36 protein-coding genes and 1 pseudogene are annotated in these 40,634 nt (G+C 71.5%); 16 read left to right on the top strand and 21 right to left on the bottom strand.

Going from position 1 to position 40,634, the window contains the following annotated elements:
* Positions 1-423 (top strand): SsgA family sporulation/cell division regulator (locus tag ACIRPK_RS33810; protein WP_403045947.1); only part of this gene is annotated, 423 nt, incomplete at its 5' end.
* A gap of 237 nt (positions 424-660) precedes the next feature.
* On the opposite strand, the gene ACIRPK_RS33805 is transcribed toward ACIRPK_RS33810, so the two are convergent.
* The 3 genes and pseudogenes from ACIRPK_RS33805 to ACIRPK_RS33795 all read right to left on the bottom strand — a co-directional run bounded on the left by ACIRPK_RS33805 (position 661) and on the right by ACIRPK_RS33795 (position 2,211).
* Positions 661-1,557 carry an ISAs1 family transposase gene (locus ACIRPK_RS33805; RefSeq protein WP_403045944.1) on the bottom strand — a complete coding sequence of 299 codons (897 nt, stop codon included), beginning with the start codon at positions 1,555-1,557 and terminating at the stop codon, positions 661-663.
* A 58-nt stretch (positions 1,558-1,615) separates the two neighbouring features.
* Positions 1,616-1,903: pseudogene (locus ACIRPK_RS33800) on the bottom strand (transposase family protein); the annotation flags it as partial.
* 161 nt (positions 1,904-2,064) lie between these two features.
* A complete protein-coding gene (locus ACIRPK_RS33795) occupies positions 2,065-2,211 on the bottom strand; it encodes a hypothetical protein (protein WP_403045942.1) in 147 nt (48 codons plus the stop codon).
* 371 nt (positions 2,212-2,582) lie between these two features.
* On the opposite strand from ACIRPK_RS33795, the gene ACIRPK_RS33790 reads away from it, so the two are divergent.
* Positions 2,583-3,455 (top strand): alpha/beta fold hydrolase, encoded by an 873-nt coding sequence (locus tag ACIRPK_RS33790; RefSeq protein WP_403045939.1) that lies wholly within the window; start codon positions 2,583-2,585, stop codon positions 3,453-3,455.
* Positions 3,456-3,668: 213 nt separating this feature from the next.
* On the opposite strand, the gene ACIRPK_RS33785 is transcribed toward ACIRPK_RS33790, so the two are convergent.
* The 3 genes from ACIRPK_RS33785 to ACIRPK_RS33775 all read right to left on the bottom strand — a co-directional run bounded on the left by ACIRPK_RS33785 (position 3,669) and on the right by ACIRPK_RS33775 (position 5,440).
* The gene (locus tag ACIRPK_RS33785) at positions 3,669-4,238 is read right to left on the bottom strand and encodes a transposase (protein WP_403045953.1); all 570 of its coding nucleotides are present in this window, start codon (positions 4,236-4,238) and stop codon (positions 3,669-3,671) included.
* Entirely contained in the window at positions 4,154-4,750 is a 597-nt protein-coding gene (locus tag ACIRPK_RS33780; RefSeq protein ID WP_403045936.1) for a winged helix-turn-helix domain-containing protein, read from the bottom strand. The genes ACIRPK_RS33785 and ACIRPK_RS33780 overlap by 85 nt, the downstream gene beginning before the upstream one ends.
* Before the next feature lie 384 nt (positions 4,751-5,134).
* Complete coding sequence (locus tag ACIRPK_RS33775; RefSeq protein ID WP_403045951.1) at positions 5,135-5,440, bottom strand: MerR family transcriptional regulator; 306 nt, start codon at positions 5,438-5,440, stop codon at positions 5,135-5,137.
* Positions 5,441-6,446: 1,006 nt separating this feature from the next.
* On the opposite strand from ACIRPK_RS33775, the gene ACIRPK_RS33770 reads away from it, so the two are divergent.
* Positions 6,447-6,689 (top strand): hypothetical protein, encoded by a 243-nt coding sequence (locus ACIRPK_RS33770; RefSeq protein WP_403045933.1) that lies wholly within the window; start codon positions 6,447-6,449, stop codon positions 6,687-6,689.
* Positions 6,690-6,753: 64 nt separating this feature from the next.
* Here ACIRPK_RS33770 and ACIRPK_RS33765 read toward each other — a convergent pair whose 3' ends face one another.
* From ACIRPK_RS33765 to ACIRPK_RS33740, 6 genes are all read right to left on the bottom strand, one after another.
* Positions 6,754-7,617 carry an oxygenase MpaB family protein gene (locus ACIRPK_RS33765; RefSeq protein WP_403045930.1) on the bottom strand — a complete coding sequence of 288 codons (864 nt, stop codon included), beginning with the start codon at positions 7,615-7,617 and terminating at the stop codon, positions 6,754-6,756.
* A gap of 80 nt (positions 7,618-7,697) precedes the next feature.
* A complete protein-coding gene (locus ACIRPK_RS33760; protein ID WP_403045927.1) occupies positions 7,698-7,913 on the bottom strand; it encodes a DUF6480 family protein in 216 nt (71 codons plus the stop codon).
* A gap of 23 nt (positions 7,914-7,936) precedes the next feature.
* On the bottom strand, positions 7,937-8,236 hold the full coding sequence (locus tag ACIRPK_RS33755) for a DUF3040 domain-containing protein (RefSeq protein ID WP_403045949.1): 300 nt from the start codon (positions 8,234-8,236) through the stop codon (positions 7,937-7,939).
* A gap of 184 nt (positions 8,237-8,420) precedes the next feature.
* On the bottom strand, positions 8,421-9,917 hold the full coding sequence (locus ACIRPK_RS33750; protein WP_403045925.1) for an SDR family oxidoreductase: 1,497 nt from the start codon (positions 9,915-9,917) through the stop codon (positions 8,421-8,423).
* Between the two features lie 89 nt (positions 9,918-10,006).
* Positions 10,007-11,101, bottom strand: a complete 1,095-nt coding sequence (locus tag ACIRPK_RS33745; protein ID WP_403045923.1) for a MerR family transcriptional regulator — start codon at positions 11,099-11,101, stop codon at positions 10,007-10,009.
* A gap of 627 nt (positions 11,102-11,728) precedes the next feature.
* Positions 11,729-12,400 (bottom strand): sigma-70 family RNA polymerase sigma factor, encoded by a 672-nt coding sequence (locus ACIRPK_RS33740; RefSeq protein ID WP_403045921.1) that lies wholly within the window; start codon positions 12,398-12,400, stop codon positions 11,729-11,731.
* 296 nt (positions 12,401-12,696) lie between these two features.
* Between ACIRPK_RS33740 and ACIRPK_RS33735 the strand changes: the two genes are divergently transcribed.
* Positions 12,697-13,440: a YqjF family protein gene (locus ACIRPK_RS33735; RefSeq protein ID WP_403045919.1), complete on the top strand. Its 744-nt coding sequence runs from the start codon at positions 12,697-12,699 to the stop codon at positions 13,438-13,440.
* Positions 13,441-13,786: 346 nt separating this feature from the next.
* On the opposite strand, the gene ACIRPK_RS33730 is transcribed toward ACIRPK_RS33735, so the two are convergent.
* A complete protein-coding gene (locus ACIRPK_RS33730; RefSeq protein WP_403045916.1) occupies positions 13,787-15,922 on the bottom strand; it encodes an MMPL family transporter in 2,136 nt (711 codons plus the stop codon).
* 62 nt (positions 15,923-15,984) lie between these two features.
* Here ACIRPK_RS33730 and ACIRPK_RS33725 point away from each other — a divergent pair, with 62 nt between their 5' ends.
* The gene (locus ACIRPK_RS33725; protein ID WP_403045913.1) at positions 15,985-16,527 is read left to right on the top strand and encodes a MarR family winged helix-turn-helix transcriptional regulator; all 543 of its coding nucleotides are present in this window, start codon (positions 15,985-15,987) and stop codon (positions 16,525-16,527) included.
* A 182-nt stretch (positions 16,528-16,709) separates the two neighbouring features.
* Entirely contained in the window at positions 16,710-16,964 is a 255-nt protein-coding gene (locus ACIRPK_RS33720) for a hypothetical protein (RefSeq protein ID WP_403045911.1), read from the top strand.
* A gap of 241 nt (positions 16,965-17,205) precedes the next feature.
* On the opposite strand, the gene ACIRPK_RS33715 is transcribed toward ACIRPK_RS33720, so the two are convergent.
* Entirely contained in the window at positions 17,206-19,290 is a 2,085-nt protein-coding gene (locus ACIRPK_RS33715) for a glycosyltransferase (protein ID WP_403045909.1), read from the bottom strand.
* A 225-nt stretch (positions 19,291-19,515) separates the two neighbouring features.
* Here ACIRPK_RS33715 and ACIRPK_RS33710 point away from each other — a divergent pair, with 225 nt between their 5' ends.
* The 3 genes from ACIRPK_RS33710 to ACIRPK_RS33700 all read left to right on the top strand — a co-directional run bounded on the left by ACIRPK_RS33710 (position 19,516) and on the right by ACIRPK_RS33700 (position 23,443).
* Positions 19,516-20,823 (top strand): nucleotide disphospho-sugar-binding domain-containing protein, encoded by a 1,308-nt coding sequence (locus ACIRPK_RS33710; protein WP_403045906.1) that lies wholly within the window; start codon positions 19,516-19,518, stop codon positions 20,821-20,823.
* Positions 20,824-21,390: 567 nt separating this feature from the next.
* Positions 21,391-21,696, top strand: coding sequence for a hypothetical protein (locus ACIRPK_RS33705; RefSeq protein WP_403045904.1), 306 nt, complete (start codon positions 21,391-21,393; stop codon positions 21,694-21,696).
* A 691-nt stretch (positions 21,697-22,387) separates the two neighbouring features.
* On the top strand, positions 22,388-23,443 hold the full coding sequence (locus tag ACIRPK_RS33700) for an LLM class flavin-dependent oxidoreductase (protein WP_403045901.1): 1,056 nt from the start codon (positions 22,388-22,390) through the stop codon (positions 23,441-23,443).
* A gap of 3 nt (positions 23,444-23,446) precedes the next feature.
* Here ACIRPK_RS33700 and ACIRPK_RS33695 read toward each other — a convergent pair whose 3' ends face one another.
* Both ACIRPK_RS33695 and ACIRPK_RS33690 read right to left on the bottom strand, forming a co-directional pair.
* Positions 23,447-23,902, bottom strand: coding sequence for a MarR family winged helix-turn-helix transcriptional regulator (locus ACIRPK_RS33695; RefSeq protein ID WP_403045899.1), 456 nt, complete (start codon positions 23,900-23,902; stop codon positions 23,447-23,449).
* A 344-nt stretch (positions 23,903-24,246) separates the two neighbouring features.
* Positions 24,247-24,417 carry a hydrophobic protein gene (locus tag ACIRPK_RS33690; protein ID WP_327071377.1) on the bottom strand — a complete coding sequence of 57 codons (171 nt, stop codon included), beginning with the start codon at positions 24,415-24,417 and terminating at the stop codon, positions 24,247-24,249.
* 214 nt (positions 24,418-24,631) lie between these two features.
* On the opposite strand from ACIRPK_RS33690, the gene ACIRPK_RS33685 reads away from it, so the two are divergent.
* Together ACIRPK_RS33685 and ACIRPK_RS33680 are read left to right on the top strand one after the other, a co-directional pair.
* Positions 24,632-26,215 (top strand): FMN-binding glutamate synthase family protein, encoded by a 1,584-nt coding sequence (locus ACIRPK_RS33685; RefSeq protein WP_403045894.1) that lies wholly within the window; start codon positions 24,632-24,634, stop codon positions 26,213-26,215.
* Positions 26,216-26,260: 45 nt separating this feature from the next.
* The gene (locus tag ACIRPK_RS33680) at positions 26,261-27,988 is read left to right on the top strand and encodes a thiamine pyrophosphate-dependent enzyme (protein ID WP_403045892.1); all 1,728 of its coding nucleotides are present in this window, start codon (positions 26,261-26,263) and stop codon (positions 27,986-27,988) included.
* Positions 27,989-28,447: 459 nt separating this feature from the next.
* Here the strand turns inward: ACIRPK_RS33680 and ACIRPK_RS33675 are convergent, their stop codons facing one another.
* Positions 28,448-30,985: a hypothetical protein gene (locus ACIRPK_RS33675; protein WP_403045889.1), complete on the bottom strand. Its 2,538-nt coding sequence runs from the start codon at positions 30,983-30,985 to the stop codon at positions 28,448-28,450.
* A gap of 1,043 nt (positions 30,986-32,028) precedes the next feature.
* Here ACIRPK_RS33675 and ACIRPK_RS33670 point away from each other — a divergent pair.
* Positions 32,029-32,445, top strand: a complete 417-nt coding sequence (locus ACIRPK_RS33670) for a spore-associated protein A (protein ID WP_403045886.1) — start codon at positions 32,029-32,031, stop codon at positions 32,443-32,445.
* A 1,186-nt stretch (positions 32,446-33,631) separates the two neighbouring features.
* On the opposite strand, the gene ACIRPK_RS33665 is transcribed toward ACIRPK_RS33670, so the two are convergent.
* Positions 33,632-34,339: a DUF2993 domain-containing protein gene (locus ACIRPK_RS33665; protein WP_403045884.1), complete on the bottom strand. Its 708-nt coding sequence runs from the start codon at positions 34,337-34,339 to the stop codon at positions 33,632-33,634.
* 357 nt (positions 34,340-34,696) lie between these two features.
* On the opposite strand from ACIRPK_RS33665, the gene ACIRPK_RS33660 reads away from it, so the two are divergent.
* A complete protein-coding gene (locus ACIRPK_RS33660; protein ID WP_403045881.1) occupies positions 34,697-35,191 on the top strand; it encodes a hypothetical protein in 495 nt (164 codons plus the stop codon).
* Between the two features lie 120 nt (positions 35,192-35,311).
* Entirely contained in the window at positions 35,312-35,557 is a 246-nt protein-coding gene (locus ACIRPK_RS33655; protein WP_403045879.1) for a hypothetical protein, read from the top strand.
* A 303-nt stretch (positions 35,558-35,860) separates the two neighbouring features.
* On the opposite strand, the gene ACIRPK_RS33650 is transcribed toward ACIRPK_RS33655, so the two are convergent.
* Positions 35,861-36,577 (bottom strand): transglycosylase family protein, encoded by a 717-nt coding sequence (locus ACIRPK_RS33650; protein ID WP_403045876.1) that lies wholly within the window; start codon positions 36,575-36,577, stop codon positions 35,861-35,863.
* Between the two features lie 764 nt (positions 36,578-37,341).
* Here ACIRPK_RS33650 and ACIRPK_RS33645 point away from each other — a divergent pair.
* Entirely contained in the window at positions 37,342-37,872 is a 531-nt protein-coding gene (locus ACIRPK_RS33645) for a GNAT family N-acetyltransferase (protein WP_403045874.1), read from the top strand.
* A 233-nt stretch (positions 37,873-38,105) separates the two neighbouring features.
* On the opposite strand, the gene ACIRPK_RS33640 is transcribed toward ACIRPK_RS33645, so the two are convergent.
* Entirely contained in the window at positions 38,106-38,972 is an 867-nt protein-coding gene (locus tag ACIRPK_RS33640) for a GNAT family N-acetyltransferase (protein WP_403045871.1), read from the bottom strand.
* Between the two features lie 763 nt (positions 38,973-39,735).
* Between ACIRPK_RS33640 and ACIRPK_RS33635 the strand changes: the two genes are divergently transcribed.
* Positions 39,736-40,083, top strand: a complete 348-nt coding sequence (locus ACIRPK_RS33635) for an antibiotic biosynthesis monooxygenase family protein (protein WP_403045868.1) — start codon at positions 39,736-39,738, stop codon at positions 40,081-40,083.
* 170 nt (positions 40,084-40,253) lie between these two features.
* Here ACIRPK_RS33635 and ACIRPK_RS33630 read toward each other — a convergent pair whose 3' ends face one another.
* Positions 40,254-40,472 carry a hypothetical protein gene (locus ACIRPK_RS33630; protein WP_403045865.1) on the bottom strand — a complete coding sequence of 73 codons (219 nt, stop codon included), beginning with the start codon at positions 40,470-40,472 and terminating at the stop codon, positions 40,254-40,256.
* Positions 40,473-40,634: the final 162 nt, after the last annotated feature.

Genomic DNA, 40,634 nt, shown 5'->3' with positions numbered 1-40,634 from the left:
AGTGTGCCCGTGAACCACCCACCCGTCGTCCAGATGCTGTCCGCCTCGCTCATGGTGCCCGATCCGCCCGAGGTCGAGGCCCACCTGGAGTACCTCACCACCGACCCCTACGCGGTGCGGCTGCTGTTCGGGGCCCGCTGCACGCTCGGCGAGACCCCAATCGCATGGGTGTTCGCCCGCCAACTGCTGGCCGAGGGCTTGGTCGCCGATGCCGGGCAGGGCGACGTACGGGTGCGGCCGCACGGCCCGGGGCAGACGGCGGTGGAGCTGCGCTCACCCACCGGGTGCGCCGTGGTGACCATCGGGACCCGCGGCATCCGCACCTTTCTCACCGCCAGCCACCAAGCCGTCCCGCCGGGAAGCGAAGACCTGCTGATCGACTGGGACCGAGTCCTCACCGAACTGCTCACGCCCCGCCCCTGAGCGGCTCACACCGCCGAACGCCGGCTACCGGACGGAGCCGGGTCCTGGCTGTACGCGCCACCGACTCCCCCCAGGACACCGCCCACCGCTACGCCAGGCTCACCGGGCACGGCCTGCCCGCCCGATTCACCACCACCGCAGGCCACGACGCGCACACATCCACGGCCATACCCGGTGTGAGGTTGCCGGATCGGCCGGACCGGGGCGACTGTCCTCCACCGGCAGGCCAGGGCTTGATCAAGTTCCGTAGAGGTCCAGATTGTTGGTGATGCCCAGGAGTGGGAGTGCTCGTTCGGGGTGGTCGCGGATTGCTCGGGTGGTCTTGGCGATGTTGTCGGCTCCGAGGGTTTTCAGCACGCCGATGGCGAGGTTGCGCAGGGCCGCCATGGCGCGCGGCACGGTCCCGCTGTGGACGGTTGAGGCGTCTTCGGCAAAGGTGACGTCTCTGATGTGGTGCGAGGAGTTCTCCACTCCCCAGTGCCCGCGAATGGCTGTGGCCAGGTCGGCGGGGCTGGTCTGGTGGGCGTCGAGGCTGGTGACGGCGTAGACGCTCTCGCGGGTCTCGCGCTTTCCGGCTTGCTTGCGGCGGCGGTGGACGCGGATGGCCAGGCGGGCGTGGGGGAAGGCGATCCCGCCGAGTTCGTCCGCGATGCCGCAGGTCTTGATCGAGCGGGACTCCCGGCGGCCGTGTGCGGTGCCGGAGGAGGTGTGCTGGACGGGAATGTCGCGCCAGGGCAGGGCGGCGAGCTGGCTGTGTGCGGTGGGCTGGTTGGTCTTGATCACGGCGATGTAGTGCGCGTTCTTCGTCTCGACCAGCCAGGAGATGTTCGCCTTGACCGAGTGCGGGGCGTCGAAGGTGACGACGGCGTCGGCCAGGTCCAGCGGTGCCAGCAGCGGCCGGAAGTGCGTGGTTTCGTTCGTCTTCGCGCCGACCTCGGCCTGGGCGAGGGTCACGACGAGGCCGTGGGTGACGGCGGAGAGCAGGTGCCAGCGCGTTGCGGTGAGCCGGGCTGGGCCTTTGAGCGCCTTGCCGTCGACGGCGATGACACGCCGTCGCCCGGTCGTTGCGGCCCGGGTGGCGGTGCGGTGCTGGTCGGCCAGGTAGGTGCCCACGGCCCGGTCCAGCAACGTCACCGTCGACTGCCCGCAGGACGCGCCCGATCGTGGCCGGTGACGGGGAGCGCCGCCACATGAGCGGATGGTGGCGGATGCCGATGGCCGCCAGCAGTGTGGTCGAGGCGCGCTCGCCCCACTCCGCGAGTTCGTCGATGCTCCTCGCGCCCGACAGGACAGCGAAGGCGCACACCAGCAGGACCGTCGTCAGCGGGTACCACCGGCCGCGCCGCGAGCGCGGGTCGGGCACCGAGTCGAGGTAGGGGCGCAGGTCAGCGACGCGGCCGGCGTCCAGCGGACCCAGCTTCAGCAGCACGGCTGGGATAGGAGAAGATACAGCGGCAGGCACGGGCGACCTCGTGTTCATTGGGCTTCGACACCGCAATGATCATGGAGCCCGTGCCTGCCCTGTTACGTCCCCTCGTCGGTCACCACTCGACCAACCCGCACAACCCCGGAACTTGCAACCGCCCTGCCATCCGCGTCCACTGACACCAAGCCGCACCCTGCTGGCACCGAACCCGAACATCACAGCCACACCTTGGCCTGGGTGTCCATCTCCTCGGCTCCCCCGGTGCGCCGGTGCAGGAAGGTCTCCTCCAGGGCGGTGATCAGGTCGGCGTAGGTGGTGCGCAGCCAGGAGCGGCAGCAGGGCCCGCAGGGTGGCGCCGACATCGCCGACCAGGCCGAGGTCGAGCGGGGTGCGCCGGCCGAGGTGACGCTCTCTCAGGTCGATCTGGATCACCGTGCAGCCGGTGGGGTACCAGTCACGGTAAGGCGACCACTCCGCCGGGCCGCACGTCTGCGCACCTGTGCGGTGAGGTGACGGCCGCCTTTCGTCTCGGCTGGCCGGCTCCGGTGCCGTGCCGAGCGATGACGATGGCGGGGTTCTCCCTGATTCCCGCTGGACGGCTTCGGCGACCAACTCCACGACGCGACGGCGTGGCCACAGTGCGGGTCGCAGGGCAGTTCCCCGGCTGCGATCCAACCGGCAAATGCTGTGCAGCTTCGGATGCTTCAGGCATAGGGTTCCGATGATGTGCTCGATGATCGACGGGAAAGGCGCGGCCGCCGTGGGCTTACCAGGTCAGGAGCGTTGGACCCGTTCGGGGGTTCGGTTGCGTCGTGTCTCGGGCGCGGATGGGCGGTGGAACTGGCTGTTCGTCCCTGGTGGCCCGGGTCTGGGCTCGGAGTCCTTGCTGGGACTGGCCCGTGCGGTCGAGGTGCCGGGCACGGTCTGGTTGGTCGACCTGCCGGGGGACGGTTCCAACCGCAGCGTGCCGCAGATTCCTGAAAGCCCGTACGAGCTCTGGCCTCAGGTGTTGGCCGAGACGGTGGACGAACTGGACGACGTGGTCATGGTCGGCCATTCCACTGGCGGGATGTTCATGCTGGCCACACCGGAGCTGGAAGGCCGACTGGCTGGCCTTGCCCTGGTCAGCAGCGCCCCGCACGCCGGTTGGCGCGAGACCTTCGCGCAGTGGGCTCTAGCCCATCCGCTGCCCGGCCTCGAAGAAGCGGCCGCCGCCTACGGACAGGACCCGAACGACCGGACGTTGCGCGCACTCACCCTGATCGCAGCGGCGTGGAACTTCACTCCGGCAGCTCTGGCCGACGGCCGCGCGGTGCTGGAGGGCCTGCCTTACTGCCAGGACGCGGTGGCATGGGCCGACACCCACTTCGATGACACCTACCAGGCGCGCTGGACACCGGCCGCCAGCAGTGTGCCGACGCTTGTCGTCAGTGGCAGCCAAGACCGTGTGGTCGACCAGAGCCTCTGGTACCAGGACGCCGCGTTCGACCGGCCCCACGTGCTGCGGCGGACGATTGAGAACGCGAGCCACTTTCCGTGGCTGGAAGACCCCCACGCGGTCCGTACGGCTTTCGCCGACCTGACCGCCCTGCTCGAGCGCACGTGAACGCCTGGCGGGCCGGGAGGGCGCCCGGCCCGCCACCCACCACGAAGGGGGAGAGCGAGGGGGCGATCCGGGTCCGGGAACCTGCGGGTGAACAGGCTCACCGCCAGCCCAGGTTGGCGCTGTGGTTCGGAAGTTGGGTCGCTTCAGTCGCTCGATCTCCGGGCTGGCGTGGTCGGCGGTCAGGCCTTGGGAAGCGTTACTGACCTCGGCGCTTCAGGGTGATGGCGGTGGGAGGTCGAGAGAGAGTCCCGTTCCGGTGAAGAAGCCGTCCAGGACGTCGGCGCGGTACTGCAGTCGTTTGAGACGGTTGCGTACGAGGGTTTCGAGTCGGTCGAGGGCGACGCTGGAGAGGTTTGCGAGGCTGCGCTTGATGTGGGCCCACAGGTACTCGGCCGCGTTCAGCTCCGGTGAGTAGGCGGGCAGGATGAACACCGTCAGCCAGTCCCGCGTGCTGGTCAAGTCGCGCATGGCGTGTGAGACATGGGTGTTGAGCCGGTCCCAGACCAGCACGATCGGTGCCCTGACCAGTTGGTGGATTCCGTCGATCAGGCCGATGTAGTCGCGTTCGGACAGGCTGCGGCGTTCGCCCTTGCGCCCGGTGTGGCGCCGCAGCCGGTGGCACATCCGGGTCCGTGAGCCCGGCCGCACGGCGATGAGGCCGGCGACGGAAACCCGCCCGGAGCCCCGGCCACCCACCTTCACGACCGGCGTGATGCCGCGACGTCCCCACGTGCGCCCCTTGGGCGGCCTGCGGGTGAACCCGGCTTCATCCTCGAAGCAGATCCAGCCACCACAGGCCGCCCGGGCGCTTTTACCTCCGCCCAGGTCACCACCTTCCATGCGGCCACCGCGTGTTCGTCACGCTCGGCGGCACGCCGCACGGGGACCTGCGGGCTGAAACCCAGCCGGCGCATCTGCCGGGTGGCACCCCAGACGCTGTAGGTGACGTGGAACTTGCGGCCGATCAGCGTGGCCACCCGCGCACCGGTCCACACCTGGTCCTCGTCCCAGCCGTGGGCGGCCGGCCCCTGGTCGAGGTACGCGGCCAGCTTCTCCTGGCACCGGACGGACAGTTTGCACCGTCGGCCGTTCGCGCCGCGCGAGGCCAGCGCCGCCGCCCCGCCCCGCGTCCACTCCCGGTGCCATTGGTAGGCCGACTTCAAGCTCACCCGCAGCCTGCGGGCAACCTCCGGCGGCCCCAGCCCATCCCCAAACAACCCTGCGGCCTCCAGCCGCACCACCTCACGGCGCTGGCGACCTTTCGCCGTCAGCCCGCCCGCATCCGCATAGCGCATACCTACGGCATACCGCGCAGATGACCGTCAATCAGCTACACGAACAAGCCAATCACCCCAAAGTGCCGACGTCAGTATCACTACACAGCCAGCCGCCCCGATGCCCTGACGGACGGTCAGGGGGACCCGGACGGCGTGCACTAGATGGAGGCGGTGGAAGCGGCCGGGACGGGTGGTGAGCGGGTCCCGGACGTGGCGCGGCCGCGGGGGCCTGGTGAGGTCGGCGACGTCCAGAGCGAGCGCCTCAGTGGTGGTCTCGCCTTCGTGGGCCAGACCGCCAGGCACGGAAAACTGCTCGATGCCGTCCGGGTTCTGGCGGCGGATCAGGCAGAGCTCCCGGCCTTGGAGGACCAGCGCACATCCGGACCAGCGCCGACTTGGGCGTCAGCTGGCCTGGGGCAGCTGGGTGCCAGCAGCCGGTTGCGCAGCTCCACGGGCGCGGTGGCCGCGGAGTTGTTCGTTGCTGCGCCGGGCCTCTTCGAGCTGGTCCTCGAGGATGACGATGCGGCAGGCGGCGTCGAGAGCGGTGCCCTGGTCGACGAGGTCGCGGGCGCGCATCGCGATCCGCAGCTGGTAGCGCGAGAAACGCCGGTGACCGCCCTCCGAACGCAGCGGGGTGATCAATCCGTGTTCGCCCAGGGAGCGCAGGAAGCCGGCGGTGGTGCCGGTCATCTCCACGGCGCAGCCCATGGTGTAGGCGGGGTAGTCGTCGTCATCGAAGGTGGCGACGGCGGCTGAGGTGTTGGGGGTGTGGGGCCGGTGCGTGGTCGTGGTCACGGCGCCTCTTTGGATGAGGGTCTGGCTTTCCTGCGGGTTCGGGGATGTGGGAGGGGCCCCGGTGCTTGACTGCGCGCCGGGACCCCGAAGGGGAACTTCACCATGTACCGGCTCTGGGCCGGTCTCTGTGTCCGCAACTCCTCGGGGGAGGGGGATTGCGGGGATCGCGTATGCGTGACCGGAAACCACCGTCCTTCGTGCCTTGAGGGGTCTGCGGTGTCCGCCCGGACAATCGGTGGGTGTCATACGGGCCGGGCGATCCTGATGGCGCCAGCGCCCTCCGTTCATCCTCGACTGCATCTTGCGAACTGCTGGTACTGCTTCCTACGGGTACTGCCTGGTACTGCGTGATTCACACCTACTGCTCGATACCGCGTACCGCTTGGTACAGCTGCGGTGTCCGTGAAGGCCCACCGCTCTGTCCGGCAGCCAGCCCCGTCGCCCGTCCTGCTCAACTGCTCGGCTTGGAACCCCACTGCCCGGATCGTCCAGCACGCGCGCCCGCAGCCGGCGCCTTTGCCGAACCTCGCACACCCCGACAACTGGTGACTACGGCCCAACTTCAACTTCACCTACTCGTACTGCACCTGCTTCCACCGCGGTACCGCTCGGTGGCGACCCCTGATCACTGCGGGCCACCGGGTGCGGCCGCCAGTCCCGTCGCCGTACTGCACCAACCCTGGCTTCAGGACTCCGCAACCGCACCGAACTGCCAACTACTGCACTGCTCCAGCCAGTTCGTATCTGGCGGGCCCTGCCGACTGCTTGCTACGAGAGAAATACTAACCACGGCGCACAGCAATGTCTAGTCCGGCCAGCACAGATTTTTCGCCGCTCGAAGCACAGCTAGCCTGCTGCCCGAACGAAAGGGACGGGCAAGGTCTCCGCTGACTTCCTCGATGAGGTGAGTGCGGCGTACGTGGCCGGCACCGCGGACAATGGCGTCACGTTCGACGCGGTGATGGGCAAGGAGACCAGGGGCCCGACCAGCGCCTCACCGATCGGGATCGGCGTCTCCGAGGCGGTTCCGGGGCTGAAGGAGTCGATCCGGGACGCCCTGCAGTCGCTGATGGACGACGGTTCTTGTCTGAAGATCCTGGATGCCTACCACGTGCCGGACATCGCTATCCCCTCGGCGACGGTCAACGGCACGCTCGACTGACAGACTCAGGCCACCGCCGGGCGGGTCCGGCGCGCCGGACCCGCCCGGCTCACCGGCGCCTCGGTCAGATCCGGGGCGGTGGCATCGCCCACCGGACCGTCCGCACCATGGCGCACCCGAACGGGCGGGCGACCACGTCGATCAGGCCGGTGGCGGGCAGGCCGAGCAGCCGGCGGTGCTGCGGCTCGAGCAACGCGACCGCCGCCGCGGCCAGCGCGGCGTACGCGGGAAGGACCGCGACAGGCACAGGCGGGCGCAGCAGCAGGAACCGTGCGGCCGATCTGGCTTGGACGCTCTGGGCGAGCTCGGGCAGGTAGGCGGTGAGCCGGGCGTCGAGTGCGGCCTCGCTGCGCGGCGGGTCCTCGGCACCGAGGGCGATCGCCACTCGTGCGGCCTCGGCCACGTACCGGTCGCGGCCGGCGGGATCCAAGGGGGCCCGTCCGTACGTCTGGTGGGCGCGCAGGAAGCAGTGCGTCTGGGCGGCGTGCACCCATCCCAGCAGGTGCGGGTCGTCGGCACGGTAGGGCTGCCCCTGCGGTGTCGTTCCCCTGATCCGTGCGTGAACCGCGCGGACCCGGTCGACGGCAGCCTGGGCGTCGGCGGCCGTGCCGAAGGTGGTGACGGCCAGGAAGGTGCTGGTGCGCTGGAGCCGGCCCCAGGGATCACCGCGGAAGCCGGAATGGTCGGCCACGGCCGCCATCGCCACGGGGTGCAGGGACTGGAGCAGGAGCGCGGCCAGGCCCCCGACGAACATCGCGGCGTCGCCATGTACGGTACGGATCTCACAACCGGGTCCGAACCAGCGCGGCCCCGGGGTCGAGTGGATGCGCTCCCTGACGGCCCGCCCCCGGGGCCCGGCGATCCGCGCGAACAGTTCGTCGCCGATCCGTTCGCGCGGACTTCGTCGGTCCTGCCTCCCGGCCGGCACCGGGTCCCTCGCCGCCCCAGCGGCTCCGGGAGCCTCACGAGCCCGCCGTCCAGCGGCCTGTCGGTCGGCGGGGCCGGAACTCACCATCCGGCGATCCTGCCGACCGCGAAGGCCGCGAGGACGAGCGCGGTCGCGATGATGAGGGTCAGGGGGATCCAGCCGGGCCAGGCCGTGTGCAGCTCGACGGTCTCGGGCGTCGAGATCGCGTGACAAGTCGAGGACTCGCACTCGGGCGCCTCCGTGGGAGGCGGTCCGCCGGCCCGCCGGGCGGTGGGAGTGGGTTCGGAAGGGGACATGATCGGCTCCAGACGAGGGCTTGTCACGGGTGAAGGCCGGCAAGCCGCCGGAACGCGACGGCCTGGGTGGCCGCGCCGAGCACGGCTGCGACCGCGGCCCACGGGGTGAGCGTGCACGCGAGCGTTGTCGCGGCAAGTACCACGACGGCCGCCACCGATGCCAGCGCCGCCGGCCGGCGGGGCTGCCAGAGCCAGCGCCGGACAAGTGTGGTGCGGCGGCCGAGCAGCCGCTGCAGCCGGGGATCCGCCGCTCTCAGCGCGCACTCGATCTCGTCGATGAGCCGCCTCCCGTAGGCGGTCAGGGGATGCACCATGGCCTTCACCTCCAAGATCCCCACCATCGCCCCGCACCACCGCGTGCGCCGGTTGCAGCGTTTTCGCACCGCAACGACCACTTGCCCGGTACCCTGCGAGAGGATCGCTCCGGGTGCCGGATGTTCCGTCAACTGACCTCTGCCATGAGCAAGTTCGTTCTGACAGGGCGGAACCGGGAATCGGGTCGGCGGTTCAGCCGCGGTAGGTCGGGTGGGCGCGCTCGGTGATGTTGCGCGCCATCCCCCCGAACACCACCGTGTGGAAGGGCGCGACGGCCCTCCAATAGGCGTGCCCGGCCAGGCCGTGCGGATGGAACAGGGCCCGCTGACGGTACCGGCTGCCCGGGCCGTCGGGCTCGACGGACAGTTCCAGCCAGGCCAGCCCGGGCAGCCGCATCTCCGCGCGCAGCCGCAGCAGCCGTCCCGGCTCGATCTCCTCGACCCGCCAGAAGTCGAGGGAGTCGCCGACCCGCAGCCGGGCCGGGTCCCGGCGGCCACGGCGCAGGCCGACGCCGCCCACCAGCCGGTCCAGCCAGCCCCGCAGGGCCCAGGCGAGGGGGAAGGAGTACCAGCCGTTCTCCCCGCCGATCCCTTCGACGACCCGCCACACGGCGTCGGGGGCCGCACTCACCCGGCGTTCCTGGACGTCCTGGTAGAGGCTGCCGCCCGCCCAGTCCGGGTCGGTGGGCAGCGGATCACTGGGCGCCCCGGGCAGCGAGGCCGAGGACCACCGGGTGGCGACCTCGGCGTCCTTGATCCGGCGCAGCGCGAGGGCCACCGCGCGGTCAAAGCCGGTGAGCCCGGCGGGCGGGTCCGGCACCCAGCGGGCGATGTCGTGCTCGCCGCAGACCACCTCGTGGCGCAGCGACTCGACCAGCGGGCGGGCGATGGAGTTGGGGACCGGCGTCACCAGGCCGACCCAGTGGCTGGAGAGGCGGGGCGTGAGGACCGGCACAGGCACGATCAGGCGCTGCCGCAGCCCGGCGGTGCGGGCGTAGCGCTGCATCATCTCCTCGTAGGTGAGCACGTCCGGTCCGCCGATGTCGAAGCTGCGGTTCACCTCAGTGGGGAGCCGGGCGGCGGCGACCAGGTAGTGCAGGACGTCGCGGACCGCGATCGGCTGGATCCGGCTGGAGACCCAGCGCGGGGTCACCATCGCCGGGAGGCGTTCGGTGAGGTGACGGAGCATCTCGAAGGACGCGCTGCCCGATCCGATGATCACCGCGGCGCGCAGCTGGGCGGTCGGCACGCCGCTGTCACGCAGGATCCGTCCGACCTCGGCGCGCGAGCGCAGGTGGGGCGAGAGGCCGGTGGGCGAGCCGTTCCGGGGGACGAGTCCGCCGAGGTAGACGATCCGGCGCACGCCGGCGGCCGACGCGGCGGCCCCGAAGGCCCGGGCCGCCTCCCGGTCGGTGCTCTCGAAGGACGGTCCGGTGCCGAGAGAGTGCACCAGGTAGTAGGCGACGCCAATGTCCTCGAACGCCGTCGGCAGGGTGTCCGGGCGGGTCACATCGCCGGCGGCGGTCTCCACCTCCGCCCGCCAGGGCTGGTCGCGCAAGCGGCCGGGCTCGCGCACCAGGCAGCGCACCGCGTGCCCCTGGGCGAGGAGTTCGGGCACCAGCCGTCCTCCGATGTAACCGGTGGCGCCGGTCACCAGGCAGCGCAGGGCGCGGGACGGTTCCAGGTCCATATCTGCTTCTCCGTTCGGCGTGGCCGGTGCGGGTCAGGCAAGTCCGGGCGCCGGACGCCGCGATCGCGCCGCAGGATCCAGCCCACAGGTCACCCCCCGCTTGCTCCGGCACCGTTCGCGGCGATCTGGCCGGGGGTGCCGGGTCCCGGTGGGTGAGTGGCTCGTTCCAGGAGGTCGACGGCTGCCGCGAGGGTGCGGGGGCTCGACGCGCCGGGAGGCGGGCCGTGGCGGAGCCAGCCCGGCCCGGCCGCCACCACCAGAGCCCTCGTGCGGGAGCCGCGTGCCCCCCAGGTCGCGGCGCCCACCAGTCGGGCAAGCTCCTGGTCTGCGGTGCGGTGGTCCTGGGACCAGAGCATCACGGCACACGGCCCGAGGCGGTGGACGGCGTCCACCAGGGCTCGGGGCGGCACCGCCGCGCCGAGCATGCGGAAGGGGAGCGCTCGTTGGGACAGTGCCGCCGCGGTGGCTTCCAGGGGCAGGGTGTGCTGCTCGCCAGGGCCCGCGGCCAGGAGGACGGGGCGGCCCGGTCCGCTCACGATGGAGGCGATCGCCGCTTCGCGCAGGACGCTGGAGACGTGCCAGGACAGCAGGTGCTCGACCTCGACGTACTGCTCGCCGTCCACCGCCCACTTGCGGCCCGCCGCGCGCAGGGCCGGCATCATCACCTCGGTCCACGCCTCGATGACCCCGAGCGACGCGACGGCTTCGCGCAGAATCCTGACGGTCTCCGCCGCGTCGAGCCGGACGGCAGCACGGGCCAGTCCGCGGCATTCGGGCCGCACGCTCCCGACGCGCAGTGCCCTGCCTCCGCTGGCGCCGCGCTCGGGAGTCTCCTGCGGGGCGCCAGCGGGTTGGCTGGGCAGAGAGGTTGCCGGTTGCCGTGCGTCGCGTTCGGCCAGAGCGGCACGTGCCGCCTCGGCGGGCGCGACCCCGCGGGCGGTGAGGTGGCACATCGCCTCGAGGACGGCGATGTCGCGCGGGCCCCAACGGCGGTGATGGCCCTCGTGCCGGTGTTCGGGTCCGATGCCGTAGCGGCGTTCCCAGGACCGGACGGTGGTCGGCGATACGCCGAGCAGCAGGGCGACGGCACCAGTGGGCAGGGCGGCCTGCTCCACCTGATCGGATGCCTCGGCAGCAGGGCCCAGCCAATCGGGTGTCCCGGGGCTGGCCGGCGATGGCTCCATGGTGTCAACCTCCCTGTCGGGCGACCAGCGACGTGGTGGGTGCTTCGTCGGTACCGGTGAAAGCTGTGGATGGGCGGTGAGGTCCTGGAGGGACGGGCCGCGTCATTGCGCAGTGTCCGCGGACGCTGTCGAGCCTTGCCTGCCGCGCCCGCCAGCCCGGGTAGCCCGGGAGACCTTCGAGCGGGGCCCGCGATTTCGCTGGTGATCCAGCCGCCGTGGAAGTCGCCGTCCTGCGGCCGGACCGTCTCGCTGGTTCACGGTGCAGCGATCGACTGGGCAGGGGTCCGACGCGACGGTGCCGCGTATCCGGCCGCAGCCGGGCAGCGGGTCCGGACAGCTCCGTGGGGCACGTGGCACCATGCCGCGTCGAAATCCCCGGTACCCGGGCGGGGCCCTTCCACCCGAAGCCGCGCGGCTGGGGTCTGCACGAGCAGTTCGACGGCGGTGTCGGAGGCCGTGAGGTGGAGGACCCGGAAGACGTGACTCGTCTCGAACAGGCGGAGACCGGGCCCGGTCGGGGCGGAGAGTGTGCCAGCGAGCCGGATCTCGACCGCACTGCCCGAGGCTGTTTCGACGGCCGCCGACCGAAGGCGTGCCCGAGCGATTCGCCGGCGTCGTCCGGCCCGCTCACCAGGCTCCTCCGGTCTTCCGTTCCATCGCTGCGGTTGCGGTGGGCCGCTGTGAGTCGTCATCGCTGCTGGACTCCAAGCCCAGTGCCGTCCTGAGCCGGATCAGGCTGTCGCGAACACGGGTCTTCACCGTGCCCAGAGGTGTGTGGGTCAGATCGGCTATCTCGCGCTGCGAGTAGCCGCCGTAGTAGGCCAGGACGACGGCTTCCCGCTGGACGTGGCTCAGGCCGGCCAGCGCCGACCTGACCCGGGCCTGCTCGATGGAACGCACCACACGGTCCTCCAGCGGCTCACTGTGCGCGGGGTCCTGACGGGCGATGCGGTCGTCCCGTTCGGTCGAGGCCCTCACCGAACGGACCCGGTCAACCGCCCTTCGGTGGGCGATGGTGAGCGCCCAGGTCGTGACGGACCCACGGCCGCTGCGGTAGGTGGCTGCGGTGCGCCAGATTTCGAGCAGCACCTCCTGCGCGACCTCTTCGGCGTGGGCGCGGTCCCGCAGGGTGCGCAGAGCCATGCCGAACACCGGGCCGGCCAGGTGGTGATAGAGATCCTCGAAGGCCCGCTTGTCTCCTCGCGCCACACGTTCGATCACGGCTGCCGAGAGATCGGCCCTCGGCTGCTGCCTGCCGGGAGTGCGGCCCGTTCGGGTGGAGCGCATCGGATTGTTCACGGTGTCACCGTGCATCGATTCGCAGCCCGGGGGGCAGTTGGATCGTTTGTGCAGCGAATTGCGGTGCAGCCGGGCGTCGATGACAACCCGCTCCCGGGGCCTGTGCGGCCCGGGGCGGCACGATCACGGGCGGGGACGGCCGCACGGTGGACGGTCCGCTCCTGGTCCGGCCGACCGGGAGCTGGGTAGTGCGGTGGCCCCCCGGTGCGTGGCCCGGGGGCCAGTTGCACCAACGATGCGAGTGCCTTGGCCACAGGTGTCGGCTGCACGCTGGCGGCCTCAGAGCAGCGGGAGAAATGATGATCAACGAGCCCGTGTCGGCGCATCCCACCAGGCCCGTACGCGCGCCTGTGCTGTCGCAGTACTGGCGCCACCTCCTCTTCGTCCACTGGCCCGTCAACCCCGCGGCAGTCGCGCACCTGATGCCGCCGGATGTGATGCCCGACGTCTGGAACGGGACCAGCTGGGTTGGGCTCGTGCCGTTCCGGATGGAGCGCCTGGGGCTGGGCCGCGGCCCGGGCCTTCCGTACTTCGGTACGTTCCCGGAGGTGAACGTCAGGCTCTACTCGGTCGACCGGCAGGGACGGCGCGGCGTCGTCTTCCGTTCGCTGGAATCGCCGAGGCTGGCGGCGGTGCTCGCAGCCCGCGCAACCCTGGCGCTGCCCTACCGGTGGTCCTCGACGCGCCTGGCGGTCGAAGGCGACTCCTACTTCCTCGCCACCCGCGCACGCTGGCCCTCCCCCGCCGGAAGGACGTGTGTGCTGACCGCTCATATCGGCCCGCGGTTGCCTGCCCCCGGCCCGCTCGCCGACTTCCTGACTGCCCGATGGGGCCTGCACACCCGGGTGCACGGACGAACCGTCTACCTGCCGACCGACCATCCCAGGTGGCCGCTGCACGAAGCACGCATCGGCGGCCTGTCGGACCACTTGGTCCGCGCCGCCGACATCGATCTCCACGGCCCGCCGGCCAGCGTCCTGTACTCCCCCGGCGTGCCCGTGCGCTTCGGCGCCTGGCAGCACGTACAGGCACGTGCGTGAATCCGGCACGGGATCAGCCGACGAGCGACACCGCGGGCGACAACCACCTCACTCCTCTGCTGCAGGCGGTGCGGTGGCTACCCGCCCCGGACCTCCGGCCCTTCGGGAGACGACCACAGTGGCGCCCACCCGTCCCCGCCGCCTCAGGCTGCCCGGTGCAGCGCCCTTCGGGCGATTCGGGGTTCGGACAGCGTCCTCCTCCCGCACGGCGCAGGGTCACGGCAGGCGCGGAGACTGGCGGTCTTCGGGCTCCGGATGGGACCACGCTGATTCACGTTTCAGGTCTGGCCATCACTTCGCTGCGCCGGCCCCGATCTGGTGGCCCGGCGCAGCGAGGTCCCAGCGGTCACGAGGTGTTGGTGGCGTGTAGGTCGGTGGCGTGCTTGTCGGGTTCGGGCCGGGAGGTTTCGGGGTGGCCGGGCCACCAGAAGTGGCGGCCGGTGAGCAGGACGAGGGCCGGGACCAGGACGGTGCGGACCAGGAGGGTGTCGAGGAGGACGCCGACGCCGACGATGACGCCGATCTGGGTGAGGGTGATGAGGGGAAGGACTCCCAGGATTGCGAAGACGGCGGCCAGCAGGATTCCGGCGCTGGTGATGACGCCGCCGGTGGAGGCAAGTGCCCGCAGGACGGCGCGCCTGGTGTCGTGGCCGGCGAGGGTGTCCTCGCGGGTGCGGGCGATGAGGAAGATGTTGTAGTCGACGCCCAGGGCGACGAGGAAGAGGAAGGACAGGAGGGGGACGTTGGTGTCGAGTGCGGGGAAGTCGTAGACGGTGCGGAACAGCACCCAGCTCGCGCCGAGCGCTGCGAAGTAGGACGCGATGACGGTGGCGATGAGCAGCAGGGGCGCGACGACGGCCCGGAGTAGGACGGCGAGGACGAGCAGGACGATGGCCAGGACGAGGGGGACCACGACGCGGGTGTCGTGTTCGTTGGCGCGCGCGGTGTCGAAGGCCTCGGCGGTGTCGCCGCCGACCAGTGCGTCGGCGGAGGGTACCTGGGCCAGGGCGGTGCGCAGCCGCTCGATGGCCTGGTCGGATTCGGTGGTGCCCGGCTCGGCGGTCAGAACGGCTTGGGCGGTGGCGTAGCGGTCGGTGGTGGCACCTGGGGCGACGGAAGCGACTCCGGGTACGGCGCGTGCCGCCTGGATGACCTGGTCTCCGGTCGCCCGGTTGGAGACCAGGGTCAGGGGTGCGGCGGCGCCGGCGGGCTGGACGGCGGCAAGGGTGCGCTGGCCCAGGACCGCGTCCGGTGTTTTGCGGAAGGCGTCAGCTTGGGACAGGCCGGTCTGGGCACCGAGGGCGCCGGCCGCGAGCGCGATCAGGACGGCGGTGCCCGCGAGGGCGGTGGCGGCGGGGCGCCTGGCGACGGCGGTGCCGATGCGTGCCCACAGGCCGCCGCGGTCGGCGGTGAGGGGCTCACCGACCTTGGGGACCAGCGGCCAGAACAGCCAGCGGCCGGGCAGGACGAGGGCGGCGGGCAGGACGACCAGGCCGAAGAACACGGCGGTGACGATGCCGACGGCGCCGGCGAATCCGAGGCCGCGGTTGCCGGTCAGCTCGGCGGCGAGCAGCGTGAGCAGGCTCAGGACGACGGTGGTGCCGCTGGCGAGTACGGCGGGGACGGTGCCGCGCCAGGCGCGGGCCATCGCGGTGAAGCGGTTGTCCGTGAGGTGGAGTTCGTCGCGGTAGCGGGAGACAAGCAGGAGGGCGTAGTCGGTGCCCGCACCGAAGACCAGCACGGACAGGATGCCGGCGGCCGAGGCGTCCACCTCGACGCCCGCGTGCGGGGCGAGGACGCCGACGAGGATTCCAGCCACTCGGTCGCCGGCTCCGACGACGAGCAGCGGGACCAGCCACAGGATCGGGCTGCGGTAGGTGACCAGGAGCAGGAGGGCGACGACGGCGGCGGTGGCGAACAGCAGGTTGGTGTCGGCCCCGGCGAAGATCTGGGCGACGTCTGCCCTGTAGGCGGGAGCGCCGGTCACTTCCGACTTGAGCGGTGCGGGCAGATCGGTCGAGGCGAGTTCGCGGATCCGGTCGACGGTCTGGGTGTTCTGGTCGTCGGCGGAGTCGGTGCGCAGCAGGATCGCGACGGTGGCGACTTTGTCCTGCACGGTTTCGGGGCGGGCGGCGTCCGGAGCGAGGCCGAGCCTGCCGAGGTCGGTGGCGCGGCCAGCGATCCAGGCCTGCTGGGCTGGCGTCAACGGGCTGGAGTCGGTGTTGCTGTAGACGACGATGGCCGGCGCCGCGGCACCGGAAGGGAGCGACTTGACGATGGCCGCGGCCTTGGCGGACTGGGAGTCGGCGGGCAGGCCGGTACCGGTCGCCTCGGTGGTGGTGGCGCCGGCGGGGCCGAGCGTGAAGACGGCCGCAAGGCCGATGAGGGTGAGCAGCAGGATCAGCCAGGCGCTGGTGCGCGGTCGGCTCGTGAGGGCGGAGAGCCGGGACCACTCGGCTTGGCTTGACGGACGCGGGAGCACGGGATGAACCCTCACATAGTAGTTAAGTTACTTAGCGACTTTCACCGTGTCTGATGTCAGCCATGGCGCAACACCCCGTCTTCGGAGCCGCCGGCGATCCGGATCGCACGAGCGCTTCCCTTCCCGCCGCCTCGGCTGACGGGAAGAGGGACGTCCTGTCAGAGGCCTTGCGTGAGGTCCTCACCCTGACGCAGCTGGCCCGCACGGCACTGGCCGAGCGGCTCGCGATGCCGCTGACCAACGTCGAAGCGGTCGAGCACGTGGTGATGGCGGCATCCGCGGGCACGCCCATCGGACCCGCCGAGCTCTCCAGGCGCCTGGGCGTGACCACCGCGGCCGGTACCCAATCGGTCAACCGGCTGGTCACCGAAGGCCACCTGAGCCGCTCGGCCCACCCGAGCGACCGGCGGCGTCAGGTCCTCGACGCCACACCCGCCGGGCTCGGTCACGTGATGAGCGAGCTGGCCCCCCTGCTGGCATTGCTGCACCAGGCCGCGGAAGGCCTCGACGACCACGAACGAGCCGGCGCTCACCGCTACCTCGTGAACGTGGCCACCGCCTACCACGCCTACCTCGGCGCACCGCAGGACCGGCCAACCCGCTGACCCACCACCAGCCGGCGCCGACTCCCGCGAGGAGCGATTCGGCAGGACCGGCCCGGCATCCGCCTCCACGGAAAGGGCACCCCCTTGCCAGCGATGCGGTGCGAAAGCGATGCAACCGCCACCTCCACGGCTCGGCGACCAAGCTGACCGCATCGGTACATCGCGAAAGAGGAGTGATCGCCATGCAGGTCGTCCAGAAACTCCACCAAGCCGGCCTTACCAGCGAGCACGCCTATGCGGCGGCGCTCGGCTCCGTGGGACTGTCCCTCCTCAGCTGGGCGGTGTCGATGAAGGCGGAGAAGGCCGGCGTCGAGAGAGCCGACCGATGGGGCATCTTCGTCGGCGAGTGGGCACCCACCTTCTTCGGCCTGGGTCTGGCCCTGGCCAACTACGAACAGGGGTACGCCACCCCCGCAAGCGGCGGATTTACCGCATAGGTACACGCTGTCCGACCGGCTGCGCCGCTGCCGCTCGATCCGCCTTGTCGGCGGCCACACGGCGGCCGGACATCCGTCCGGCCGCCGTGCCGTGCTCCGGCCAGTGCGGCGCTCCGGGTGAAGGGCAGTCCGGACCGGCTCCGGACATCCCGGCAACCGACCGGAGCCCCCACATGTCTTCCGTCCAGCGGGGCCCGGCTCCGGCCGTCAGGGCCCGTCGGCGTCGGAGATGGCTGAGTTCTCATGAATCCCTGTCATCCGCGGGCCCGCCGGCCTTCAGCGGTTCCGTGGCCAGCAGCCGGTAGGCCTCGGCCAGCTCGCCGGCCATCGCTCGGGCCGAGTAGCGGCCGGTCACGGTGCTCGCTCCGGCTGCCGCGATCGAAGCCAGCTCATCACCCGGCACGGCCGCCAAGGCGGCCAGCGTCGCGGAGAGGGCTGGGGCCGAGTGCGTGGGAAGAAGATAGCCGTTGACACCGTCGTCGATGTAGTGGGGGACACCACCGCGCTGGGGTCCCGCTGCCGGCAGGCCCGCGTCCATGGCCTCAAGGACCGCGAGACCGAACTCCTCTTTGGCGCTCGGGCAGACGTAGACCGGCGGGTACGGCGCTTGCTTCGCGGCCAGCACCCGTTCGAGGAGGCGGACGTGGCGGTTGGGCAGCGCCGGCCAGCAGGCCAGGTTGCGCCGCGCCATCGGCTCCGCGGAGACGAGCTTGGCGATGCGCTCGCGCATCTCACGCTCGGCCGCCGTTCCGGGACCGGCCGAGCCGCCGACCAGAAGCAGTGTCGTGCGGTGGTGCAGGCCTGCTTCGATCCACGCCTCGACCAGCCGGTCCTGCTGCTTGACGGGATGCAGCCGGCCCACGCTGAGGAACATCCGCGAGCTCCGGGCGCTCGGATCCAGGCCGTCCTGGCGGTCACCGCCTGCGAAGAGCCGGCGCATGAGGTCCGCGGCCAGAGCCGAGTCACCGCCTGCGCGGCTGAAGGGAGGGATTCCCTCGGCGGGCGACACGAACCGTCGCCCCCGGCCGCCGAGTGTGAGCTGCGGGAAGTGGGTCGCGATTTCCCGGGTTCCGGCCGGCCCCGGGATGGTGACCAGCAGGTCGCAGCGGTCGGCGAGGACATCGGCCGCGAATACGCGGTGGAGGTCCGCACGCAGGGCCGCAGCAGGCTCCGTACACAGAGCGTGCCCGACGTCGCGGTGCCGCTCCCCCATGGTCCGGTGGGGATCGGGTGTGACGGTGAAGGCGAACCGCGCGCCGGTGCGGCGGGCCGCGTCCGCCACGGCGAGCGAACTGTCGTCGGCGAAACGCGCGTGCACCACCGCGGGCTCGGCGCCCGGGAGGGCAAGCAGACGCGCCATCCACCACGCCAAGCCGGTCCGTAGCTCCGGTGCGTTCACCGGTGCCGCCGCCGGCCCGGGTACGGGAACCCGCAGGAGCCAGTGCCCGGTGCCGAGCCGTGCCACCAAACCCTGGCCCAGGTCGCCGCCGCACCCGGGCGCCAGCGTCAGCACCCGGGCGATTTCGCCAGTGGCTGCGAGGGCATCGCCGAGAGCGCCCAACAGGACGCTCATTCCCCCGCTGGCACCGACGCCGGGCTCCTCCAACCGTCCGAGCATCATCGACTGCGCCACCACGATTCCTTCGGCAGGAGCGGCAGGAAGCCCCGCCACCGCAAGCCGGTACCCAGCGCCCGCAGGGTGCCCGGGAGCAGCCCGCTGCCAGGCGGCCGAGAGCAGCAGCGCCTCGTAGCAGCCCGACGACCGCCCGTGGCTGACGGGGAGGACACGCGCTCCGCCCCGAAGCCCCGACAGGTAGCGCCAGGCCGCCTGCCGGACGGGCGGGGCGTCACTGTGCGCCGCGCCGGCGCATTCCGCGACGGCCAGGGGTGACAGTGCGTGCTCCTCGGCGAGGTCGAGGAGGAAGGCCCGCTCGATCGGCGAAGCGGGCAGCAGCAGGCGGCTTCGCAACGCCGCGGTGGCGTCGGCCCGGAAACCCGCCCGCACCGTGGCACCCCAGGCTTGGGCCAGAGCGCTGCGCTGCAGCGCTCCCCCACCGGCCAGTCCCACCAGCCACCAGGGATCGGCCGGTGTGCCGGAACGGGCCGCGCGCCGCAGCCGCGCGGTGACGACGTCCTCAGGCAGCAGCGCGCGATCGGTCCCGGGGCTCGTACGGTGGCCGTACTCCGCCCGGCCCAAGAGAAACAGCAGATCGTCGCCGTCCGGCTCATCCGACTCGGGGTCGAGGTGGTGGCGGCGCCACCGCACCAGTACGTCGGAGTCGGCCGGCGGGTAGCTTTCTTTCCGGCCGCACGGTCGGTGCGCCATCGGGACGTCCTTTCCTCGCGGGTGTCACCTCACCTTCGGTGCGGAACCGCAGAGTGGATGGCGCGCACCCGGCACCGTGCCGCCACAGGTGTCGGCATGGCACGATCTGGGGCATCAGCACCACGCCCAGATGTCCACCGAACGCCCCCTTCCTCGCCGACAGCGGAGAGTGACGTGCCACGAGTCGTGTTGATCAGCCCCCCATTCCAGTCCCACGCCGTGCCGATGAGCACGCTCGGCGCGGCTCTGCGAGAGGAGGGGACCGAGGTGACGCTGGCGTGTGCGCCGGCCTTCGCGGGCCTGGCCGACCGGCACGGCCTGGACTTCACCGAGCTCACCGTCACCCGGAACGCGAACACCGGCGTCGCCGAACGAACCTCCCAAGCCCCCTCGGAGGGCGCACGCCTGCGGGAGTTCCTGGAGGCCACCCGCGAAGGGGCGATCCCCGCCCTGCTCACCCAGGCGCGCCACCGCGCGGCCGACATGCTCCCCGACCCCGAGCGGGTCTTGGAGGACGTGCGTGCTCTGGACCGCCGGTCGAGGGCCGACTGGTACCTCGTCGACCAGCTCAGCTACCCCGTGACCCTGAGCATGCACTGCCTGGAGCTGCCCTACGCGACCTTCTGCCCCGGCCACCCCAGCTACATCCCGACTGAGCAGGACGCCTCCTTCGGGCTCCCCCGGGCCTGGCCAGACGCCCTGCGCCCCGCGCCCGGAGACCTCGACGAACTCCTCGTGGCCGTGAACGCGAACGACCGGGCGTTCACCCGCGCCTTCCGCGACGTCGCCCGCGCGCACGCGCCCCATCTGCCCGAGGTGGAGAGGGCGTTCGCGCTCTGCTCACCGCGGGCCGTGGTCTTCAACTACCCCCGGCTGCCGGACCTCCCCCCTCCTCCCAGCGGACCCACCGCGATCTACTCCGGTCACTGCACACCGCTCCCCCTGGAAACCGGACCGGACGGGACGTGGCAAGCCGTCGTCGCGCGGCTCGGCTCGGGCGGCCGCCCACTGGTGCTGGTCGCCTTCGGCACCTTCCTGTCCGCCCGCCACGACGTCCTGCGCACAGTCACCGAAGCAGTGTTGACGCACACCGAGGCATCCGTGATCGTCGCCGCCGGAGACCGGCTCCCCGAGCTACTCAGCAGCCCGGTCCTCGCATGCGCTTCCCCCGACCGGCTCCACCTCGCCGACACCGTCCCCCAGCAGCAGCTGCTCGCCCACTGCACCGCCATGGTCCACCACGGTGGCAACAACTCGTTCACCGAGTGCGTCGCCGCCGGCGTCCCCTCCCTCGTGCTTCCCTTCTCCAGCGACCAGTTCGCGATCGGGCACGACGTGGAGCGGGCCGGACTCGGACTGACGCTCGACCCCAACACCGCGACCGCCTTCACCGTAGGCACCGCGGTGAAGCAGCTGCTGGCCGCGCCCGGTGACCGGACCAAGTCCTTGGCCCACGAAGTCCTCGCAGCGGGCCCGCGCCACGCTGCGCGGCAACTCCTCGACGTCATGCCCGGCGGACCCCTGACCTCGTAGATCGCGTGCACTGCCGCGCGCTTCCCTCAGCCGTGCCCCAGCCGGAGCGCAGGTGGCTTGAAGCTGACTCCAGGTACCGACGGGGATGCCACTCCGGGCGTCTGGAGGCTACGGCTGACGGCGTCGGGGACCGCGCGCCATCTCGGCGTCCGCGATCAGGTTCGGCTCGTCGAATGCAACGGACATCGCGCGCGGCGGCATGAGAAACTGCATCCCGAAGATGCCCCTCCAGACCAGTTGGATGTAACCCTAGACAAGTCACATCTTCCCAGCTCAGAGGGCATCTCCGTTCTCATGTCCGGACGCTGGAACGGCTATTGCCCGGTGGATTCGGGCTCAGCCATCACCCCCGGCACGGCCGTGGCAGCCGACGCCCCCGAACGAGGCCCGCCTGGTGGCTCCGGACGCGGACGACTACGGCTGAACCCACCCACGCCGCACCACCGCTGACAGACCGGCAACGCCCGGGACGGCAACCCGCCACTTTCGGCGGGATGGACCCATGTACCTGCCTGGTGCCATGATCACGCCTGCGTCCGGCGAAGGCCCGGCGCGAAGGAGCCGGCCGTGAAGCTGTATATCGCCATACCCGTCCTGGCGTTCTCCCTGTTCTTCCTTGTCACCGGCCTCGCGGCCGTCATCCGCGGCTGGCTCCTGCCCACGAGCCGGCGCCACGTCCACAATCCCCGCCTCCACGGCTGGGGCCAACTGCTGATGGCCCTCGCACTGACCTGGCAGGTGCTCATCCGGCTCGCCGGCGGCGACACCGGACCGCTCCCCAGGGGCCTCATCACCGGCGGCGGCCTCCAACTCACCGGCCTCATCCTCCTGTTCATCAGCCAACGCCAGCCCCGGCACCACCGCAGCACCTGAAACCCGCGCACCGGACCGACGGGCGTAGGCGTAGCCGGGCGGGCGCCCGGCAGCCACCCGGCACGGCGCCGAGGACGGCGGCCACCCGCCCGACCGGGAACACCCAGAACCCGCACCTCACCCCGCCAGGCCCCGGCGGACCTCTCCGCATGAATTCACGACCCGCTGAGGCGGCCCCGACCGACGGTGATTCCGGCTGAATCCGAGCGGAAAACCAGGACGGAACCCGGCCGCATCTCCGACGGGCCGTCAATTCGCGGGAACATCGGCGTGATCGTCGCCCGGTTCAGGGAGCCTCGGGAAGCCCCTCGTAGTCACGGTCGTCCCCACGCCCAGCCGATCGGGCGCAAGCCAACGCGATCCACCCCGACGTGGCGCGGCACCTGAACCACCATCAGCACCGCACAGGGATGAAGCGTCCTCCTGGAGGCAGCTGAACTCCCGCAGGGGCCACCCGCACCGTCCCGGGCAGGCGGCTCACCCCACCCCTCCGCCCTGGCCCGGCTGCCTCGACGCGCCGACGGCCAGTCAGCTCGGCGGCCGGGCAGCACCGCTCGCCGTCAACCTCACCGCAGACGCCCGATCTGGCACCGCCGCAGTGATCGGTGTCGACCGCGTTCCCATCGCGTCTTGACGCGGGAGGCCATCTCCTTCAGAGTTCACATGTGAACTCAACGAGAGGGGTGTGGTCGTGAAGTTCCTGGCCAGCACGTTGGTCCCGAGGAAGAGCAGGGGGCTGGGAAGCCCGCCGCTCAGCCGGACGGAGCGGTTCACCGAGCTGATCGATCTCGCGCTGTGGGCCGAGCGGGTCGGGTACGACGCGTTCGGGGTCGGCGAGCGGCACAATCCGGAGCTGCTGTCGGCGTCACCTGCGGTGATCCTGTCGAACATCGCCGCCCGGACGTCCCGGATCCGCCTGGTCACCACGGTCGCGGTGCTGTCGCTCACCGATCCCGTCCGCTCTGCCGAGGACTACGCCACGCTCGACCACCTCAGCGGAGGACGGCTCGACCTGATCATCGGCAAGGGCGGCGACGCGGTCGCGCCGAGCGTCTTCGGGGTCGACCCGGCCGACCTGTGGGACCGGTTGGAGGAGGGGTACGAGCTGCTCCGGCGGCTGTGGCGGGAGGAGAAGGTCACCTGGGAGGGCCGCTACCGTCCGAAGCTCACCGAGGCGTCCCTCGAACCCAGGCCGCTCCAGCAGCCCGCGCCCCGGGTGTGGCACGGTTCGGCCACCGACCAGCGGTCCACCGAGCTGGCGGCGCGCTGGGGGGATCCGCTGTACTCGGCGAACGGCACGGACCGCGTCGGCCACTACCTGGATCTGGTCGCCCACTACCGCGAGCGGCTCGCCTTCCACGGCCACGATCCCGACCACGCACTGGTCGCCGTGGGCGTGCACTCCCCCATCATCACCGACCGCTCCCAGGACGCCCTGGCGTTCGCGCGGCCGATGTTCGAGGCCTCGGTGGCCGAGCACTACCGCGTGCGCGCCCGATTCCCGTTCGATTCACTGGAGGACTTCGTCGAGAACGGATCCGCGCTCGTCGGCACCGCCGAGCAGATCACCGAGAAACTCCTCGGCCTGCAGCGGAAGTTCGGCAACCAGGTGTTCGGCGTCGGGGTGGAGGGGTTCTTCTCGACCTACACCACCGAACTGGCCGTCACCCGCGGCTACCTCGAACGGTTCTTCGCCGAAGTCGCCCCCGTCCTGCGGGCCGAGGTCCCCACCACCGTCTGGGAGTGATCCTCAGCCCGCCGGGTCGCGGCGCACATGAGCACGGATCTTGTCGGAGATGGCGATGAGCTGCTCCACCTCGTCCGTGGTGAGGCCGCCGATCAGCTCCTCCCGGATGTGCCGGGCACGGTACGCCTGGGCCCGGCGGGACACCGACAGACCGTCCGGGGTGAGGGACACCACCGTGGCGCGGGCGTCGCCGGGCACCGGCCTCCGCTCCACCAGACCTCGCTGCTCCATGCGTCCGACGTGCTGGTGGAGCCGGCTCTTACCGAACATCAGCGTCTTCGCCAGTTCGAACGAGCGGAGCGTGTGGCCCTCGGCGTTGCCCAGCGCGTCCAGAACCTGCCAGTCCGGCTCGGACAACCCGGTGTCCTGCTGGAGCCTGCGGGTCAGTACCTGCCACAGCTCGGTGTCCATGTGGAAGAAGGCGTCCCACAGTGCGCGTTCGCGCTCTCGCTGCCGCATGGCTCCACACTGTACCGAGCCACCGGCCGGGACAATGACAGCAGGCCCCCCGGACGTGATGTCCGGGGGGCCTGCTGTCATGCGCCCTGCTCGGCCGGGCGAAGGGGCGGAAGCCGCTGCCGGCGTACGACGGGCCGCGCCGCCCGCGCTGGGTCGGCGTCAGGGCCGGGGCGGGAGCGTCGTTCACCGTCGGGCCCCGAGGTTCCTTCCACAGGCTGCTACGGGCAGGCGGGCTCACGCGCTCCATCGCCTGGGGTGGCCGGTCGCGTGGAAGGGGAAAGGGAACGGACAGGCGTACGTGGACGAGGTCCGGCCCGGCGGAGTGGTCGGATGTCGAGATGCTGTCACCAGCGGTACCAGCGGCCCCGGCTCCCCGACGCGCCGGTGCCGCGGGCCACGAAGCCGACCAGCCAGACCACCAGAACGACGATCGCGACCCACCAGAGGATCTTCACCGCGAACCCGAGGCCGAACAGCAGCAGCGCGAGGAGCAGGACGAGAAGCAGGGGAACCATGGTGACCTCCAGAGTCTGTGTCGGGACACCGCATGCCCTGTCCCGGACGGACCATGCACAGCGGTGTTCACCACGACGGCGGGCAGAGGCGTCGGCCCACCTGACGCGGCCGGCTACGACGAGCAAGGGCAGGACGGAGCTCCCGGACGGTGGCGCTCCGTCGTCGGGCCGCTCACCGGGTGCTTAGCCCGGGTGAGCCGGGTAGACGCGCTGCATGCTGAGATATCTGTGGGTGCTGTCGTGGACGATCGTCGGGGTAGGAGCGGTGGTGGCGGCCGCCGTCTGGTCGCCCTGGTGGTGGCTCGCCGCCGGCCCGCTGCTCGCCCTGGCCGTGCTGGCGGTGTGGGACCTGCTGCAGACCCGGCACTCCGTTCTGCGGAACTACCCCGTGCTCGGACACCTGCGGTTCCTCTTCGAGTCCGTCCGGCCCGAGGTGCAGCAGTACTTCGTCGAGCGGAACGTGGACGGTCGGCCGTTCGACCGCGACACCCGCAGCATCGTCTACCAGCGGGCCAAGGGCACCGACGCGGAGGAGCCGTTCGGCACCGAGCTCGACGTGTACGAGACGGGGCGCGAGTTCCTCGTCCCGTCGATGGCGCCGTCGGCGGTGCCCACCGAGGTGCCCCGGGTGCGGATCGGCGGACCTGACTGCACGCAGCCCTACGACATGGCACTGCTGAACGTCTCGGCGATGAGCTTCGGCTCGCTCTCGGCCAACGCGATCCTCGCGCTGAACACCGGGGCGGCGCTCGGCGGCTTCGCCCACGACACCGGTGAGGGCGGGCTCTCCGAGTACCACCTGCGGCCCGGCGGTGACCTGGTCTGGGAGATCGGCACCGGCTACTTCGGCTGCCGGACTGCGGAGGGCGCCTTCGATCCGGAGCAGTTCGCCGAGAAGGCGGCCCACCCGCAGGTCAGGTGCATCTCCCTGAAACTGAGCCAGGGCGCCAAGCCCGGGATCGGCGGAGTGCTGCCGGGGGCGAAGGTCACGGCGGAGATCGCGCGGGTGCGCGGCGTCCCGCAGGGCAAGACCGTCATCTCCCCGCCCTACCACCAGGTCTTCTCCACACCCCGGGAACTGGTCCGCTTTCTCGCCCGGATGCGGGAGCTGGCCGGCGGCAAACCGGTCGGGTTCAAGCTCTGCGTCGGCTCCCGCCGGCAGTTCCTGGCCGTATGCAAGGCGATGCTGGACGAGGGCGTGAGCCCGGACTTCATCGTGGTGGACGGCGCCGAGGGCGGCACCGGTGCCGCACCGCTGGAGTTCGCCGACCACGTCGGACTCCCGCTCACCGACGGACTGCTGACGGTGCACAACGCCCTGCTGGGCAGCGGGCTCCGCGACCGGATCAGAATCGGCGCCAGCGGCAAGGTCGCCACCGGCAGCGACCTCGTCAAGCGGCTGGTCCAGGGCGCCGACTACACGAACGCCGCCCGGGCCATGATGTTCGCCCTCGGGTGCATCCAGGCCCAGCGCTGCCACACCGACACCTGCCCGGTCGGCGTCGCCACCCAGGACCCGCGCCGGGCCCGCGCCCTGTACGTCCCCGACAAGGCCGAGCGGACCCGCCGCTACCAGGAAGCCACGGTCAAGAGCGCGCTGCAGATCATGGCAGCCATGGGCGTCGACGACCCGTCACGTCTGCGCCCGCACATGCTCAACCGCCGGGTCGACGCGCAGACCGTCCGCTCGTACGCCGAGATCCACCCGCCGCTGGCACCGGGCGAGCTGATCGCCGACCCGCCGCAGGACTGGGCACGGGACTGGCACGCCGCCGATCCCGACCGCTTCACCGTCTGAGCCCCGACCCGACCCGTGAACCCCCGACACCAGAGAGGGCCCACCATGACCCGGACCGTCGCACGCCTGATCATCGACACCCTGCGCGACCTGGAGGTGCGCCACGTCTTCGGCGTGGTCGGCGACGCCCTGAACCCGCTGACCGACGCCATCCGCACCACCGACGGCATCGACTGGGTGGGCTGCCGCCACGAGGAAGCCGCCGCGTTCGCCGCCGGCGCGCAGTCCCAGCTCTCCGGCCGGCTCGGCGTCTGCATGGGCACCGTCGGTCCCGGCTCGGTCCACCTGCTCAACGGACTGTACGACGCGGCCAAGAGCGGCACGCCACTGCTCGCCATCGCGGGACAGGTGCCGCTGGCCGAGCTCGGCAGCGACTACTTCCAGGAGGTCGACAACGACCTCCTCTTCAAGGACGTCGCCGTCTTCCGCGCCACCGTCACCTCGCCCGGGCAACTGCCCCGACTCCTGGAGACCGCCGTCCGGGCAGCCCTCGGGGAGGGCGGCGTCGCAGTCCTGACCGTCCCGGGTGACCTGGGCGACCAGGAGGTGCCGGACGACCGCCCCGTCCGCATCCCGGCCGCCCGCGCGGTGACCCGGCCGGCCGACGACGACCTCCGCCGGGCGGCGGAGCTCGTCAACGCGGGAGAGCGGGTGACGCTCCTGGTCGGGCGCGGCGCGCGGGACGCGCGCGCGGAGGTGCTGGAGCTCGCCGAGCAGCTGTCGGCACCGATGGTCCTCACCCTCAAGGCCAAGGAGGGCTTCGAGGGCGACAACCCCCACCAGGTCGGCCAGACCGGCCTGATCGGCAACCCCGCCGCAGTCCACGCGCTGGACTCCTGCGACACCCTGCTGATGCTCGGCACCGACTTCCCCTACCGTGACTGGTACCCCACCGGCTGCACGGTGATCCAGATCGACCTGAGAGAGCGTCACCTCGGCCGGCGCACCCCGCTCGACCTCGGCCTGGTCGGCGATGTCGGCGCCACCCTGCGGGCCCTGCTGCCGCTCCTGGCCCCGGCACCCGACCGGGCGCACCTGGACGCCGCCCGCGAGCGCTTCGACGACTGGCGGGCCGGCCAGCGCGGGCTCGCCGACCCGCACCACGACCACCGGCTCCTGGGTCGGCTGCGCAGCGCCTTCGACAACCGGGACGGCGACGTGCGCCCCGAGGCGCTGGCCGCCGCCGTGGACGCGGCGGCCGGCGAGGACGCCGTCTTCACCTCCGACACCGGGATGGCAACGGTCTGGCTCTCGCGGTTCGTCGAGATGCGCGGGCGGCGCGCGCTGCTGGGCTCGTACAACCTCGGCTCGATGGCCAACGCCATGCCGCAGGCCCTGGGCGCCCAACTGCTGGACCCGGAGCGGCAGGTGGTCGCGTTCTGCGGCGACGGCGGACTGAGCATGCTGCTCGGGGACCTGATGACGATCAAGACGTACCGGCTGCCGGTCAAGCTGATCGTCTTCGACAACCGCCGGCTCGGCATGGTCAAGCTCGAACAGGAACAGGGCGGCCTCCCTGAGTTCGGCACCGAGCTGGACAACCCCGACTTCGCGGCGGTCGCCACCGCCCTCGGGCTGACCGGCATCCGGGTCACCCACCCCGACGAGCTGGCGGAGGGCGTCCGGCGGGCCTTCGACACTCCGGGCCCGGTCCTGCTCGACGTGCTGACCAACCCTCAGGAGCTGGCGGTGCCGGGAAAGCCGACCGTAGCTCAGGGCTGGGGCTTCGCCATCGCCAAGGTCAAGGAGACCCTGAACAGCCCCGGCCGCTGACCGGGGCCGGGGGGCCGTGGTGGTGCACCGCGCGCCCGGCCGCGGGGGCGGCGCTGGACTTCGGAAGGGCCGGGCGCAGGGAAGCTCCTCGGTGCAGCGCCACGCCCGCACCGGGCCGAGTGGGCCGTACCCGGCCGGCAGCTCCAAGGTGGAGCCCGGAAATGGACGTACCACCCTCTGACGTCCCCTCGACCGCGGGCGCAGGAAGCGGGGGGGGGGGGGGGGGCGGCGGGCGGCCCCCCCCCCCCCCCCGCGGGGGGGGGCCCCCCCCCCCCCCCCCCCCCCCCCCCCCGCCACCCCCCCCCCCCCCCCCCCCCCCCCGCCCCCCCCCCCCCCCCCCCCCCCCCCCCCCGCTTCCTCAGGCTGCTTGAGGACGATCCCAACCCCCGTCAGGGTGCGACGATTTGTCGAATCCACCTGTCGGGGGCGGGGCGTCGTGCCTGCCGATCGGGGGCGGGGTCAGTCCTTGCCGGGCACCGCCAGGATGCAGAGCAGGGAGCAGGCCACCGCCGCGGACGGGGCGGTGGTGGTGGGGGTGGTGCCGGCGGGCGCGTTCGCGGCGACGAAGCTCGCGGAGGCGGTGTTCTTCAGCGGGAGCGCCAGCAGCAGGGAGTCGCAGTAGACGGCGCGGCTGGTGCCGGCCGCGAGGGCGAAGGTACCGGCGGCCTGCCGGCAGGCGGGCGTGCTGGCGTCGTTGACGGTGACGGACGCGGCGTCGACCGGTCCGGCGTTGCTGACGGTGATCCGCCAGTGCGCGGTGCCGAGCAGGCCCAGCAGGCCCACGGGGCTGGTCTTGGCCCAGGGCCCGGGACCGCCGGGCAGACAGTCGTGGGAGTTGGCGGAGCCGCAGATCTCCTTCTCCACGGTGACCCGGGGCTGGCAGCCGGTGCCGGGCGCGACCGCGGTGGTGACGGTGTTGGAGGTGAGCGCGCCGTTCGCGTCGCTGCCGTTCGCGGTGTTGGTGACGGCGGTGGCGGTGCAGGCGGCCGCGACGGTGGTGCGGAAGCAGACCTGCGGGCCGTCACCCCGGTACTCGACGACCAGGGAGGGGTGGTTGCCGTTGGTGAAGTCCACGGAGGTGGTCAGCACCAGCTGCGCGGTGACGGTGAGGGCCGGGTGCGCGGTGACGGAGATGCCGGACAGGTCCACCGTGCCGTCCGCGCCGAGCGCCGGGGTCGCGACGGGCGTGCCGTCGGGGTCGGTGACCAGGACCCGGGACGCCGACAGGGTGACGTGCGAGAGGTCGATGTCGGTCAGCCGGACCTTGTCGTAGCCCTGGACGTGACCGCTCGTGCCGTCGCAGTAGAAGTCGCCGGGTGCGAGGGTGACCGACGCTCCGCTGTGCACGCAGGGGCTGGCGCCGGTCGTCGGGTCGAGCGAGAACAGCACGCCGGCGTCGCCGAGGCCGATCAGGCAACGGGTCGTGGAGTCGTAGCTGTAGCCGTAGTCGCGGGTGTCGCCGCCGTGGGCGCTCGGGTGTCCGGCCGGGAGCGGGAAGCCCGCGCAGGGGCCGCCGGTGGCCCAGTCGTGGCAGACGGTCGCGCCGGCCACGCCGCCGCCCCAGATCGGGAAGTAGCTGCGGGTGCCGGTGTCGGTGGTGACGGGCTCGGGGTTGAAGGTCAGCACGCTGCCGGCCAGCGCGCCGAGGCTGCTCGGCGCGGCGTGCGCGGAGCCGTCCAGGCCGTAGCAGGTGGTCAGGACGTTGGCGCCGCCGACGGTGCTGGTGCAGACGCCGTCGGGGTGCCCGGCGGTGTCGTACGCGGTGTAGGCGTTGTAGGTGTAGTAGTTGGCGTTCGGCCCGGCGAGGTGCTGGGTGAGCCAGCCCGCACAGGTGGTGCGGGCGGCGGTGTCGAAGCAGCCGAGCGCGGGCGGCCCGGGGACGGTGGAGGTGCCGGCCTGCGGCGAGCTGGAGACGAAGACCTTGTCGCCGACCACGGTGAGCGCGCCGAAGTAGAGCGCGGTGGGCGTGCTCGGCAGGTCACGGTTGCCGGGGGCGACCGGCACGTACGGTTGGCCGGCGCACGGCGTGCGGGTGGCGAGCGCCAGGCAGAGCACCCGGCCGTTGCTGGCGACGCCGTACAGGTTGTCGCCGGAACGCACCAGGCCCGCCAGGCTGTTGACGCTGCTGGGCGAGCCGCCGGTGGGCGTGAGGGCGGTGAAGCCGCAGTTCGCCTGCGCGTCGAGGTCCAGGCAGCCGACGCCGACCGCGGCGGCGGTGGCGGCGGGGTACAGCACCTGGTTCGGGTGCCCGGGGTCGAACACGTACTGCGGGGTGAGCGGGCTGCCGATGTCACCGGTGGCGCCGCTGCCGAGCGGGCCGACGGCGGTGTTCAGCGGGCGCGGCCAGGGGCCGCCGGTGCAGGGCTGACCGGCCGTCAGGCTGAGGCAGACCACCTGCGGGGCGGTACGCGCGGCGTGGTGGTAGATGTTCCAGGACTGGATCTCGCCGGACGCCGTCCGGTGCAGGATCGGGGTGAACCCGTCGCCTCCGGTGGACTGCGCGGTCGGCTGGACGGGGGCGAGCAGCAGCGGGGAGACGCCGGTGCCGACGCCGCGCAGCACCGGGTTCTCGGCCCGGACGGCGGTGGTCGCGGTGCCGGTGTCGGTGGCGCCGAACGTGCTGCCGTCGGTCGACCAGGACGGCGTCCACCCGGGCGGGACCTTCAGCGAACCGGGCACGTAGGTCTGGGAGTTGCCCGCGCCCGCGATCGGGTCGGTGACGACGGCGGGCGCGGCGGCGCCGGAGGGGCCGCCGCGGTAGGTGACGGCCCAGTTCAGGGTGTCGCCGTGCTCGGCGGTGGCGGCGCCCGGGTGGGTGGTGTTCTGCACGGTCTTCACCAGCGCGGACGACCCGGCGGCGGTGTCGGCCGGGCTGGCGCCGGCCCCGGGGGCGACGCTCCCCAGGCCCAGCAGCAGGAGCGCGGAGGTGACGGCGACGGCCGTGGCGGCGCCGAGCGGACGGCGGCCGGTACGGCGGCTTCGGGCGGTGATCGGCATGGGCGGACGCGGGCTTCTCAGCACTGGTTCTCCACCTCTGATCGGCAGTCGGACTGACGGGTCGTCAGTCCGGTCCGTCGATCAGGGTAAAGGTGCGGTAAGTATGGACCGGACCTACTTTTTCATATTGGTCACATCATGAACGAATATGACTCGACACCTTTCCCTCCCAGCCGTCCGCACCGGCCACCAAGGGCCGATCGCCCTCGAACATCACTTCGATGCCCGCCCGTCCTTGGGCCCCTGGCGTACGACGCCCGCAGCCCGAGCCGCCACACCGTCGGGTCACGTGACGCAGCCAGGCGAGGGACAGTGGCGGCCGCCGGCCGCTACCCGGGCGGGCCGGTGTTCCGGAATCGATGCCGCCGCCGTCTCCGGCGGATTGTTGCCCAAACATGAGCGAACCGGGGCTGGGTGGTGGCCGGGCACCCGCTCGGGCCAAGGCCGGCCGTGCAGGCCGAGAACGCTGATGATCTCCATGAACCATCCTTCCCCCAGCCCGCCTGTCGGCGTACGGTTCGATCTGGCTCCGGCAGGATTTTCGTGGCCGGAAATCGTCAAGTCCCGGCGGTGGGCGGCTGCTGACGGTGCTCTGCTGAACTTGCCCTGCTGTTGCCGCACTTGGCGGACGTGATCGTGACTCCGTCCGATACCGGACAACGCCTGCGCCGGCTGCTCGAAAAGTGAGCCTTTCAGGGTGGCCACCGATCGGGTGACGGCCGGACGGTCGGGATGAGTGCAGAACGAACGAGGCCCCCGGGCGGTTGAGCGAGGTGTCTCACGTCTCAAACAATCAGCCAGGAAGCCTCGTTGGTCATCTGTCGTGCCGCACGCGCTCGTTGAGTGGGTCACCATGCTCAGCGTCCCTGATCGCTCCCTCGGCCGCCCGTGCCGAGGTGGTGAGCATGTGCTCGCCGTCGAACGTCAGCTCGTCGCCCGCACTCCTGCGGCGATACGTGGCGGATACCGCCTCCGGCTACGCTCTCGAACTTCCGTCCGGGAACAGCCCTGGCGGGTCGGACGAGAGTGGAGCGCAGCACCAGATGCACCAGCGAAGCAAGCGAACCGTCGCCCGGGCCGGAGTGCTGGCCCTGGTGGCCGCCGCCACCGCGATAGCCGTACCGACGACCGCCCAGGCAGCCTCGTACAACGGAGCCTGCGGCTCGGGCTACAGCACCATCGACCACCGGGACCTCAACTCCGGCGGCACGGTCTGGCTCACGTACAACCGCTCCACCGGCAAGAACTGCGTGGTGACGATCCGCAACAACCCGGGCCCCGCAGTGCAGATGCTCGCCGGCCTGAAGAAGGCCGGCGCCTCCACCTGGGCGGATCTCGACGAGAATTACTACACCTCCTACGCTGGCCCCGTGTTCCTTTACGCACCGAACTCCTGCATCGACTGGCAGGGCGGGATCGGGGAAAACGTCAGCGGCGGCTTCAACTCCCACTGCGGCTGATCGCTCAACCCTCCGGACGACCGATCGGCACAGCGGGCCGGACCAGGCGGGGGCCTGACGGACCCGCAGCAGGCCCCAGTACACGCCGCCCAGGCATGTGCACTGGGGCCTGGGATGTACGCTGCCGTGCACATCGCCCGGACAGGGCCCCTGCCGCCTCGTGGCAGCGGGGGCCTTGTCCGGTCGGCCGCAGGGGCGCAACAGCACCGGGCGCAGCGGACCGGAGCAGACTCCACCGGGTGCGGCCACCCCGGCCCGGGGCCGAGGAACCGGAGCACGGGCCGGGCTCCGGGCACCGGGGCCACCACCGGCGGGCGGGGAGCAACCCGGCCGTCCGACGGTCCCCGGTACTGATGTGGGGTCGCGTGGTCAACTGTCGTGGGTTTCCCGAAGGACCCAGCCCCGCCGGTGACCGGGTGCGGTCCGCCTGCGGCGTATCGGCTCCAGGTCCTGCCGGCCTCGCCGAGGAGACGGCTGGTGGTCTTGACGTGGCGGCCGAGGGCGTCCGCGACGACAGGCACGGACAGTTCGAGGAACTGCTGCCGGACGGCACCGAGCCGGGGACCAGCCGCCCGGCGGGGTGGTGGCCGACAGCAGGGCCCGGACAGCCGCCTGACGCACCAACACCTACGGCGGCAGGGCAGAACCGGCCACTTCCGAGCGGCAGGCAGCCGGCCCCGGGGCAACGGCCATCCGCCCGCCCCCGGAGCACCGGAGGCCGCGCCGCGCCCGCAGAATCCCCGGCCGACTTCCCCGCGCACCTCCAGAACCCGCCACAGCGGCCTCAACCGGCGGCCGTACCAGCCGGATCCGAGAATGCATCCAGAACGGAACCCAGCGGCATTTCCGATGCGCCGTCAATTCGAGAGAGCGGCCCGGAGCGGCCCCGGCCCCCGGACCGAGCCACGCGCACCGGCCCGAATTGGTTTAGCAGAACCCGCTCCAAGCCCTCGGGACGCCAGGAGCTCCCAGGGCGGGACCGGAGCTGAACGCCCGCACACAGTTCCGTCACACTCACCACCTCACGCAACCACCCACCGGAGACACCCTGAGCAGGCAGACGGACGGGGCAGGCCGAGAGCCCGGACAGCCGAACGGGCAGGCAACCGGGCAAGCAGCGTGATCGCGCGCTCTACGGTGCCCAGGTGTCCGTCCCCCGGTGTCCGTCGCCGGGCGGAAGACCCGGTCAGCGGCCCAGGACGACCTGGTGTCCGGTGGCTTCCAGCTCCAGCCCGTCCTGGGTGGAGCGGGCCGCCGTGAAGTTGATGTTCTGGGGCAGAGGGACCCGCCAGGTGTACCTGCTGCCACCGAACCCGGGGACGCGCAGCTCGAACTCGTCGGCCGCCACCGCCACGCTCGCCGCCGTATCCACCGGCCGGCCGTTCCAGGTCCCGGTGATGCGCAGAGCGGCCTCCCGGTTGCCACCGGCGCCGCCGGGAGCCGTCGCGACGGTGAGCGCGCCGCCCTCGCCGAGCAGCCGGGACACCACCCCGGACAGGTCCTCGTAGCCGATGGTGAGGCGGCCGGTGACCAGGTTGGCACTGGCGCTGCGGCCGGTGAGCGAGGACGCGGCCAGGTCGTGCAGGTCCAGATCGAGCCTGCGCACGTTGAGATGGTCGCCCTGGGCGTTGGCCGTGGTGTTGACAGAGAAGTTCCCCGCGCTCAAGGTCACGTGGTCGAGGCTGAGGTCCGCGGCCTGGGTGAGGAAGGGGAAGCCGTGGATCGAGATCTCGGTGAAGCCGTCGGTCGATCCCGCCCCGTAGCCGTACCGCTCCTCGGCGAGCGCGACGGCCTCCTTCTCCGCATAGTGCACGGCGATCCGGTCCACGGCGACGAACAGCCCCGCGAGTACGACGACCACGACCACCAGCACCTTGACCCAGCGCCGTTTCATTGCGTACTCCCCCGTGCCTCGGTACGCGCACCCTGCGGGCACCGAAGCATCCGATCCTACGCCGTGCCATCCAGAGCCCGACATGACCCGAAGGACCCGGCCTGGCCTGAAGCCGGACGAGGGCCCGGCCCCAGGGAGTCGACAACCATCCGACCCGGCACCCCGAGCAGCAGACCACCGCCCGTCCTGGCAGTGCAACCGACCATCCGCAACTGACCAGGGGAAATGCCTGCGCCCCGACGTCGGACCAGCTCGGTGCGGTGTCTAGGATCACCGCTGGTGACACCCGTTCGCGAGGGGACCGGGCGTCCATCGGCCTCCCGCTCCGGGAACAGCACCACATGGGGGACAGTCCAGATGAAGCTTCGTCAGGCAAGGGCGACCGGGTACGACGCGAAGACCGCTGCAGTCGACGCGAAGGCCCAACCCGTCGACGGGGAAAGCTCCCCCGGCCGGCAGGGGCGACCCGTGGTGGCCGTACTGCTCTGCTGCGCGGCTGTGCTGATTCCTTGGATCATCTACCTCGCTGTCACCATGGATGCCGGTGAGACCACAGTGCGGCGCTGGGGGGTGGCGTGGGTGGGCCTCGACATCGCCGAGGTGATCGGCCTGGTGAGCCTCGCCCTGCTGGTCCGCCGGCAGGACGTCCGGGCCTCCCCCGTCGCAGCTGCGACCGGCACGCTGTTCCTCGTCGACGCATGGTTCGACACCGTGACCGCACACCCGGGCATCGACTATCTGCAGTCGATGTCCCTGGCCTGGCTCGCAGAGGGGCCTTTGGGAGCATTCCTGATGGTGCTCGCCTGGCAGTCCACCAAGTGGGCAGTCGCACGGCAGGCACCCACCGACTGACCTCCGGACACGAAAGTCGGGCCGTCTCACTGAACTCTGACGGTGCCTCAGCGAGGTTCGGCCGAGGCGGGGGGCGGGGCCGAGAGGAGGCCGCAGCTGGCGCGCTCCTATGATCCGCAGGTGATCCAGCACCTCGCCCGCCCACCGCAACTCGTCCGCATCACCTGTGCCGCCGTCCTGGCGGTTGCAGGCTGGTACGCCGTGCAGACCGTGCACCCCGACTGCACCTACGGAATGATCACCATGGGCGACGCGCAAGGCAGAGTGCGGACTGACGAGGAGCAGAGCGCCGACGCCTACCAGCAGGCCATCGCGTCAGGCTGGTGCGAGGCCCCGCACGCCCGCTGGCACGACTGGCTCGGCTGACCGTCGAGCGGGCACCACCCCAACCGACCGAGAGCCTGGCGGTGGCCAGTCAGCACGCAAACCCTGGCCACCTACGGAGCGCAGGCACATGCACCCCCTTCAGGGCGCTTGCCGTCGCCGGAGCACCGGGAAATCGCCGCTGGAACGGGGCTGACGAGGGCCGGCTCCACCGCGTAGAGAGCCACGATCGCGATTCGCCTGGTCCCTCCGCCCGGGTGCACGTCACGGATACGACGGAGCCTTCCTTCGCCGACCGAGGTCGGCGAAGGAAGGCTCCGTCGTATCCGGGTACCGACCGTCAGGTCAGATGCTCAGCACCTGGCCGGGCAGGATCAGGTCGATGTCGCCACCGATGACCGCGGCGTTGTCGGTGTAGAGGGTATTGAGGTTCACGCCGTGGGCGGCGGCGATGGCGTTCAGGGTGTCACCGCTCTTGACCGTGTAGCTGCCACCCGTGCTCTTCTGCGCGGGGGCGGCCGGAGCCGCCGGAGCGGTCTTCTCGACGGGCTTGCGCTCGGCGCTGCGCGAGGCGGCCGAGGTGTCGTTCTTCGGCGCGGCCTTGGTGGTCTGGTCCGCCGACTTGGTGGACTTCGCCGGGGCGGCGGCGGAGGTGTCGACCTGGGCCGCTGCGCCGCCCTTGGTCAGGCCGGCCTGCACGGAGCAGACCGGCCAGGCGCCGGGGCCCTGCGAGGCGAGCACCTTCTCGGCGACCGCGATCTGCTGGCCCTTGCTCGCCTGGTCGGCGGAGGCCGCGTACTGGGTGCCGCCGTACGCGGCCCAGGTGCTCGGGGTGAACTGCAGGCCGCCGGAGAAGCCGTTGCCCGTGTTGATGCTCCAGTTGCCGGTGCTCTCGCACTGGGCGACGGCGTCCCAGGTCGAGCTGGACGCGGCAGAGGCCGACGTGGCCGTCACGAGGCCCGCCACCGGGAGAGCGGCCACAGCGCCGCCCATCAGGACCATCCGCAGGCGGTTGCGCTTGGCGGAGGTGGTGGCGGCGGTGGTCTCGTTACGGAAGGTCATACAGATCCTCTCGGAAGCCCTGGGCGGACAGCACGGAGCGGCCCCGCACGGGGGTGTACTCCGGGATGTCGCACGCAGCGGGCGGCTGCTCACGTGTCGGACGCGGGCTGCCGCCCCGGTCACCTTCACCGCGTGTGCCCGGCCGCCTCGTGGGCGGGGGCCGCGGGTGGTGAACCCAGGTGGTGCGCTGTGCACTGGTTACGAAGCTACGAGCCCTCGGGGGCCCCGGGCAAGCATTTCGGCGAAAAGGCAGCTCAGGGCGGGGTTACCGAAGGTACGACCGGAACCGGACCCCCCATTTCAAGGGCCGGGCAGGTCCTCCGGACAGCCGTTTTGGGCCCCGCTGTGCCCGCCGTCACCCTTCGCAGGTGGTGACGCCGAGCACACCCTCGACCCAGCGCGAGGACACGGCCACCGACGGTCGGATTCACGGTGACCACAGCAGCGCCCCCAGTGGCCCCCCTCACAACCGTCCCCCGAGACCCGGCCGAGGAGTGCGGTCGCCATGCCCCGATGTCCTCCCGGTCTCGGATCGGCAGGGCCCGGGACGCGGCCGGTTCGCTGTGAGAGGCGTTGGCCGTGCATCAGGCGGGCCACGGTGCTGCGTGGAGGAGGTGGGTCGGCCCGGGCGGTCGTCTGCGTTCGCGTACGGGGCGCTGGTCCAAGGGTCGCAGTCGTCGCGAAGGCCGCCCGACCGCTCGCCGGACCCTGGCCGCCCCTCCTCTGACCCGCTGCGGCACCGACGGACCACATAAGCTTTCGCCGTGGACGACATCACCGGTGGCATACGGATCAGACCGGGCGGCCTGGCCGACGCACCGATCATTCTGGACATGCTCGACTCCGCAGTGGCCTGGATGAACAGTCGCGGCAACACCGAGCAGTGGGGCACGACACCGCATTCGCAGCAGCCCGACCGAGTGGCACGGGTCGAGCGGTACACGACCGCGAACACCCCGTTCATCGCGGAGCTGCACGGAACTCCCGTCGGAGCCCTGGTGTTGGACTCCGGGCCCAGCCCGCAGATGCCCATCGTGCCGGCCGAGGAACCCGAGCGGTACGTCCGGCTGCTGGTCTCCGACCGACGCTACGCCGGTCTGGGCATCGGAGCGGCACTGCTGGACCATGCTGCCGAAAAGACCCGCCGGGCCGGCGTGGAATTGCTCCGGGTCGACTGCTGGGCCGGTGGCGGGGGCGAACTGGTCGCCTTCTACGAGCGCAACGGATTCACTCCCACCGACCGCTTCCTGTCCGGGACCTGGCCGGGCCAGGTGCTGGCCCGGCGGCTCCGCTGACCGCGTGGTGCACGGGAGGGAGTGACAGAGTCCGTTCCTGGTGAGCGGTATCGGGGTGTGCCCGTCTACTCGCCGTGCCCAGGGGATCGACCAAGCGCAAGCGGGTCGGCCTGGCCACAAGACATAGGCACCGAGTCGCGCAGAGCCGCCAACTGCGAACTGCACGAAGCCGTGTGTGAGCTTTGCACCGCTCCGACGGACACCATCGTTGTGGTGGTCAGGCTGTATCCGCGTCAGGCCGTACGGATCCGGTCGCCGACCTCCGGCCTCGCCTCGAACCCGGCCGCCTTGTACGTGGCGACGCCACCGACGTTGGAGCTCGGCGTGCACACACGGACGCTCGACGAGCCCATCTCCCGCAGCGCGGCCGCCCCGGCGACGGTGATCGCCCGGCCGTATCCGCGACCGCGATGGTCCTCGTGGACGCCCAGCGGCTCGACCAGTCCCGGCTTCCCCGGACCGGCCGACCAGACCGTCACCACCGCCGCCGGACTGCCCTGTTCGTCGTAGGCGCCCAGGCAGCGGGCATCGGCGTGGAACGGCGCCGTCGACATCGCATGCCAGTACTCACGTGTAGGCCGCAGGGTGTTGAACGCCGACCGCAGAACGTCCGCGAAGTCCTGTGCCTGCTCCGGGCCGATCTCCTTGATCCGCATCCCGGGGTCCTCCACCGCGTCCGCGAGGTCACGGAAGAGCGGCGTCCACGGCTCGTCGACACCCCAGCCCTCCTCGGTCAGCAGGTCGTGCAGCAGCAGGCCCAGCGGCGCCTCGATCGACACCGATCCTCCCGGCAGCACGCCACGCTCGGGCAGCGAGAGATCCTCGACGAGCCGTCGCGCCAAGTCCTCGTCCTGGAAAGCGTCGGGAGCGACCGTCATCCGCAACACGGTCGGCGAATCCAGCATCCCGACGGCGAGGATCCGTCCGCCCCGGCTCCAGGTCCGAACCACCGCAGCCGTCTCAGCCGTCCCCAACCGGTAGTTCCATCCGATGTCGCCCGAATGCAGCTGCATCGGCGCTGCGTCGTACTGCCAATCCCGCAGCGCGCCCATGGCCTCGCGCACCCCACCTGCCGTCGGCGTTCCCAGCACAGTCGTCATAGCCGCGATCCGACACCCCGCCCCGGGACCTCTGCAACCCAATAACCGGTCCACGTCCCTGAACCCGCGCACCGACCCAGATCGGTCCGAACGCCATCCAAGCCGCTCGAAACGCCACCGGGCCACAGGTTCGAACACGCGCACCACTGCGGAGGGATGATCCCGGATCAGAACACCCTCGCTCTCCGGCAGCCGAACACCCGGGGATGCCCGTCCCGCCCGGGCCGCAGCCGGCGGCGACCTGAATGGGGCCAAGCACCACCAGCCAGAACGTGTCCTCGGGCCCCGGTCGATACGGCGCCGGTGGACGATCCTGCCGATCACTCTCCCGCACACCACCCCGGCCCGGCGCGTCACGATCCTCGTCGGCCACCGCGCAACCGGTCGGCCGCCTCGGCTCCGGTCCGAGTCATCCAGTGGGCGACGAACAAGGAGGGGTACCCGGTCAGCCAACTTCAACCATTGCACGTTCCGGCCAGGACGCTCGTGCGGACAACGGTCACCGCACCACTCCGTCACATCCAGGCCGGATGATCCGACGAGACCGTTCGGGCCGCCCGAACTCCGTTGGGAGCGGAGCCTCAAGCCAGTATCGACAGCCTCGCGCTCGGCGTGCGATTTCCGTCGCCGTTCGCCCCTGTCCGGGCGCCCGCACTCACGGAACCGAGCGTGGGTCAGTGGCGGGTCACGGGGTTGTGGCTTCAGGTGGGTGCGCGAGATCGTTTGAGGCGATACCCCCGTCGTTGCCTGTTGGAGGACCTCCGTGCCCGATATCGCACCCGCGTCGCTGCCCGCCCCGCCCTACTACGCGGTGGTGTTCACCTCCGTGCGGACCGCTGGTGAGAACGGCTACGGGGACAGGGCCGAGCGGATGCTCGAACTGGCTGCCGGCCAACCGGGTTTCCTCGGCGTAGATTCGGCTCGCAGCGCGGACGGTCTGGGGATCACGGTGTCGTACTGGAAGGACGAGGAGTCCATCGCGGCCTGGCGAAGTCACGCGGAGCACGCACTGACCCGTACCCATGGGCGCGAGCACTGGTACGCCTCGTTCTCGGTCCACGTGGCCAAGGTCGAACGCGCCTACGGGTTCCTCCGCCCGGAAGATCTGTAGGTGCCGCAGCCCGTCCTCGTGCTCGTTCGCGTGGAAGCCCATGGGTCGCGCCGCGCCGGCCGGCGCACGAAACCTCCGCGCGCGGGCGACCCGCACCCCGGCCCGTTGTCAGCGCGCAGGGCGATCGCAGCGATGGACGCGACCAGCCGGGTGCAGGCCATCGCTTCGCGTCACTTGTAGGGCGGCATGTTGCCGGCCGGATTTCCGGAGCTCCAGTCCAGGTGGGACACGAGGACGGCCAACAGGAGGACCACCAGGATCAGGACCAGCACCCCCACCCAGAAACTGTCTGCGGGATCGGGACGGTGCGGCTCCGACGGGCTGTCCGGCCGGTCACCACCGCCCTCACCCGTACGGTCCTCGGCATCGCTGTCCCCATCGCCCGCCACGGCCCCTCCTTCGGTCAGGGCTATGGCACCGTCTCGCACGGCAGCCGTCAAGACCGCCCGGGCTGGTTGAAGTTCCCCCGTGATCCTGGACACTCGTTCTTATGCTGCGAGGGTGTGTCGTTGTCGGGTTTCGTGTGGGGTGAGGTAGCCCCAGCTGGGGTG

This window comes from Kitasatospora sp. NPDC101801 (genome assembly GCF_044766665.1).
GTDB lineage: Bacteria > Actinomycetota > Actinomycetes > Streptomycetales > Streptomycetaceae > Kitasatospora.
The sequence above is the reverse complement of the archived record's forward strand: the minus strand, read 5'-3'. Positions and strand labels throughout refer to the sequence as shown.

Excerpts from the sequence above, each read along its gene's own strand:
- ACIRPK_RS33795 (WP_403045942.1), bottom strand. The coding sequence starts at position 2,211 with ATGTCGGCGCCACCCTGCGGGCCCTGCTGCCGCTCCTGGCTGCGCACC.
- ACIRPK_RS33790 (WP_403045939.1), top strand. The coding sequence starts at position 2,583 with ATGATCGACGGGAAAGGCGCGGCCGCCGTGGGCTTACCAGGTCAGGAG.
- ACIRPK_RS33780 (WP_403045936.1), bottom strand. The coding sequence starts at position 4,750 with ATGCGCTATGCGGATGCGGGCGGGCTGACGGCGAAAGGTCGCCAGCGC.
- ACIRPK_RS33775 (WP_403045951.1), bottom strand. The coding sequence starts at position 5,440 with ATGGGCTGCGCCGTGGAGATGACCGGCACCACCGCCGGCTTCCTGCGC.
- ACIRPK_RS33760 (WP_403045927.1), bottom strand. The coding sequence starts at position 7,913 with ATGTCCCCTTCCGAACCCACTCCCACCGCCCGGCGGGCCGGCGGACCG.
- ACIRPK_RS33750 (WP_403045925.1), bottom strand. The coding sequence starts at position 9,917 with ATGGACCTGGAACCGTCCCGCGCCCTGCGCTGCCTGGTGACCGGCGCC.
- ACIRPK_RS33745 (WP_403045923.1), bottom strand. The coding sequence starts at position 11,101 with ATGGAGCCATCGCCGGCCAGCCCCGGGACACCCGATTGGCTGGGCCCT.
- ACIRPK_RS33735 (WP_403045919.1), top strand. The coding sequence starts at position 12,697 with ATGATGATCAACGAGCCCGTGTCGGCGCATCCCACCAGGCCCGTACGC.
- ACIRPK_RS33725 (WP_403045913.1), top strand. The coding sequence starts at position 15,985 with ATGGCGCAACACCCCGTCTTCGGAGCCGCCGGCGATCCGGATCGCACG.
- ACIRPK_RS33720 (WP_403045911.1), top strand. The coding sequence starts at position 16,710 with ATGCAGGTCGTCCAGAAACTCCACCAAGCCGGCCTTACCAGCGAGCAC.
- ACIRPK_RS33715 (WP_403045909.1), bottom strand. The coding sequence starts at position 19,290 with ATGGCGCACCGACCGTGCGGCCGGAAAGAAAGCTACCCGCCGGCCGAC.
- ACIRPK_RS33710 (WP_403045906.1), top strand. The coding sequence starts at position 19,516 with ATGAGCACGCTCGGCGCGGCTCTGCGAGAGGAGGGGACCGAGGTGACG.
- ACIRPK_RS33695 (WP_403045899.1), bottom strand. The coding sequence starts at position 23,902 with ATGCGGCAGCGAGAGCGCGAACGCGCACTGTGGGACGCCTTCTTCCAC.
- ACIRPK_RS33690 (WP_327071377.1), bottom strand. The coding sequence starts at position 24,417 with ATGGTTCCCCTGCTTCTCGTCCTGCTCCTCGCGCTGCTGCTGTTCGGC.
- ACIRPK_RS33685 (WP_403045894.1), top strand. The coding sequence starts at position 24,632 with ATGCTGAGATATCTGTGGGTGCTGTCGTGGACGATCGTCGGGGTAGGA.
- ACIRPK_RS33680 (WP_403045892.1), top strand. The coding sequence starts at position 26,261 with ATGACCCGGACCGTCGCACGCCTGATCATCGACACCCTGCGCGACCTG.
- ACIRPK_RS33675 (WP_403045889.1), bottom strand. The coding sequence starts at position 30,985 with ATGCCGATCACCGCCCGAAGCCGCCGTACCGGCCGCCGTCCGCTCGGC.
- ACIRPK_RS33670 (WP_403045886.1), top strand. The coding sequence starts at position 32,029 with ATGCACCAGCGAAGCAAGCGAACCGTCGCCCGGGCCGGAGTGCTGGCC.
- ACIRPK_RS33665 (WP_403045884.1), bottom strand. The coding sequence starts at position 34,339 with ATGAAACGGCGCTGGGTCAAGGTGCTGGTGGTCGTGGTCGTCGTACTC.
- ACIRPK_RS33660 (WP_403045881.1), top strand. The coding sequence starts at position 34,697 with ATGAAGCTTCGTCAGGCAAGGGCGACCGGGTACGACGCGAAGACCGCT.
- ACIRPK_RS33650 (WP_403045876.1), bottom strand. The coding sequence starts at position 36,577 with ATGACCTTCCGTAACGAGACCACCGCCGCCACCACCTCCGCCAAGCGC.
- ACIRPK_RS33640 (WP_403045871.1), bottom strand. The coding sequence starts at position 38,972 with ATGACGACTGTGCTGGGAACGCCGACGGCAGGTGGGGTGCGCGAGGCC.